The 57,671-nt window shown below is 35.8% G+C and carries 60 protein-coding genes, 8 tRNA genes and 2 rRNA genes (2 of these 70 running past the window's edge); 63 read left to right on the forward strand and 7 right to left on the reverse strand.

The annotated features are described in order from the left end of the window. The 7 genes from ACZ42G_RS02260 to ACZ42G_RS02290 all read left to right on the forward strand — a co-directional run. Positions 1-1,719, forward strand: a 23S ribosomal RNA gene (locus ACZ42G_RS02260) (it extends 1,206 nt beyond the left edge of the window). A 264-nt stretch (positions 1,720-1,983) separates the two neighbouring features. Further along, positions 1,984-2,092, forward strand: a 5S ribosomal RNA gene (rrf, locus tag ACZ42G_RS02265). Between the two features lie 7 nt (positions 2,093-2,099). Next, positions 2,100-2,174 (forward strand) — tRNA-Asn (locus ACZ42G_RS02270). 6 nt (positions 2,175-2,180) lie between these two features. Beyond that, a tRNA-Glu gene (locus ACZ42G_RS02275) sits at positions 2,181-2,255 on the forward strand. Between the two features lie 8 nt (positions 2,256-2,263). Then, positions 2,264-2,339, forward strand: a tRNA-Ile gene (locus tag ACZ42G_RS02280). Between the two features lie 18 nt (positions 2,340-2,357). Beyond that, a tRNA-Asp gene (locus ACZ42G_RS02285) sits at positions 2,358-2,434 on the forward strand. Between the two features lie 22 nt (positions 2,435-2,456). Next, positions 2,457-2,529: transfer RNA gene (locus ACZ42G_RS02290), tRNA-Phe, on the forward strand. Between the two features lie 270 nt (positions 2,530-2,799). On the opposite strand, the gene ACZ42G_RS02295 is transcribed toward ACZ42G_RS02290, so the two are convergent. Then, a tRNA-Thr gene (locus ACZ42G_RS02295) sits at positions 2,800-2,872 on the reverse strand. 240 nt (positions 2,873-3,112) lie between these two features. Between ACZ42G_RS02295 and ACZ42G_RS02300 the strand changes: the two genes are divergently transcribed. The 8 genes from ACZ42G_RS02300 to trxB all read left to right on the forward strand — a co-directional run bounded on the left by ACZ42G_RS02300 (position 3,113) and on the right by trxB (position 8,103). After that, complete coding sequence (locus ACZ42G_RS02300; RefSeq protein WP_464851180.1) at positions 3,113-4,294, forward strand: iron-containing alcohol dehydrogenase; 1,182 nt, start codon at positions 3,113-3,115, stop codon at positions 4,292-4,294. A gap of 140 nt (positions 4,295-4,434) precedes the next feature. Beyond that, a tRNA-Tyr gene (locus tag ACZ42G_RS02305) sits at positions 4,435-4,519 on the forward strand. 4 nt (positions 4,520-4,523) lie between these two features. Next, positions 4,524-4,599, forward strand: a tRNA-Lys gene (locus ACZ42G_RS02310). Positions 4,600-4,723: 124 nt separating this feature from the next. Next, the gene (locus ACZ42G_RS02315) at positions 4,724-6,241 is read left to right on the forward strand and encodes an FAD-dependent thymidylate synthase (protein ID WP_464851181.1); all 1,518 of its coding nucleotides are present in this window, start codon (positions 4,724-4,726) and stop codon (positions 6,239-6,241) included. A gap of 9 nt (positions 6,242-6,250) precedes the next feature. Beyond that, positions 6,251-6,565 (forward strand): MazG-like family protein, encoded by a 315-nt coding sequence (locus ACZ42G_RS02320; RefSeq protein ID WP_013787183.1) that lies wholly within the window; start codon positions 6,251-6,253, stop codon positions 6,563-6,565. Positions 6,566-6,622: 57 nt separating this feature from the next. After that, positions 6,623-6,826 (forward strand): hypothetical protein, encoded by a 204-nt coding sequence (locus tag ACZ42G_RS02325; RefSeq protein ID WP_038070178.1) that lies wholly within the window; start codon positions 6,623-6,625, stop codon positions 6,824-6,826. Positions 6,827-6,838: 12 nt separating this feature from the next. Next, positions 6,839-7,114 carry a spore coat protein gene (locus ACZ42G_RS02330; RefSeq protein ID WP_464851183.1) on the forward strand — a complete coding sequence of 92 codons (276 nt, stop codon included), beginning with the start codon at positions 6,839-6,841 and terminating at the stop codon, positions 7,112-7,114. A gap of 80 nt (positions 7,115-7,194) precedes the next feature. After that, complete coding sequence (trxB, locus tag ACZ42G_RS02335; protein ID WP_464851184.1) at positions 7,195-8,103, forward strand: thioredoxin-disulfide reductase; 909 nt, start codon at positions 7,195-7,197, stop codon at positions 8,101-8,103. Positions 8,104-8,134: 31 nt separating this feature from the next. On the opposite strand, the gene ACZ42G_RS02340 is transcribed toward trxB, so the two are convergent. Continuing rightward, positions 8,135-8,998 carry a LysM peptidoglycan-binding domain-containing protein gene (locus tag ACZ42G_RS02340; protein WP_464851186.1) on the reverse strand — a complete coding sequence of 288 codons (864 nt, stop codon included), beginning with the start codon at positions 8,996-8,998 and terminating at the stop codon, positions 8,135-8,137. 121 nt (positions 8,999-9,119) lie between these two features. Here ACZ42G_RS02340 and cwlD point away from each other — a divergent pair, with 121 nt between their 5' ends. From cwlD to ACZ42G_RS02420, 16 genes are all read left to right on the forward strand, one after another. Further along, positions 9,120-9,794, forward strand: coding sequence for an N-acetylmuramoyl-L-alanine amidase CwlD (gene cwlD / locus ACZ42G_RS02345; protein WP_464851188.1), 675 nt, complete (start codon positions 9,120-9,122; stop codon positions 9,792-9,794). 104 nt (positions 9,795-9,898) lie between these two features. Then, complete coding sequence (locus ACZ42G_RS02350) at positions 9,899-10,837, forward strand: AAA family ATPase (RefSeq protein ID WP_464851190.1); 939 nt, start codon at positions 9,899-9,901, stop codon at positions 10,835-10,837. After that, positions 10,830-11,984 carry a DUF58 domain-containing protein gene (locus tag ACZ42G_RS02355; RefSeq protein ID WP_464851192.1) on the forward strand — a complete coding sequence of 385 codons (1,155 nt, stop codon included), beginning with the start codon at positions 10,830-10,832 and terminating at the stop codon, positions 11,982-11,984. Before ACZ42G_RS02350 ends, ACZ42G_RS02355 begins: the two co-directional genes overlap by 8 nt. Further along, positions 11,950-14,100 (forward strand): transglutaminase TgpA family protein, encoded by a 2,151-nt coding sequence (locus ACZ42G_RS02360; protein ID WP_464851194.1) that lies wholly within the window; start codon positions 11,950-11,952, stop codon positions 14,098-14,100. Before ACZ42G_RS02355 ends, ACZ42G_RS02360 begins: the two co-directional genes overlap by 35 nt. Positions 14,101-14,169: 69 nt before the next feature. Continuing rightward, the gene (locus tag ACZ42G_RS02365; RefSeq protein ID WP_013787192.1) at positions 14,170-14,583 is read left to right on the forward strand and encodes a universal stress protein; all 414 of its coding nucleotides are present in this window, start codon (positions 14,170-14,172) and stop codon (positions 14,581-14,583) included. Between the two features lie 134 nt (positions 14,584-14,717). Then, positions 14,718-15,551, forward strand: a complete 834-nt coding sequence (cdaA, locus tag ACZ42G_RS02370) for a diadenylate cyclase CdaA (protein ID WP_464851196.1) — start codon at positions 14,718-14,720, stop codon at positions 15,549-15,551. After that, a complete protein-coding gene (locus tag ACZ42G_RS02375) occupies positions 15,541-16,731 on the forward strand; it encodes a CdaR family protein (RefSeq protein WP_464851198.1) in 1,191 nt (396 codons plus the stop codon). The genes cdaA and ACZ42G_RS02375 overlap by 11 nt, the downstream gene beginning before the upstream one ends. A 30-nt stretch (positions 16,732-16,761) precedes the next feature. Beyond that, positions 16,762-17,436 carry a hypothetical protein gene (locus tag ACZ42G_RS02380; protein WP_464851200.1) on the forward strand — a complete coding sequence of 225 codons (675 nt, stop codon included), beginning with the start codon at positions 16,762-16,764 and terminating at the stop codon, positions 17,434-17,436. A 14-nt stretch (positions 17,437-17,450) separates the two neighbouring features. Beyond that, positions 17,451-17,663, forward strand: coding sequence for a 4Fe-4S binding protein (locus ACZ42G_RS02385; RefSeq protein ID WP_038069505.1), 213 nt, complete (start codon positions 17,451-17,453; stop codon positions 17,661-17,663). Positions 17,664-17,676: 13 nt separating this feature from the next. Next, on the forward strand, positions 17,677-18,741 hold the full coding sequence (locus tag ACZ42G_RS02390; protein WP_464851201.1) for a 3-methyl-2-oxobutanoate dehydrogenase subunit VorB: 1,065 nt from the start codon (positions 17,677-17,679) through the stop codon (positions 18,739-18,741). Further along, positions 18,741-19,490 (forward strand): thiamine pyrophosphate-dependent enzyme, encoded by a 750-nt coding sequence (locus ACZ42G_RS02395; RefSeq protein WP_464851203.1) that lies wholly within the window; start codon positions 18,741-18,743, stop codon positions 19,488-19,490. Before ACZ42G_RS02390 ends, ACZ42G_RS02395 begins: the two co-directional genes overlap by 1 nt. A 1-nt stretch (position 19,491) precedes the next feature. After that, positions 19,492-20,043: a 2-oxoacid:acceptor oxidoreductase family protein gene (locus tag ACZ42G_RS02400; RefSeq protein WP_464851205.1), complete on the forward strand. Its 552-nt coding sequence runs from the start codon at positions 19,492-19,494 to the stop codon at positions 20,041-20,043. Positions 20,044-20,119: 76 nt separating this feature from the next. Continuing rightward, entirely contained in the window at positions 20,120-20,731 is a 612-nt protein-coding gene (locus tag ACZ42G_RS02405) for a lysophospholipid acyltransferase family protein (protein WP_464851207.1), read from the forward strand. 133 nt (positions 20,732-20,864) lie between these two features. Then, a complete protein-coding gene (gene glmM / locus ACZ42G_RS02410; RefSeq protein WP_464852084.1) occupies positions 20,865-22,208 on the forward strand; it encodes a phosphoglucosamine mutase in 1,344 nt (447 codons plus the stop codon). A gap of 268 nt (positions 22,209-22,476) precedes the next feature. Next, on the forward strand, positions 22,477-24,303 hold the full coding sequence (gene glmS / locus ACZ42G_RS02415; RefSeq protein ID WP_085113597.1) for a glutamine--fructose-6-phosphate transaminase (isomerizing): 1,827 nt from the start codon (positions 22,477-22,479) through the stop codon (positions 24,301-24,303). 188 nt (positions 24,304-24,491) lie between these two features. Further along, positions 24,492-24,893 (forward strand): helix-turn-helix domain-containing protein, encoded by a 402-nt coding sequence (locus ACZ42G_RS02420; RefSeq protein ID WP_464851209.1) that lies wholly within the window; start codon positions 24,492-24,494, stop codon positions 24,891-24,893. Between the two features lie 166 nt (positions 24,894-25,059). On the opposite strand, the gene ACZ42G_RS02425 is transcribed toward ACZ42G_RS02420, so the two are convergent. Next, the gene (locus ACZ42G_RS02425; protein ID WP_464851210.1) at positions 25,060-25,611 is read right to left on the reverse strand and encodes a GNAT family N-acetyltransferase; all 552 of its coding nucleotides are present in this window, start codon (positions 25,609-25,611) and stop codon (positions 25,060-25,062) included. A gap of 372 nt (positions 25,612-25,983) precedes the next feature. Between ACZ42G_RS02425 and ACZ42G_RS02430 the strand changes: the two genes are divergently transcribed. The 10 genes from ACZ42G_RS02430 (at position 25,984) to ACZ42G_RS02475 (ending at position 33,786) form a co-directional block, all read left to right on the forward strand. Next, complete coding sequence (locus ACZ42G_RS02430) at positions 25,984-26,400, forward strand: DUF5680 domain-containing protein (RefSeq protein ID WP_464851211.1); 417 nt, start codon at positions 25,984-25,986, stop codon at positions 26,398-26,400. A gap of 121 nt (positions 26,401-26,521) precedes the next feature. After that, a complete protein-coding gene (locus ACZ42G_RS02435) occupies positions 26,522-27,718 on the forward strand; it encodes an IS701 family transposase (RefSeq protein ID WP_464851212.1) in 1,197 nt (398 codons plus the stop codon). A gap of 123 nt (positions 27,719-27,841) precedes the next feature. Next, positions 27,842-28,333: a GNAT family N-acetyltransferase gene (locus ACZ42G_RS02440; protein ID WP_464851214.1), complete on the forward strand. Its 492-nt coding sequence runs from the start codon at positions 27,842-27,844 to the stop codon at positions 28,331-28,333. Positions 28,334-28,491: 158 nt separating this feature from the next. Next, complete coding sequence (locus ACZ42G_RS02445) at positions 28,492-29,004, forward strand: N-acetyltransferase family protein (RefSeq protein WP_464851216.1); 513 nt, start codon at positions 28,492-28,494, stop codon at positions 29,002-29,004. A gap of 230 nt (positions 29,005-29,234) precedes the next feature. Continuing rightward, the gene (locus ACZ42G_RS02450) at positions 29,235-29,435 is read left to right on the forward strand and encodes a helix-turn-helix transcriptional regulator (RefSeq protein WP_434643307.1); all 201 of its coding nucleotides are present in this window, start codon (positions 29,235-29,237) and stop codon (positions 29,433-29,435) included. Continuing rightward, complete coding sequence (locus ACZ42G_RS02455; protein ID WP_464851218.1) at positions 29,435-29,857, forward strand: hypothetical protein; 423 nt, start codon at positions 29,435-29,437, stop codon at positions 29,855-29,857. The genes ACZ42G_RS02450 and ACZ42G_RS02455 overlap by 1 nt, the downstream gene beginning before the upstream one ends. 122 nt (positions 29,858-29,979) lie before the next feature. Beyond that, positions 29,980-30,432 (forward strand): pyridoxamine 5'-phosphate oxidase family protein, encoded by a 453-nt coding sequence (locus ACZ42G_RS02460; RefSeq protein WP_464851220.1) that lies wholly within the window; start codon positions 29,980-29,982, stop codon positions 30,430-30,432. A 214-nt stretch (positions 30,433-30,646) separates the two neighbouring features. Next, positions 30,647-31,762 carry a GNAT family N-acetyltransferase gene (locus ACZ42G_RS02465; protein WP_464851222.1) on the forward strand — a complete coding sequence of 372 codons (1,116 nt, stop codon included), beginning with the start codon at positions 30,647-30,649 and terminating at the stop codon, positions 31,760-31,762. Positions 31,763-31,814: 52 nt separating this feature from the next. Beyond that, complete coding sequence (locus ACZ42G_RS02470) at positions 31,815-32,366, forward strand: GNAT family N-acetyltransferase (protein ID WP_464851224.1); 552 nt, start codon at positions 31,815-31,817, stop codon at positions 32,364-32,366. Between the two features lie 199 nt (positions 32,367-32,565). Continuing rightward, entirely contained in the window at positions 32,566-33,786 is a 1,221-nt protein-coding gene (locus tag ACZ42G_RS02475) for a serine hydrolase (protein ID WP_464852086.1), read from the forward strand. A gap of 23 nt (positions 33,787-33,809) precedes the next feature. Here ACZ42G_RS02475 and ACZ42G_RS02480 read toward each other — a convergent pair whose 3' ends face one another. Continuing rightward, positions 33,810-34,613: a Cof-type HAD-IIB family hydrolase gene (locus tag ACZ42G_RS02480; RefSeq protein ID WP_274893992.1), complete on the reverse strand. Its 804-nt coding sequence runs from the start codon at positions 34,611-34,613 to the stop codon at positions 33,810-33,812. Between the two features lie 141 nt (positions 34,614-34,754). On the opposite strand from ACZ42G_RS02480, the gene ACZ42G_RS02485 reads away from it, so the two are divergent. Then, positions 34,755-35,150, forward strand: coding sequence for a bacteriohemerythrin (locus ACZ42G_RS02485; protein WP_085113584.1), 396 nt, complete (start codon positions 34,755-34,757; stop codon positions 35,148-35,150). Between the two features lie 35 nt (positions 35,151-35,185). Here ACZ42G_RS02485 and ACZ42G_RS02490 read toward each other — a convergent pair whose 3' ends face one another. Next, positions 35,186-35,938 (reverse strand): DUF438 domain-containing protein, encoded by a 753-nt coding sequence (locus ACZ42G_RS02490; protein WP_274893993.1) that lies wholly within the window; start codon positions 35,936-35,938, stop codon positions 35,186-35,188. A gap of 163 nt (positions 35,939-36,101) precedes the next feature. Here ACZ42G_RS02490 and ACZ42G_RS02495 point away from each other — a divergent pair, with 163 nt between their 5' ends. The 15 genes from ACZ42G_RS02495 to ACZ42G_RS02565 all read left to right on the forward strand — a co-directional run bounded on the left by ACZ42G_RS02495 (position 36,102) and on the right by ACZ42G_RS02565 (position 51,032). Then, positions 36,102-36,380 (forward strand): DUF1294 domain-containing protein, encoded by a 279-nt coding sequence (locus ACZ42G_RS02495; protein WP_085113582.1) that lies wholly within the window; start codon positions 36,102-36,104, stop codon positions 36,378-36,380. Between the two features lie 161 nt (positions 36,381-36,541). Next, positions 36,542-38,740, forward strand: a complete 2,199-nt coding sequence (locus ACZ42G_RS02500; RefSeq protein ID WP_464851227.1) for a HelD family protein — start codon at positions 36,542-36,544, stop codon at positions 38,738-38,740. 63 nt (positions 38,741-38,803) lie between these two features. Next, positions 38,804-39,190: a secondary thiamine-phosphate synthase enzyme YjbQ gene (locus tag ACZ42G_RS02505; protein WP_464851228.1), complete on the forward strand. Its 387-nt coding sequence runs from the start codon at positions 38,804-38,806 to the stop codon at positions 39,188-39,190. Between the two features lie 20 nt (positions 39,191-39,210). Then, positions 39,211-40,461, forward strand: a complete 1,251-nt coding sequence (locus ACZ42G_RS02510) for an ATP-binding protein (protein WP_464851229.1) — start codon at positions 39,211-39,213, stop codon at positions 40,459-40,461. A 296-nt stretch (positions 40,462-40,757) separates the two neighbouring features. Further along, on the forward strand, positions 40,758-41,120 hold the full coding sequence (locus ACZ42G_RS02515) for a DUF6514 family protein (RefSeq protein WP_085113578.1): 363 nt from the start codon (positions 40,758-40,760) through the stop codon (positions 41,118-41,120). Between the two features lie 77 nt (positions 41,121-41,197). Continuing rightward, entirely contained in the window at positions 41,198-42,724 is a 1,527-nt protein-coding gene (locus ACZ42G_RS02520; protein WP_464851230.1) for an NAD(P)H-hydrate dehydratase, read from the forward strand. A 13-nt stretch (positions 42,725-42,737) separates the two neighbouring features. Next, complete coding sequence (locus ACZ42G_RS02525) at positions 42,738-43,721, forward strand: LolA family protein (RefSeq protein WP_464851231.1); 984 nt, start codon at positions 42,738-42,740, stop codon at positions 43,719-43,721. A 13-nt stretch (positions 43,722-43,734) separates the two neighbouring features. After that, positions 43,735-44,901 (forward strand): alanine racemase, encoded by a 1,167-nt coding sequence (gene alr / locus ACZ42G_RS02530; protein WP_085113575.1) that lies wholly within the window; start codon positions 43,735-43,737, stop codon positions 44,899-44,901. A gap of 87 nt (positions 44,902-44,988) precedes the next feature. Continuing rightward, the gene (locus ACZ42G_RS02535) at positions 44,989-45,264 is read left to right on the forward strand and encodes a CopG family ribbon-helix-helix protein (RefSeq protein ID WP_013297076.1); all 276 of its coding nucleotides are present in this window, start codon (positions 44,989-44,991) and stop codon (positions 45,262-45,264) included. A gap of 1 nt (position 45,265) precedes the next feature. Continuing rightward, positions 45,266-45,616 carry a type II toxin-antitoxin system PemK/MazF family toxin gene (locus tag ACZ42G_RS02540; protein ID WP_014758038.1) on the forward strand — a complete coding sequence of 117 codons (351 nt, stop codon included), beginning with the start codon at positions 45,266-45,268 and terminating at the stop codon, positions 45,614-45,616. A gap of 117 nt (positions 45,617-45,733) precedes the next feature. Continuing rightward, positions 45,734-46,180, forward strand: a complete 447-nt coding sequence (locus ACZ42G_RS02545; RefSeq protein ID WP_085113574.1) for a hypothetical protein — start codon at positions 45,734-45,736, stop codon at positions 46,178-46,180. 112 nt (positions 46,181-46,292) lie between these two features. Then, positions 46,293-48,314 carry a DUF5693 family protein gene (locus tag ACZ42G_RS02550; protein ID WP_464851233.1) on the forward strand — a complete coding sequence of 674 codons (2,022 nt, stop codon included), beginning with the start codon at positions 46,293-46,295 and terminating at the stop codon, positions 48,312-48,314. 37 nt (positions 48,315-48,351) lie between these two features. Next, positions 48,352-49,431, forward strand: coding sequence for a polysaccharide pyruvyl transferase CsaB (gene csaB, locus ACZ42G_RS02555; RefSeq protein ID WP_274894004.1), 1,080 nt, complete (start codon positions 48,352-48,354; stop codon positions 49,429-49,431). 2 nt (positions 49,432-49,433) lie between these two features. Next, positions 49,434-50,165 carry a WecB/TagA/CpsF family glycosyltransferase gene (locus ACZ42G_RS02560; protein WP_274894005.1) on the forward strand — a complete coding sequence of 244 codons (732 nt, stop codon included), beginning with the start codon at positions 49,434-49,436 and terminating at the stop codon, positions 50,163-50,165. A gap of 21 nt (positions 50,166-50,186) precedes the next feature. After that, positions 50,187-51,032: a YitT family protein gene (locus ACZ42G_RS02565; RefSeq protein WP_464851234.1), complete on the forward strand. Its 846-nt coding sequence runs from the start codon at positions 50,187-50,189 to the stop codon at positions 51,030-51,032. Between the two features lie 29 nt (positions 51,033-51,061). On the opposite strand, the gene ACZ42G_RS02570 is transcribed toward ACZ42G_RS02565, so the two are convergent. Then, the gene (locus ACZ42G_RS02570) at positions 51,062-51,577 is read right to left on the reverse strand and encodes a ferredoxin domain-containing protein (protein ID WP_085113569.1); all 516 of its coding nucleotides are present in this window, start codon (positions 51,575-51,577) and stop codon (positions 51,062-51,064) included. A gap of 241 nt (positions 51,578-51,818) precedes the next feature. Here ACZ42G_RS02570 and nadA point away from each other — a divergent pair, with 241 nt between their 5' ends. From nadA to ACZ42G_RS02590, 4 genes are read left to right on the forward strand one after another with little or no spacing between them, the layout of a single operon-like run. Then, positions 51,819-52,727 carry a quinolinate synthase NadA gene (gene nadA, locus ACZ42G_RS02575; protein ID WP_085113568.1) on the forward strand — a complete coding sequence of 303 codons (909 nt, stop codon included), beginning with the start codon at positions 51,819-51,821 and terminating at the stop codon, positions 52,725-52,727. Next, positions 52,724-54,328, forward strand: a complete 1,605-nt coding sequence (nadB, locus tag ACZ42G_RS02580) for an L-aspartate oxidase (RefSeq protein WP_464851236.1) — start codon at positions 52,724-52,726, stop codon at positions 54,326-54,328. The genes nadA and nadB overlap by 4 nt, the downstream gene beginning before the upstream one ends. After that, positions 54,294-55,121, forward strand: a complete 828-nt coding sequence (gene nadC, locus ACZ42G_RS02585) for a carboxylating nicotinate-nucleotide diphosphorylase (protein WP_464852087.1) — start codon at positions 54,294-54,296, stop codon at positions 55,119-55,121. Before nadB ends, nadC begins: the two co-directional genes overlap by 35 nt. 37 nt (positions 55,122-55,158) lie before the next feature. Further along, positions 55,159-55,863, forward strand: coding sequence for a DUF421 domain-containing protein (locus ACZ42G_RS02590; RefSeq protein WP_464851238.1), 705 nt, complete (start codon positions 55,159-55,161; stop codon positions 55,861-55,863). A gap of 19 nt (positions 55,864-55,882) precedes the next feature. Here ACZ42G_RS02590 and rd read toward each other — a convergent pair whose 3' ends face one another. Beyond that, positions 55,883-56,041 (reverse strand): rubredoxin, encoded by a 159-nt coding sequence (rd, locus tag ACZ42G_RS02595; protein WP_013787237.1) that lies wholly within the window; start codon positions 56,039-56,041, stop codon positions 55,883-55,885. Between the two features lie 172 nt (positions 56,042-56,213). Between rd and ACZ42G_RS02600 the strand changes: the two genes are divergently transcribed. Beyond that, positions 56,214-57,380, forward strand: a complete 1,167-nt coding sequence (locus ACZ42G_RS02600) for a hypothetical protein (RefSeq protein WP_464851239.1) — start codon at positions 56,214-56,216, stop codon at positions 57,378-57,380. Positions 57,381-57,502: 122 nt separating this feature from the next. Next, positions 57,503-57,671 carry the start of a Gfo/Idh/MocA family protein gene (locus ACZ42G_RS02605; protein WP_085113563.1) on the forward strand. Its footprint extends 956 nt past the window's final position, so only the first 169 of its 1,125 coding nucleotides appear in the window; its start codon is at positions 57,503-57,505; the stop codon falls past the right edge of the window.

The raw sequence follows: 57,671 nt of genomic DNA on the forward strand, positions 1-57,671 counted from the left end.
CGGGGCTAAAACATGCCACCGAAGCTACGGATTCTGAAAAGAATGGTAGGGGAGCGTACTGTACAGGACGAAGGATAAGCGAAAGCGAATCTGGACAGTACAGTAGAGAGAATGCCGGTATAAGTAACGAGAGTAAGGCGAGAAACCTTACCGTCGAAAGCCTAAGGATTCCTGGGGAAGGATAATCCGCCCAGGGTAAGTCGGGACCTAAGCCGAGGCGAAAGCGTAGGCGATGGAGAACCGGTAATAAATCCGGTACCACCGAAATCCGCTAAAAGAGAAGCAAGGACGCAGCGAGATAAGAAAAGCGTGCGGTTGGTAGAGCACGTCCAAGCAGCGACGAAAAGAGCTTTGAGTGAAGTACCAAAGCTCATAAGAGCTGTGATGGGGAGCCGAAAGGCGAAGTTTCGAAGGGGCTGCCAAGAAAAGTTGCTATCGAGGATGAGGTGCCCGTACCACAAACCGACACAGGTAGGCGAGGAGAGAATCCAAAGACGAGCGGGAGAACCCTCATTAAGGAACTCGGCAAAAAGACTCCGTAACTTCGGGAGAAGGAGTGCCGAAAGGCCGCAGAGAAGAGGCCCAAGCGACTGTTTACCAAAAACACAGGTTTCTGCTAAGTCGAAAGACGAAGTATAGGAGCTGACGCCTGCCCGGTGCTGGAAGGTTAAGGGGAAGGGTCAGGAGAAAATCCAAAGCTCTGAACTTAAGCCCCAGTAAACGGCGGCCGTAACTATAACGGTCCTAAGGTAGCGAAATTCCTTGTCGGGTAAGTTCCGACCTGCACGAAAGGCGTAACGACTTGGGCGCTGTCTTGAAGGGGGACCCGGTGAAATTGTAGTACTCGTGAAGATGCGAGTTACCCGCGACAGGACAGAAAGACCCCATGGAGCTTTACTGCAGCTTGTCACTGAATTTTAGTAATATCTGTACAGGATAGGTGGGAGGCTAAGAAATATGGGCGCCAGCCTATATGGAGCCGACGTTGGGATACCACCCTGATATTACCGAAATTCTAACATAGGAGCCGTAAACCGGCATATGGACACTGACAGGCGGGCAGTTTGACTGGGGCGGTCGCCTCCTAAAAAGTAACGGAGGCGTCCAAAGGTTACCTCAGCGCGGAAGGAAATCGCGCGAAAGAGTGCAAAGGCAGAAGGTAGCCTAACTGCGAGAAAGACAATTCGAGCAGGGACGAAAGTCGGGCTTAGTGATCCGGCGGTAGAGAATGGGATTGCCGTCGCTCAACGGATAAAAGCTACCCTGGGGATAACAGGCTGATCTCCCCCAAGAGTCCACATCGACGGGGAGGTTTGGCACCTCGATGTCGGCTCATCGCATCCTGGGGCTGAAGTAGGTCCCAAGGGTTGGGCTGTTCGCCCATTAAAGCGGTACGCGAGCTGGGTTCAGAACGTCGTGAGACAGTTCGGTCCCTATCCGTCGCGGGCGCAGGAAATTTGAGAGGATCTGCCCTTAGTACGAGAGGACCGGGGTGGACAAACCGATGGTGTACCAGTTGCAAAGCCTTTTGCACAGCTGGGTAGCCAAGTTTGGAAGGGATAAACGCTGAAAGCATCTAAGCGTGAAACCCACCTCAAGATAAGATTTCCCATCCGAAAGGAGTAAGACACCTTGAAGAAGACGAGGTAGATAGGCCGGAGGTGTAAGAGTAGAAATACTTTCAGCTGACCGGTACTAATAAGTCGAGGACTTGACCTTTAGCATTGTGCAGTATTCAAAGTTCATTTAAGAAAGCATAAATAGAGAAAAAATCTATCAAAAGCGAACGATTAATGAAGCTTTCGTGATATATCACGATGAATGTAGCGTAGTTTGGCGTATGAGCGAAAGCGAAAGCCGTCACAACGTATAGACGGCGTTAGCCAAAGTAGCGAAATGAATCGATGATATATAGAAAGCGAAATTTGTGAGCGTTGATAAGATTTTTTCAGAAGAATATGCAAAGAAAATGAACGAAAGATTTCCGGTGGCAATAGCGGAGGTTAAAAACCCGTTCCCATACCGAACACGGAAGTGAAGCCCTCCAGCGCCGATGGTACTGATTACTCGGGAGAGTAGGTCGCTGCCGGATAATATATTCCTCAGTAGCTCAATGGTGGAGCAACCGGCTGTTAACCGGTAGGTTGTAGGTTCGAGCCCTACCTGAGGAGCCAATACGTGGCCCCGTGGTCAAGTGGTTAAGACATCGCCCTTTCACGGCGGTAACATGGGTTCGAATCCCGTCGGGGTCACCATAAATTGAGGGCCTTTAGCTCAGTTGGTAGAGCGGTCGGCTCATAACCGATTGGTCCGGGGTTCGAGTCCCTGAAGGCCCACCATAAGTTAATAGATATTGCGGCCCAATAGCTCAGTTGGTTAGAGCGCCAGCCTGTCACGCTGGAGGTCGAGGGTTCGAGCCCCTTTTGGGTCGCCATTATTATACATAATTTTAATACGCCTCGATAGCTCAGTCGGTAGAGCAAGGGACTGAAAATCCCTGTGTCAGTGGTTCGATTCCACTTCGAGGCATTAATGAAAAAAAGAGTTTTAGCATTTGTGTTGAAACTCTTTTTTTTATTAATATCATTAACCTATAAAGAATTTCATCTTTTGTAAAGATTTTTTAGTTTTTTTATATCAAATACAGATTATTTTTATTCGCATTTTCTTATTTCTTTCTTTGAGTTACAAATTCATTTATGAAGCTTGTTGCTAATGATTTCTTAGTTTCGCATATATTTTGTATACAAAAAAGGGCATCGATAAAATCTCGATACCCTTAAATCCTCCAAAACCCAGAGCTGGCAAAGGGACTTGAACCCTTGACCTGTTGATTACGAATCAACTGCTCTACCGACTGAGCTATGCCAGCACCACACTAATATAATATATCATGAAAATTGATTTTTATCAAGTATCTATTTTGATAAATGGAAATATAGATTGGGTAACCATCAAAATTAAAGTCTAATGAATGGATATTGATATAAAATAGATAATTATTATTGGCTAATAAAAAATGTCTAATTTCTTGACTTTTAAAATTTAGAGTATCATAATAGAAGTTAGGATAATTATAAATGAATTAAAAGTCAGAGGGGGTCTATATAATATGAACACTAATTTTACTTATTTTATGCCGACAGAAATTATTTTTGGACCAGGCACACTGGAGAAGCTAGCTACTGTTAAATTGCCAGGTAAGAAAGCTTTGCTGGTTATAGGCAGCGGCAATTCTATGAGAAGGCATGGTTATTTGGATAGAGTTATTAATTACTTAAAACAAAATGGGGTTGATTACGTCGTCTATGATAAGATATTGCCTAATCCAATTGCGGAGCATGTTGTGGAAGGAGCAGAAGTGGCAAAAGACAATGGATGTGATTTTGTCATAGGATTAGGAGGCGGTAGTACAATAGATTCATCAAAAGCAATAGCTGTCATGGCCAAGAATCCAGGTGATTATTGGGATTACGTCTCTGGAGGCAGCGGAAAAGGCATGGAAGTTAAAAATGGTGCATTGCCTATCGTTGCTATCCCTACGACGGCGGGTACTGGCACAGAGTCTGATCCGTGGGCTGTTGTGACAAAGACAGAGACAAATGAGAAGATTGGGTTTGGATGTAAGTATACATATCCTACACTTTCAATCGTTGATCCTGAATTAATGGTGTCAATTCCACCGAAATTTACTGCTTATCAAGGCATGGATGCATTTTTCCACTCAGTAGAAGGATATTTGGCGACTGTTAATCAGCCAGGAAGTGATGTTTTAGCGCTTCAATCCATAAGCCTTATTACAGAGAACCTTCCAAAAGCTGTGGCAGATGGCAATAATATGGAAGCTCGTACTGCGTTGGCGTGGGCAAGTACCGCTGCAGGCATAGTAGAATCACTGTCATCGTGCATTTCTCACCATTCCTTAGAACACGCTTTAAGTGCATATCATCCAGAGATACCGCATGGTGCTGGACTTATAATGCTTTCGGTGTCTTATTTTAGCTTCATGGCTTCAAAAGTTCCTGAAAGATTTGTAGATATAGCAAAAGCAATGGGTGAGGAGATAGTTGGAAATACTGCAGAAGAAAAAGCCATGTGCTTTATAAATGGGCTTAAAAAATTGATTAAAAATATAGGAATGGAAGATCTAAGCTTGTCAAGCTTTGGAGTAACTGAAGATGAAGCGACAAAATTAGCGAAGAATGCTATGGATACAATGGGTGGATTGTTTAATGTCGATCCATACAAGCTATCATTAGATGAGGTAGTATCCATATACAAAAATTGTTTCTAACTGGTTTGAAAGCCGCTTATGCTTATGAATAAAGGCGGCTTTTTGCCATTGTTAAAGAGATAATTTCCTATCTATACTTGACAATATGTTATATTTATTATAAAATAAAAAAGTCGCTGCTGAAGTTAGCAGATATTGTTGGAGGGATACCCAAGTGGCTAAAGGGGGCAGACTGTAAATCTGTTGGCATTGCCTTCGATGGTTCGAATCCATCTCCCTCCACCATTGTGACCCATTAGCTCAGTCGGCAGAGCACCTGCCTTTTAAGCAGGGTGTCCCGCGTTCGAATCGCGGATGGGTCACCATTTTTATTTTAGAAAATATGAGATGAGAGGAGCTTTGAGGCTCCTTTATTTTATTTTTGGTGTTACAAATTTCACTATTTTACGATATAATTTATATATGATTAAGTTCGAGAGGAGTTTTAAAATGTTAATGAGAAAGTTGACTGAGGCTGAAGAAAACTTATTAAAGAAATTTGTGACGAATTTATACGGACCTGTTTATTTTATACATTCGCTTCCAGAATTTATAATACCTCCTATTAATTCAAAAGTAAGCAGAAAAGACACCAGTTGGAGGTTAAACATATTAGAATCGTTGACATCAGGAGATCTTGATATAAGCGATTTTTTAACGACACCAGATATTCCACTTGATGAGGCAATGCAGAAGGCAAAAGCTTTTCATGAAAAATGGGTGGAAAGGTTTGGACATTCGTCTATAGCAGAGCAGAATTTGATGCACTTGTGTATAGAGGATACCTCCAGATTTTTGTCTGGCGATATAGAATTGATGAATAAAAGACCGTCTTACATAGAGTGGAGCCAGAGATATCAAAGACCGAATAGGGACAGATTTGTAATGCCTCCGGAGCTTGAAAACTATCCAGAGTTAAAAGAGAAATTTATAAAAGTATGGAACGTGTCTTTTGATGCTTATGAGACGCTTGTAAGCAAACTTACCGATTATTTGAAGTCAACTATTGAAAAGAATAAACATGAAAGCGATAAAGCGTATATCGGAAGGATAAGTAAGATAGCTTTTGAGGATGCCAGATATGCTTTGCTGCTATCTGCAAAGACCAGCTTTGCTGTGGCGTTAAATGCCCTTGATTTGCAAGATATAGTCAGAAAATTGCAGTCCCATGGCACAAAAGAAGCAGAAATATTGGCAAGAAATATAATTGACGAGGCAGAAAAAATTGCACCAAGCATGATGAGACATTTGAGCCCGTCCAAATATCAATTGACTGTAAATAAAGAAATGGAAGATTTAGTTAAAAAATATGAATTAGAAGATGTACTTACGGATTCGGATGTTACTTTGATTGATTACACAGGTAAAAGCGGTGATATGACTTTCCTCGATATACTGACTATGCATATCATTTTTTCTTACACAGGGAAATCAGTTGAAAGCATTAAAAAAATGGTTATGAAGTTAGGAAGGGATGAAAAGGCGAACATTCTTAAATCAGCTTCTTCTAAGATGGATCAGTTTGATCATCTTATAGAGCCTTTTAGGTCTGTAAGGTACAAATTTCAGGTGAGATTAAGTGAAGCTGCATGGCATCAACTATTAAGGCATAGAATGATTAATTTTAATGCTCATAGGCCGACTATAGAGAACGGGTATACAATACCACCAAATATTGAAAAAGCTGGATGTACAGATGTATTAAAAAATGCCATTGATGAAGCTGAAAAACTATATGTGGAGCTACGTGAAAAATTGCCAGAGACAAGCTCGTATGTAGTTACAAATGCTCATAGGCGGATTGTTCTGATGGATACTGATTTGTGGGCTTTTGATCACTATGCTAATTTAAGATGTACGCCGGAGGCTCAATGGGATATAAGAAACATTTCATTTAAGATGCTTGATTTGATAAAAGAAGCGACACCTGAAGTGGTAGAATTTCTGGCGCGAAGAAAACAGTCGTGAGGTGATTAAATGGAGACTGAGTATAAAGCAATTAGTTTGCCCAAGTTGAATAATCTAAAACCTTCTTTGGAGTCGACGGCTTTGAAGCTTATGGAGGAAGCAGGAGAGCTGGCACAAGCTATAGGCAAATTCAGGGGTCTTAATGGTGAAAGCGTAAAAATGTCGAATAAGGATGTGGCTGAGAAAATATCTGAAGAGCTTTTGGATGTGGCACAAGTAGCTGTATCGATGATGTTTGTCTTAGAAGACCAATACAACATAAGCATAGATGAAAAGCTTAAAGAGCACATTGAAAAATTGAAGAAAAAAGGATATATAAAGTAAATATACGGCAATGCCGTATATTTTTTTTTCATGTGCACATATTAAATTTGAACGATTATGAAAGGAGGAATTAAGTTGCAACAAATTTCCAGCAAAGAATTGATGTACATTGATGATGTGCTTTCACTTCAAGAACACATGGTTAAATGTTTAAATGACAGTGCTTCAAGGCTTAAGGATCAACAGTTAAAAGCTCTGTGTCAAAATTTGGCCGACAGGTGCCAAAACAGTTTTAATTCCATAGCGAAAAATTTAGGATAAGGAGGGATACATATGATAGGTAGCACAGGCATGACAGATAAAGATATAATGATGGGCGTCTTAGGAGATTACAAGCTTGCCATAGAGATGCTTTCACATGCTGCAACAGAAGCAGCTAATGAAAACCTCAAAAGGGATTTTATTAACGCTTTGAATTCTACCTTTGAAGAACAAAAGCAAGTTTGGAACGCCATAAGTCAGAGAGGCTGGTATTCGGTAAAACCAGCGCAGATGCAAGATATACAAGAAGCGAAAAACAAATTTAGACAACCAGCAGGTGTTATGTAAAAAGAAAAAAATGTGGTACAATAATGGAAGTAGTATCTTACTACTTCCATTATTGTATTGTTTAAAGGAGTGATTATTGTATGTACGATCTCATTATACTGGGTGGCGGCCCAGCAGGACTTGCAGCAGGCCTCTATGCTTGCAGATCAAAATTAGATACTGTAATGATAGAGCAAATGTATGTGGGAGGACAGATAGTGACCACATACGAAATAGAGAATTATCCTGGATTTGACGGTATTAGCGGTCCTGATCTTATAAACAAAATGGAGTCACAAGCAAAAAGGTATGGACTGCAGATTTACAATGAAGAAGTCGTCGGCTTAGACATCACAGGCAGCGTAAAAAAAGTCACTACCAACAAGAAGACTTATGAGGCAAAAGCGATTATAATAGCTACAGGTGCTACACCTAAAGAGTTAGGGTTTGATAAAGAGAGAAAATTCAGAGGCTCGGGTGTTTCATATTGTGCTACGTGCGATGGGGCATTTTATAAGGATCAAGTAGTTGCTGTTGTAGGTGGTGGTGATACTGCAATGGAGGACTCAAACTACCTTACGAAGTTCGCTAAGAAAGTTTATGTGATTCATAGGAGAGATAAATTAAGGGCTTCTAAGACCCTTCAAGATAGAGCTTTTGCAAATCCTAAGATAGAGTTTATCTGGGACACTGTTGTAAAAGATATACAAGGAGAATACGGTGTTGAAGGATTAGTCTTAAAAAATGTGAAGACTAATGAGGAAACATCATTAAAAGTTGATGGTGTATTTATAGCTATAGGATTAAGCCCAAATTCAGAATTAGTAAAAGGTATAGTTGATACAGATGAGTATGGTTACATAATAACCGATGAAGACATGAGGACAAATATTCCTGGCGTTTTCGCTGCAGGAGATGTCAGGAAAAAGACATTAAGGCAGGTAGTGACAGCAACAGCAGATGGTGCCATTGCTGCATACGTAGCTGAAAAGTATATAGATAGCCTTTAAAATAAAGCCATCCATTAATGGATGGCTTTATCTATTCTTGATTGTCATCTTCTTTTTTATCGTCTTTCTTTTCACTTTCTTTGTTTTCAGCGTCATCGCTTTGCGCTTTAGTGTCGTTGCTGATTTCAGATTCTTTCAAGGAAGGTATTATTATTCTCTGTCCAGGGTATATGAGGGAAGGGTTTTGAATGTCAGGATTTGCCCTTAATATTGCATCGACTGTAGTATTGAATCTTGCGGCAATACTGTAAAGAGTGTCGCCAGGCTTTACCACGTATACCATTCTGCCTTCTTTATGATGTTCAAATGGTGGATTATATGGCATATTGGGAGCTGTTTTTGGCGGGCATGGTATGACGACAGTCTGACCTGGATAAATCATATTGGGATCCATAAAGTAGTTAGCTCTTAATATTTCATCAAGAGGAACACCAAATTTGTTTGCTATGCTCCACAATGTGTCGCCAGGCTGAACGATGTAATTTGTCGGACATGGCATATTGTACATTGGTGTTGTTGGTATGTTGTAGGTTTCGCCAAATGTGTTATATGCATAAGATGCTTCAGGTGCTGATTTCATTGGGGTATTTCCGCCTGGTATAAAAAGCATTTGTCCTGGATAAATTGTGTATGGGTAAAGTATGTTATTTACGTAAATAATAGATTCATAAGGGACGCCGAATTTTTGGCCTATTAGGTAAATTGTATCGCCAGGCATGACTGTGTAATAGACTCCAGTAACTGGTATTATCAATGTTTGGCCAGGATATATAAGCGATGGATTGACGATGTTGTTTCTTGAAATAATGGCTTCTACAGAAGTATTAAATTTTTTTGCAATTGAGAATAAAGTATCTCCGGACTTTACGACATACGTAAATTCCAATGTAACCATAATTATACTCCTCCTTTCCCTATTCATAATATGTATTTTGAATTTTATGGTGACATAGTTGCAAACATATTTGAATATTTTATATTGTGGTTTTGTTAATAAAAGTGGAGGAGAAATTCGGATGAAGCGGTATAGAGGTTTTTTGTTTGCAACCATAGTTTTAATGTTTATTGCTCTATTGAGCTTTTTAGGCAAAACTGTAGAGACAGTGAATCAAATTCCTTTGATGAATAGGATCGTCATAATCGATGCTGGCCATGGTGGAACTGATCCGGGTAAGCCCGGAAAATATGGTGAAGATGAAGATAAATTAAACCTTAAAATAGCGACAAAGCTTAAAGACTTAATAGAGGAAAGCGGTGGGATAACGCTTATGACGAGAGAAGATGACACATTGTCAGATAAAGACATAATGAAGGATTTAAAAAATAGAGTACATGCTGGCAATGATGCAAAAGGCGATATTCTGTTAAGCATTCACTTAAATAGTTTTCCCGATCCAAGATATAAAGGGGCACAGGTATTTTATCAAAAGAATTCAAAGGAAGGCAAACTTTTGGCAGAACTGATACAAGATGAACTTAGAAAGACGTTAGATCCCAATAATGACCGAATGGCTAAAGAAACAAGTACATTTTATATTTTAAGACACGCGAAAATGCCTGCCGTGATAATAGAGTGCGGTTTCATGTCCAATCCTGAGGAAGAGAGGCTTTTAAATGATGAAAACTATCAGTATAAGATTGCATGGGCTATATACAAAGGCGTAAATATGTATTTTAAAGAAAAATCTTGAGTCCTTGTTTAAAGGATCTTTTTTTTGTATACTTAAAGTAAAGAACACATACAAATTGGGTAAAATATTTGTATGTTACATTTATTTGAAACGATGGAGGAATTATGGAGATTGTAAATAAAATTATTGATAATGTAAATAAAGTCATTGTAGGCAAAAGTGAAGAAGTAAAGCTTGTCCTTATAGCGCTTTTATCTGGTGGACATGTCCTTATAGAGGACGTTCCTGGGGTTGGGAAGACATCATTAGTAAAGGCATTGGCTAAATCCATAAGTGCAGATTTTAAGAGGATTCAGTTTACGCCAGATTTATTGCCGTCAGATGTCATTGGAGTTTCTATATATAATCCTGAAAAAGCCATCTTTGAATTTAAACAAGGACCTATAATGAGCCAAATTCTTTTGGCAGACGAAATAAATAGAACGTCTCCTAAGACACAATCAAGTCTTTTAGAAGCTATGGAAGAAAGGCAGATTACTGTTGACGGAAATACTTATCATTTGCCTCGACCATTTATGGTAATCGCCACGCAAAATCCGATTGAATACGATGGAACATACAGATTACCCGAAGCACAGTTAGACAGATTTATGATTAGGATAAGCTTAGGGTATCCAGATGTGAAACATGAAGTAAACATGCTTAAAATGTTTGAAGCTTTAGATCCATTGGAAGATTTGAAACCAGTAGTATCAATTAAAGAGATTTTAAAGATGCAAGATGAAGCAAAATCTGTGTATATTGATGACAGCATATTGGCTTACATTATAGACATAGTGAACAAGACGAGAAATTCAGATATGGTGCTTTTAGGCGCAAGTCCAAGAGCAGCTTTAAATTTGATGAAAGCGGCCCAAGCGAAGGCGTTTATAGAAGGGCGCAATTACGTATTGCCTGATGATGTAAAATATCTATGCGTGCCAGTTTTGTCTCACAGGATAATATTAAAAAATGAGCTAAGATTTAATAGTGTGGACGAGAAAAGTGTCATAAAAGATATTCTGAATGCGACAAAAGTTCCGGTGGTAAGAAAGTATGCGTAACTTCATTTTATTATTGTCATTTACAGTTGTTTCTTTTCTATTTGCAGTCTTTACTGGCGGTGAAATACTGTATTATATTTTTTTTGCAGATGTAGTTTTATTGTTGTTGAACTTTTTATATGCAGCAATAGGCATTTTATCTGTATCAATAGAAATCGATATTGACAGCACCGAAATCCATGTTGACGATAAGATCAAGTACAGTATAAAGGTTAAAAACAAATTGTTCTTGCCACTGGCATTTGTGTCAATTGACGAAAATAATAAAAACTTTTTTCCCATTGCTACAAATTTAAATCCATTTCAGAAAAAAGTTATTAAGAGAAATGTTTTGTTCAAAAAAAGAGGAATATATACCGTTGGCCCAATTGTGGCAAAGATAAAGGATCCTTTTAGCATATTTCAAATGAAGAAGACGGTTAACAGACGATATAATATAGTGGTGTATCCTAAGGTATACGATATTGCTTTTGATTTGCCATTAGCTTCAGACGTAGGTGGATTTTCAAGCCGCGCTAAGCAGTTTGAAGATTACACAAATCTGGCAAATTTAAGAGAGTATGTGGATGGAGATAGCCTTAAAAAGGTTCATTGGCGGATATCAGCGAAATTGCAAAAATTATATGTAAAAGAATACCAGCATACAGCTTTGAGTGACGTTGCTGTTTTATGGGATTTGTATAAAAATCATTATAAAGCAGATGATGGGACTATAGATGAGATGACTGCAGAGTGTGTACTTTCACTGGCAAAATATTGTCTTATAAATGGACTTCCTGTACGACTTGTTGATTATGAAACGAATAAACCGTTAGCACAGTGTAGCAGAGTAAAGGATTTTAGTATAATTAAATTTTGGACTTTAAAATTGTTTCCTATTTATGAAATGGATTTTGGTAGAAAATTGTTTGAGTACGTAAGCTGCGCTCCCAAAGATTCTACCATAGCTATTGTTACTCCATTTATTGATGAAACATTATTGGCAGCTTTGTCACAAATCAATATTAATCAAAACATCGTAGTCTTTTATACCAACAAAGATAAATTGGATGAAAAAACGAAAAATGGACTGGAAAATTTGGGGATAAAACTAATATCTTGGAGAGATATGTATGAGGGTGTACACATGGAAGTTCAATATAATTGAATATATTATGACGTCATTACTGACGCTAATTCTTTCGCTTTCAGTATTTGTTGGATTGAATTTTAAAGTAGACATTGTAGAAGTAGTTTCTTTGATTTTGGCGTTTGTGGCGCTTTTGACTATTTTCTTAAAAAGACCGCAGCTTGTAGTTGCTTTTTTGTCTATTTTCATATTAGTTGATTTGTATTATTTTTACATGAGAAAAGATGTGCTTACGAAAGTCGTATTAGAAATTGATAAATACGTTAATTGGCTATATATATACATGGGTGAGTCAAGCTGGCCTGAAGGATTCAGTCAGTTGACAAACAGATACTTTTTTACTACAGTCTTGTTGAGCGTTTTTTTAATTTCGCTTATTATTACTTTTTTAAACAGGATTTTAAAGAGTTATTTTTTGACCATGTTATTTGGCATACTTGTATTAGTTTTTCAGTGGTACAATTACGTAGACAAAGCATACGTTTATTTAGTATTCTATGTAGCAGCAAGCTTTATAAACATGTCAGTAGTCAACTATCAAAAAGCGGGAAATGGAAAAGCTTCCATCGCAAGTCTTCTGGTTATCGTAATTTTGTTTTCATCTATAAGCACAGCTATAGCATACACAATGCCGAAAAATTTTCATCCTGTTGTGTGGCAGACACTAAATGATAAATTTTACGCTGCATTTCCATTTACAAAGACATGGAGAAATGGTATAGGGAGTACAAATGATGTAAATAACTTTACAACAGATTTCAGTTCATTTTCTCAAGATTTAGGCGGGCCAGAAACTGTAAGCGATCAGGTGGTAATGAGGGTAAAAGCTGATGAAAGTCTGTATTTAAGAGGCGAAGTGTTTGACACGTATGAAAACAATAAATGGACTAATTCAGCCGTTCAGCACAGTTTTGGACGCGATAATTACTTTCAACCGGAATTTGATAAGAACATTAAATACACGATCAAAAGTGTTGAGATTTATCCTATTGCAATGAATACAAATATCATTTTTTCGCCTTGGCAGCCTTACCATGTAAATATCAGCAATATATACGATAGAAATACATTAACCATGACGACAGCAGGTAGATATGTAAAAAGCTGGTATACAGTACAGTATTACAAGACGGAAACAAGTTCAAGTTCTCTGGAAAAGGACAAGGTATTAACTGGCAGTGACATGAGCATGTACCTACAGTATCCTTCCAGTCTTCCAGAGAGGGTGAAAGAACTTGCATTAAGCATCACAAAGGACAAGAAAACTGATTATGACAAAGTAAAAGCTATTGAGCAGTACTTGAGAAATACTTATAAATACAGCCTGGATGTGCCTGATACGCCAGAGGGAAGAGATTTTGTTGATTACTTCCTTTTTGACTTAAAACAGGGGTATTGCACATACTTTGCAACGTCAATGGTTATAATGCTTAGGACTATAGGCATACCTGCCAGATATGTTGTAGGATTTAAGATGCCTTCACAACCTGTATCAGGTAGTGAATACGACATTAAAGAGTCTTATGCACATGCATGGGTTGAGGTGCCTTTTCAAAACAGTGGTTGGGTGACATTTGAGCCGACGGCTGTTTATCAAGAGACTTACGCAAGTGCATCTTCAGTTAATAATAGCGATGTGTCAACAGTACAGAAAAATAATGATAGCAGCACTGTTCCTGTTACTAAGTCAAATGCCGACCAAAATGTGGCACAGAATAAGCCTTTAGGTAGTTTGCCTGAAAACAGCACTTCCAACAGAAAAACTTATAAAGTGGTGCTGTTTATTGTATTAAGCCTTTTATTAGCCACATATGCAGCTATCAAATATATTTTGTTAAAAAGACGTCTTACTTCAAGAAGAAGTGCCTTTTTGTACTATTACAACAAAATTTTAAAGAGGCTTGAAAGGAGAGGGCTTAAAAGATTTGACAGTGAAACTACTGTAGAGTTTCAAGAGAGAATATTGGATATTGGCCTTTCTGACTTCGACAAGATTACAAAAATTTATAATGATTTGGCGTACGGCAATATGGAACCATCAGAAGAAGATATCATATATATAAAGGAGTATCTTAAGAAAAATATGGGGCGTGAAAAGTTTAGTGGTAGTAAACCGGGTGATTTGTTTAATTGACATTAATATGTTATCGAATATATAATATATGTGGAGTTGTTATTATTTCTCCTGATAGGAGGCTTGCTGATGGTTTTAAGTTACGAGCCCGGAGTAAAAAGCAGAATCATGGTTTGCGTTACTCCGCAAAAGAGCTGCCAAAGGCTTGTTGAAAGAGGAGCAGAGAGGGCGAAAGAGACAAATGGGGAATTTTGTGTTGTGTATGTGAATAAAAACAATGATATATATAAAGATTTGAAAGAACACAAGATTTTAGTCGAACTCTTTGAGATGGCTCAGAAATTAGGTGGTAGAGTATCCATATTGGTTGGCAAAAAGATTTCAGATGCTTTGGCTGAATTTGCTGCTGAAAACGATATTACAGAGATAATAGTAGGCAAATCATTGAGATCTGCCTTTGACGTATTGATTCACGGAGACGTGATAAATCCTCTTATAAAACGGGTTGAGGAGAAAAATATAATCGTTGAAGTCATAGAATGACAGTCATTCTATGACTTTTTTCTTTAATTTAATCTACTAAGTTTATAGGATTTTCCGAATTATTAGTGTATAATTATTATGAGCAAGTACTAAAATTATATTAGTTTACAATTTTGCCTCAAGAGGTGAGCTTTTTGTTCAATGGCCTTATAGAAATAATAAAGACGATGAAAATAAATGACATCGTAGATATAGCGATAATAGCTTATGTGACGTACCGCCTTATATTAGTCATACGGAAAACCAGAGCCGAGCAACTATTTAAGGGAATCATAATTCTTTTAATACTTACAAAATTAAGTGAGTGGCTGCAGCTTAGGACAGTCAATTATATATTAAGCAATGCAATGACTGTCGGCGTTATAGCGCTTTTGATAGTATTTCAGCCGGAATTGAGGAGAGCATTAGAATCTCTCGGTAGAAGCGAGTTTATTAAGAGAAACTTTTTTATAATAAACGATGAAGTTCAGGATATAGCCGATGTCATAAGCGAGATATGCGATGCTGTTCAATTTTTATCCAGATCCAAAATAGGTGCTTTGATTGTTTTGGAAAGAAATACTGGTTTAAATGAACTCATAGAAACTGGCATATCTTTAGACTCCAAAATATCCAGTGAGCTTCTCATAAATACCTTTATACCAAATACTCCCCTTCATGACGGAGCGGTTATAATAAGAGGCGATAGGATAATGGCTGCTGGGTGTTTTTTGCCACTTACAGACAATCAGAATTTAAGCACTGAACTTGGCACAAGGCACAGAGCTGCCATAGGTGTAACTGAAGTGTCAGATGCCGTATCAGTCATAGTTTCAGAAGAAACTGGCACTATATCACTTGCTCAAAACGGAAGGATATCAAGACATCTGGATATAAAGACTTTGAAAGAAGTTCTTTTGAGTATGTTCAAAGCAAAAGACAGCAAAGGCTCTAACTGGTTTAAATGGGGGAATAAGCATGCTGAGTAAAAATCTTCCTATAAAGATACTTTCGGTTGTAATAGCGTTTATATTGTGGCTTTATGTGATGGGTGAGAAGAACCCAGAGATATCTTATGATGTAAGCAATATTCCTGTAAATATAGTAAATGTCAATACGCTCGACAAGAAAGGATTGACCCTTATAGGGGATAAAAATTTCTCGGTGACAGTCAGGATTAAAGGTCGAAGAAGTGACGTGATGAATGTAAGACCTTCAGACATACAGGTTGAAGCTGATGTCAGCAGGATAATAACAAAGGGAATAAATGTCGTACCTGTTGAAGTAAGTTCACTTCCTAAAAATGTGACATTTGTCTCTGCAAATCCTTCGGAGATAAAACTTGATGTAGATAAAGTATCACGAGTACAAATGCCAGTGCACGTAAAGGTCAATGGGGCCGTAATGGATGGCTTTGCCATGAAGCCTGCTGTGGCGACTCCTGGTGAAGTAGTGATTACTGGTCCTGAAAGCAAAGTGAATTTGATAAAGGATGTAGTAGCACAAGTTGATATGGCTAATAAATCAAAGGATGTAAGCATCTCTGTCCCTGTTGAACCGGTAGACAGAAATGGCAATGAAGTCAAGGGTGTAGACGTGAATCCCGGATATATTAAAGTGGATATAGATGTGAACAAGGCCATAAGAGTACCTGTAAATGCAAAAATATTTGGCAAACCTATGGATGGATATGATGTTGCCCAAGTAAGTGTCTTGCCTGAGTACGTTTATGTGACGGGAGATGATTCTGTATTAAACACCATCAAAAGCGTTGACACTAAGCAGATAGACATATCTGGCAAAAATGCGTCTGTCACCGAAAGCGTGCCTTTTGACCTTCCAAATGGCGTTAGCCTTGTGAAAAGCGATAGCACCGCAAAAGTTTTTATAGATATTGAAAAGGTGGTTACAAATAACATTACTATAAGCAGTATAGACGTTAAAGGTGGCGACAACAAAAATGTTACTATTTTAAATCCAAATATCGTAGTAACTGTCACTGGCCCAGAAAATGTAGTAGATTCGGCTACTTCCAATGATTTTAGCGCTTATGTAGATGCTACAAATGCGACTACAGGTACACAGACATTACCAGTAAATGTGACGACGAATTTGAATCTCAAGATAATCAAGGTAAATCCACAATCTGTGGACGTCAATATTCAGTGATCTTTATTTTATAGTAAAAGGATGATTAAAATGGATTTTAAACGACTTACCGTAGTTCTTGGGCATTATGGCACAGGAAAAACAGAAATAGCCATAAATTACGCAAGGTATATAAAGACATGTGGATATGATGTAGACATAGTAGATCTTGATATAGTAAATCCATATTTTCGGCCAAGAGAAGTGAGAAAAGAGCTTTTAGATGGATGGGGCATAAAAGTAATTGGTGTGGATGAAAAATACATGAATGCTGACATGCCGGCATTATCAAGAGATATATACAGTGTCATACAGGATGGGGAAAAGTATGCTGTATTTGATGTAGGCGGCGATGATGCAGGAGCAATCGCATTTGGGCAATATCACAATATATTAGCCGATAAAGATGTAGATGTGTTTTTTGTAATAAATGTAAACAGGCCGTTTACAAAAGATGCAGACTCTGCAATAAAGTACATGGCTCTTGTAGAAAATGCGGCAAGAATTAAAGTGACACATCTTGTAAATAACACACATCTGTCGTACGAGACGACGGCAGACGATGTAATAAAAGGGCTTGAAGTGACTGAAGATGTATCAAGAAAAACAGGAATACCCATTAAGATGACAGCCGCTAAAAGAGATGTGGCTGAAAAGCTTAAAAATATGGGATATGACGTTTTCCCTATAGATCTTTACATGAAAACACCTTGGAATAAAATATGATGGAGATGATGAAATTGAAGCAAGTCATATTTAACGAAAACTTGTGCAAAAGCTGTGAACTATGCGTTGAAGCATGTCCAAAACACATAATAGAAATGGACAAAGACAAATTAAACGCAAAAGGGTACCATCCAGCCATGATAAAAGAAGAAAACATGGAAAAATGCATAAGCTGCGGATTCTGCGCAATAATGTGCCCAGACACAGTCATAACAGTTATAAAATAAGAGGGGGATAGATATGGCAAAAGTACTCATGAAAGGAAATGAAGCGCTGGCTGAAGCTGCAATACAAGCCGGTTGCAGGCATTATTTCGGATATCCAATAACACCACAAAACGAAGTAACAGCGTACATGGCAAAAAGAATGCCAGAAGTAGGAGGAGTATTCTTACAAGCAGAAAGCGAAGTATCAGCAATAAACATGGTATACGGAGCAGGAGGAGCAGGAGCAAGAGTCCTTATCACATCATCAAGCCCAGGGATAAGCCTGATGCAAGAAGGAATATCATATATAGCAGGAGCAGAAGTACCATGCGTAATAGCCAACATAATGAGAGGAGGACCAGGCTTAGGAGGAATACAGCCATCCCAGTCAGACTACTTTCAAGCCACAAAAGGCGGAGGCCATGGAGACTACAAGCTAATAGTCTTGGCACCATCAACAATACAAGAAATGGCAGAACTAGTACAACAAGCATTCCACATAGCTGACAAATACAGAAACCCTGTAATGATATTAGGAGACGGAATGTTAGGCCAAATGATGGAACCAGTAGACTTTGACATCCTAAAAAAAGAAGAAAACAAAATAGAAGAAAAACCATGGGCCACAACAGGCATGGGAACAAGAAACAAAAGAAACATCATAAACTCATTAGAATTAGACCCGCAAATATTAGAAAAACACAACATAGAAATATTCAAAAAATACCAAAAAGCAGCAAAAGAAGAAGTACGATACGAAATGACAAACTGCGAAGAAGCAGAAATAATACTAGTAGCATACGGCACAATAGCAAGAGTCGCCAAAAACGTAATCGAAATAGCAAAAAGAGAAAACATCAAAGTAGGCTTAATAAGGCCCATATCGCTATGGCCATTTCCAGAAGAACCATTCAAAAAAACAAAAGACCGCGTAAAAGCCTACCTAACCATAGAAATGAGCATGGGGCAGATGGTAGAAGACGTAAAACTAGCAGTCAACGGACAAAAAGAAGTCCACTTTTACGGAAGAGTAGGAGGAATGGTACCAGAACCCATGTCCATATTAGAAGAAATCAAGAAAATAAGGGGGAAAAAATGATGGCAGTAGTATTTCAAAAAACAAAAGGACTAACAGACACACCATTTCACTACTGTCCAGGCTGCACACACGGCATAGTTCATAGACTTGTAGCAGAAACAATGGAAGAATTAGGAGTATTAGACAAAGCAATAGGCGTCGCACCAGTAGGATGCGCAGTATTCGCCTACGAATACTTCAACTGCGACATGCAAGAAGCAGCCCATGGAAGAGCACCAGCAGTAGCCACAGGCATAAAAAGAGTACACCCCGACAAAATAGTATTCACATACCAAGGAGATGGAGACTTAGCAGCAATAGGAACAGCAGAAACAGTACACGCAGCAGCAAGAGGAGAAAACATAACAGTAATATTCATAAACAATGCCATATACGGCATGACAGGAGGCCAAATGGCACCAACATCACTGATAGGGCAAGAAACCCTCACAACCCCGTATGGGAGAAACCCAGAAACAAACGGATACCCAATAAAAATGTGTGAAATGCTGTCAACATTAGAAGGAGCAGCGTACATCGAAAGAGTATCAGTGTACGACGTAAAACACGTATTAAACGCCAAAAAAGCGATCAAAAATGCATTCAAAGCCCAAATAAACAAAAAAGGCTTTTCAATGATAGAAGTCCTGTCAAGCTGTCCAACAAACTGGGGCATGTCACCAAATGAAGCACTAAAATGGATAAAAGACAAGATGGAGCAATACTATCCATTAGGTGTATACAAAAACACCTTAGAGGAGGAAAAATAACATGGAAGAGCGGATCATATTTGCAGGATTTGGCGGACAGGGCATCATGTCGATGGGGCTTATAATGTCATACGCAGGAATGATGGATGGGAAAAACGTATCATGGCTTCCGTCGTATGGGCCAGAGATGAGAGGAGGCACAGCCAACTGCCATGTTACCATATCTGACGAACCAGTAGGCTCGCCCATAATAAATGAGGCAACAGTAGTTGTTGCTATGAACAGGCCTTCTTTAGAAAAGTATGAGCAAGATATTGTAAAAGGCGGATTGCTGCTTATAAATAGCTCGTTGATTACTGTTGAGCACAAAAGAAGGGATATTGAAGTATACAGAATCCCTACAAATGATATTGCAAATCAACTGGGAAATCTCAAAGTGGCTAATTCAATCATGATTGGGGCTTTGATGGGTTTAAAAGACATGATCAGCGAGGTTTCTGTTAAAAGCGCGTTTGGCAAGGTTTTTGAAGGCAAAGAAAATCTCATACCTTTAAATATAAAAGCATACGAAAGAGGCAAAGAATTTATATCTTCTCAACTTGTGGCAAGATAAAACCTCCCATTGTGGAGGTTTTATTTTTAAAGAACTTTTTTTGCTGTTTTATCTATTATAGTTATAGGTGATATGAATGATTCTGTACTATTTTATTAAGGCCATTACTTTAGCGATTATATCCCTATTTTTTGGACTCAATGTAAATTTGTTAGGCGATTTGCCGGATGGACCATGTATATTTGTGGCTAATCACAAAAGCATATTAGACCCTGTAGTCCTTATGGATTCCATCGACAGGCGAGTTTTTTTCATAGCCAGCAAGGATTTGTATGAGATACCTATTTTAAATTTTATTTTAAGCGCTTTAGAAACAATACCTATCAAAAAAAATTCTGCAGATGTAAACGCAATAAAGAAAGCCATCAAGATGCTTGGTGATGGGCGATCTATCGCTTTGTTTCCAGAGGGGGGAATATCACTTGACAAAAGTATAATAAAAATTTACAAAGGTGCCATGTATATCTCATGCAAAACAGGATGCCCAATTGTACCTGTAGGTATAAACGGAACTGATGTTGTATTGCCTATGGGAGAGCACTTTCCACATGCAGGAAAGATTTCGGTTACGATAGGTAGAAGCATATACCCAGATGTGTCGATAGATAAAAATGATTGCTTGGATAAGATGGCTTATGAAGTGCTAAATTCATTAAATAGCCTTATAAATAACCGGGATTTAAAATAGCTGTGAGGGATTGAGGCAAATTATTCATAGGATTTGCTCATATATTAAGCATACTTGCGTTAAATTGCAATGGGCTTATTAGTGTGATAAAATATTATCGTATGATTTTTTGATACTGAAAGGAATGGATTATATGGCTAGATTATTTGGCACAGATGGTGTAAGAGGAATTGCCAACAAAGATCTTACGCCACAACTTGCATTTGAGCTTGGAAGAGCTGGTGCGTACGTTCTGACGGAATGTTCAAGAAGGCCAAAAATTTTGATAGGGCGTGACAGCAGAGTGTCTGGAGATATGCTTAAAAGTGCATTGACGGCAGGGCTTACGTCTGTTGGAGCAGAAGTCATAGACGCTGGCATCATACCTACGCCTGCTGTTGCATATTTGACAAGGCATTACAATTTAGATGCTGGTGTTGTCATTTCAGCGTCACATAATCCCGTTGAGTACAATGGCATCAAATTTTTTAATAAAGATGGATATAAGCTTCCAGATGAAGTAGAAGACAAAATAGAAAAGATAATAAATGAAAAAAGCCAGTTGCCAACACCTACAGGATTGGATGTTGGAAATGTAGTGGAAAGTGAGAGCGCACAGAGGGATTACATTGAATTTTTGAAATCTACTATAGATTGTGATTTAAAGGGACTTAGAGTGGTTTTAGATTGTGCGTATGGAGCAAGCAGCACAGTTGCACCTATACTTTTTCACGAATTAGGGGCAGACGTGATATTATACGGTTCACATCCAAACGGAGAAAAAATAAATGTCAAATGTGGATCTACAAATCCGAAAGTGCTTCAGGAGATTGTAGCTGGAACGGGTGCTGATGTAGGGTTTGCTTTCGATGGCGATGCAGACAGGCTTATTGCAGTTGATGAAAATGGCGATGTTGTAGACGGAGACCACATAATGGCTATGTGTGGTATACATCTTAAAAATACAGGGAAACTAAATAAAAACACAGTTGTCGTCACGGTTATGAGCAATATAGGATTAGACATAGCATTAAAGCAAAATGGCATAGATGTGGTAAAGACAAAAGTTGGAGATAGATATGTCTTAGAGGAAATGGTGAAAAATGGATACTCAATAGGCGGTGAACAGTCGGGACACATAATTTTCCTCGATCACAACACAACAGGCGATGGCGAGATAACCGCTTTAAAAGTGGCTGAATTGCTCGTTAAAAGCGGCAAAAAGATGTCACAATTGGCCAATGTCATGGTTTCATATCCGCAAGTTTTGATAAATGCAAAAGTAAAAAATGAGCTGAAGTATAAGTACATGGACGATGAGGATATAGCAAGAGAGATAGAAAAACTTGAGGAAGAGATGAAAGGGGAAGGTCGAGTCCTTATAAGACCTTCAGGGACAGAGCCATTAGTGAGAGTGATGGTAGAAGGCAAAGATCAAGAAAAGATAGAATCAATGGCCAGAGAATTGGCAAATTTGATTGAAAAGAAGTTAGGTTAACCATGTCAATAAAGGAGGTATTATTACTTCCTTATTAATATTATTAAATACTTTGAAAGGGGGAATGCCTATGAAACACACAACTGAATAAAAGCGCCTGGGCTTAGAGGAAACTCTAAGTTGACGAGGACAGGGTTAATCGAGTTATCGGCGGATGCCCTGCGGCTTCCTGCGGTCGATAAAAAACCGGGAAAACCATGGGTGACCATTGGCATAGAGCGGTTTGAGCAGGATAACTTAATAAAAATACTGAGAGGAGACATTTACTATGTGTGGAATTGTTGGATATATTGGTGATGAACAGGCGACACCAATATTAGTAGAAGGACTTAAAAAGTTGGAGTACAGAGGATATGACTCAGCAGGAATAGCTGTGATAAATGATGGCAACATAAATATAAAAAAGGCAAAAGGCAGAATAAGCCAGCTTGAAGAATCATTGAAAAAAGAGAATCTCTTTGGTTCCATTGGAATTGGCCATACCAGATGGGCAACACATGGAGAGCCATCTGATATAAATTCACATCCACACCTGTCACAATCAGGTATAATAGCTGTCGTTCACAATGGCATAATCGAGAATTATCTGCCGCTTAAAAAGAGACTTATAGAAGAAGGTTACACATTTAAGTCAGAAACTGATACAGAAGTGGTGGCAAATCTTCTCGAGTACTATTACAATGGAGATATCGTGGAAGCTGTCATGAAAGTCCTTGACAGAATCGATGGTTCATACGCACTTGGAGTATTGTCAAAAGATCACCCAGACATGATCGTGGCAGCCAAAAAGGATGCTCCACTTATCGTAGGACTTGGCGATGGAGAAAACTATATTGCATCAGATATACCAGCAATACTGAAATACACCAGAAAAGTTTACTTCCTTGATGATAAAGAAATTGCGATAATAAAAAAGGACAGCATCAAAGTCATAGATGCATTTGGAAAAGATGTTGAAAAATCTGTATTTGAGGTAAAATGGGATGTAGAATCAGCCGAAAAGGGCGGCTATGAGCATTTCATGTTGAAAGAAATACATGAACAGCCAAATGCTATAAAAGATACATTGAGAGGACGCATAGTTAACGACAACGAAATAGTTTTGGATAAAGTAAATATAACAAAAGATGAAATAGATAAAATCGATAAGATATTCATAGTCGCTTGTGGAACAGCATATCACGCTGGTGTGGTGGGCAAATATGTTATTGAAAAATTTGCCAGAATACCAGTAGAAGTCGACATAGCATCAGAATTCAGATATAGAGAACCTATTATAAACGAAAAGACATTGACGATAGTAGTCAGCCAATCAGGTGAAACTGCTGATACGATCGCAGCTTTAAAGGAAGCGAAAAGAAATGGTTCAAGAGTTATAGCAATTACAAACGTGGTAGGTAGCTCCATATCAAGAGAAGCTGATGATGTCATATACACTTGGGCAGGACCTGAAATTGCCGTTGCATCTACAAAAGCTTATACGACACAGCTTGTGGCGCTGTACCTAATTGCTTTGGATTTAGCACTCAAAAAAGGAACAATAGATAAAGAATATGCTAAAGCCATCTGCGATGAATTAAAGCAGCTTCCAGATAAAGCAAAGCACATACTGGATTACAAAGATGAGCTTCAAGAATTTGCGTCAAATCATTTTAATTCAAAAGATGTCTTCTACTTAGGAAGAGGTCTTGACTATGCTGTCGCAATGGAAGGCTCACTAAAGCTAAAGGAAATATCATATATACACTCAGAGGCTTATGCAGCAGGTGAGTTGAAGCATGGCACATTGGCTCTTATTGAGGATGGCACATTAGTCATAGCATTAGCGACGCAAGAACACCTTTTTGAAAAGATGCTAAGCAATATAAGAGAAGTTACAACGAGAGGCGGATACGTTCTTGCTTTTGCGATGGAAGGTAACAACCAATTAGAAGGCATAGTCGAAAAAGTCCTTTATATACCAAAGACTATGGAAGAAGTCGCACCAATAATAACGGTAATACCGCTACAGCTTTTAGCATACTACATGGCTGTTGAAAAGGGCTGCGATGTCGACAAGCCAAGAAATCTCGCAAAGAGCGTGACAGTTGAATAAAAATAAATTTTCTCCATGATAATAAAGTTTATTCCAAAACCTCGCAGTGGACATAGGGTAACATTTGTCTTACTGCGGGGTTTACTTTTTATCAGGAATAAAGTATAAGGTGTTGAGGGCTGTGTAGATGAAGTTTATTTTAATATAATTTGTGTTAATAAATTTATTTAATGTATAATAATGTTATATTGAACTATAAAAGGGAGAGTGATTATACCATGTTAAAAGATAAGGCATTGCCATTTTCTATTATTTGCTTGTCAATATCTATTATTATAAGTGCTGTTATCATTGCAAATGGAATGAGAAGCAATGGAGATTATGTTGGTACTGGTTTGTCTGATATGTCTCAAGGATTAAGTAATATCGTAAATAATATGTGCAATAACAATGCTAATGTTGTTTACACAAGAAATACTTATGACTTATCTACAGCATCTTCATATTTAGGAATTGAGGAAAGTAAATTATTAGACATTGTTAACGAAAAAGATTCAGGTATACCATATATCAAAATAGGTAATGATTATATATTTAGCAAAAGTGCATTAGATAAGTGGTTAGAAACAGCGAGAGTTGAAATAAAATAGTATGGTAGTTTTAACAATAAGACTTTTATAAGATTTAAAAAATGATTGATGAAGATATATAATAAGCATACGATGACGGGTATATGTGATAAAAATGGAGTTAGTAAAAAATCATGGCGGAAATGTGGTAAAAACTCTTGCTGATGCTATGATTTTTTTGTTGAACTTAATCGATTTTATCATTGTTCGCACAATTAAAATTGTTGTTTATAGTATCATTAGATGCACCTTTTGATAAAAACAATTGTATAGGGCCTACCCAATTATCATCATTTTGATAAATTTCACGATAATTGCCTTTTGTGTATTCAGAGACGACTTTTCTCCAGAAGTTTTGTGCAGGAATGTTTTGTTCAATTTGGGCTACACTCCAATAGCCTGGAAACATATCAAAAACTTTTTGAGCAACTGTTTTGCCGATTCCTTGTCTTCTGTATTTTCTCATAATAAAAAACTCCGAAATGCAGTGAGTAATAGTATTATCGGTGTTTATAAGATCCCTTACAAGGACAAAGCCAGCCAATTTGCCATTAACTCTTATTATGAAAGGATAACGGTTATTTTCAGTCCAGTAGTGATCCAGATATTTATACCCGAATAATCCGTGCTCATTAATATCACTACCGTCAAATTCGCTAAAGTCATATTGGTATAATTCCAATAAATTTCGGAGTATAGATTTTTCTTCAATTGTAGCTTTTTTAATCTCAATATTCATTTATTATATTCCCACCTTGTCTTTCGATACTTTTTTTAAAAATATTTTAACATAAGATAGATGAATGTTCTAGGTTATGATTAAACATGGTTAAATCGTTGACATATGGTATAATATGATTAACATGTATTTTTGAGGTAAAAACAAGAAGTTTGGATTTAACAAAAGCGTATCATAATTAAGTTATAAAAAAATTAATGCAATGCCATTAAATATTATTTATGGTTTTTCTGTGTAATTAACAATTAATCTGGAGCTTACTTATAATATTTATAGTTTTAGCAGCATTGAGTATTATTACAGTGATTATAAAAAGAGTAAAGAAATAGAGCGAGAATAAATAGGAAGGGTGGTATATTGAACTGTACAGAATTGGCTTTGAAAGGATTTCTGGTCAGAGCAAAAAAGAATACATATGCTGGAGATGGGGCTATTTCTGTATCTTCGAGACCGAACTCAAAGGATTTACATTATGGTGAAGGTAATTTACTGTACATAGACTCTTACTTTGGAAGTGATGATTTTATTGATGAAGAAGTGGTATTTGAAAACCAGAAGCCCATATGGGGGATGAATTACTACGGGAAGATGCTTGTTGACGAAATCCCGTCAGGATTCAGCAAATGCTTGAAAAGTGCGTTAAAGGCAGTGCTTGTTGAAAACCCATTTAGAGGACCTTCTTTATTTGAACAGGATAAGTATGTTTATAAATGTTCATGGCATGGAGATATAGCTGAGTTTGATGGAAATGAAGCAATATACTTTACTATAGATGAGAAAATTCACTGACATAAACTACCATAATAAATTTACATGAAAAAATTTAATAAAAAAATAGAGACAAATGCTCACTTCTATGGTATTAATATGTTGTTGCACTATAACAATATTAACCGTAGGAGTGGAGCAAATGTCTCATAATAAAAGAATAACAGAAAATTCATCAATAATCCAGTACTTAATGAAATTAAATTTTGCATTATATTTTACTAAACCTGTTATTCGCCATATTGTAGAATTTATAATTGCTGCCACTCAAAAGGGTTATAGTGGTACTGTTACTGATATAGTTAATTTAAGCTTTGCTAACTGCCATAGAACTACCTTTGGTAAATTCTTAAGCCAAGGTGTTTGGAATATAGAGTATGCATGGAGAGCTATAAGGCGAGAAGTTATTCGCATTATACTTGAATTATCCCAAACTTGCAAAAAGCCGATATTTGTGATTTTTGATGATACTATTGCTGAAAAGACAAAGCCTTCGTCACAGGCTAAACATACTATCCAGGCAACAGGATTCCATCAATCACATTTAAAAGGGAAGCAAGTTTGGGGACATCAGCTTCTTACCATGATGCTATCATGCGGCAAAGTAGTATTGCCTTACTACATCGAACGCTATGAAAAAGGTGGCAAAAGCAAAATCGAAAGAATATGTGAAATGGTATCTATGCTTCCAATACCTAAAGGACCAGCATATGGACTATGTGATTCATGGTACATAAACAAGAAAGTAATAGAAGCACATTTTGAAAGAGGATACCATCTCATAGGAGCATTAAAAACTAATAGAATTATCTATCCACAAGGCATTAGAATTCAGATAAAAGACTTTGCCCAATATATCGAAAAGAACGAAGTTCACCTCGTTACAGTGAATGGTTCTAGGTACTGGGTATATCGCTATGAAGGAGCCTTAAATGGGATAGATAATGCTGTAGTTCTAATGTGCTGGGCTGAGAAAGCTTTTAAAAATCAGAAGGCTCTACATGCATTTATATGTACTGATACTGAATTAGATACTGAGACTATTCTAAAATACTATAGTCAGAGATGGCCTATAGAAATATTTTTTAGACAGACAAAGAATAATCTTGGACTAAATACGTATCAAGTACGCTCAACAAAATCAATAGATAGATTATTATGGCTTATATCATTGACATACCTGTATTGTACGACTTCGGGCGACGAATATTACAAATTTGGGCAGGGAATAAAAATGGTTCGTAAAGAAGTACAAAAGCAGCGTATTCAATGGCTATATGAACAAGCTAAAAACTATGTACCTATTGATGAAATTTTAGAACAACTAAAATTAGCATAGGCAGAGTGTATCTATTTGATGGTAATATTTGTTATTAATTTTTCTCATCTATAGTACTTTAATTAAAAGATTAATTGCGCGATTTTCTCAAATAATTATTACAAATAAAATAGGGGTGAGTTTATGAATAAAGGAATATATTTAGAAAAATTTACATCTATGGATTTTGATAAATATTTTAAGTTGGTTAGTAATGAAAGAGTAATGGCTATGATTACGGGAAGGGCTATTTCTTTAGATGAAGCAGTAAAAAGGTATAATTCAGTTTTGAGTAATAATAAATTGCATAATTTATTTGGCAATTTTAAAGTAATGGAAATTTCAACTAATAAATTTATTGGGTCTGCTTTGCTAAAAGTAGAAGAACGGAGTTCTACAGAAGCAGAACTTGGTTATATGTTATTGCCTGATTATTGGGGTAAAGGGATTGGTAGTGAAATTGCTAAGTTATTAATTGATAAAGCAAAGGAAAGTAAGCAAATAAATAAAATTATAGCGATTATAGACCCCAATAACATTGCTTCCAGGAAAATATTAATTAAGAATGGATTTACCACACATATGATATGCGAAATGGATGGATTGCCTGGAGAAATATTAAGCATGAAAATCTAGATGATATCGTCAAAAATTCTTGCAATGAAAAAGCAAGTCCTTCAACGGAGCAGGAAAGTCGAAGCAAAAAACGACATCTGTTAATTAAAAATCAATGGTATGAGTCGAATTTAGTGACAAAACTTTTGACAATACTATGCTGTAGGAGGGTCTAAAGAATGAGTGAATTAATTGATACAAGGCTTGAAAATTTTAAATTAAGATTTGTGGAGAAAAAAGATGTGGCGTTAGTTTTAAGCTTTATCAAAGAGCTGGCTGAATATGAAAATATGTTGCATGAGGTTGTGGCGACGGAGAAATTATTGGAAGAATCATTGTTTGACCGTAAAGTCGCAGAAGTTATTATCGGTGAGTATGAGGATAAACCTATAGGATTTGCATTATTCTTTTATAATTTTTCCACTTTTTTAGGTAGGCCGGGGATATACTTAGAAGATCTGTATATAAAGCCTGAGATGAGAGGCAAAGGATTTGGTAAAATAATGCTATCATTTTTGGCGAAGCTTGCTGTAGAAAGAAATTGTGGCAGACTTGAATGGAGCTGTCTTGATTGGAATGAACCATCTATTAAATTTTATAAACGGTTAGGGGCAGTTCCAATGGATGAGTGGACTGTGTATAGAGTAAATGACAAAACCTTGGCTGATTTGGCAAAAAGCTTTGATGATTAAATTAAAATTCGTGATGTGCTTTAGTTATAGAATATTGTCTTTATCAATAAGTTTTAAAGAGCAGGGAAATCGTGAGAAGTACGATGGAACTGCTTTTTTATTTGTACATGGGAATAAAACATCACGAAGTTATTTTTTATTTAAGGATGTAAAGCTAACTTGACATTCGGTAAATGGAGTAATAAAATAAAAATGTAAAGTAAACTTTCCGTAAAAGGAAGTGATAATCTGTGAAAAACAGGCTGGAAGAAATACGAAGACAGCGTGGTATTAAACAAGAAGAACTTGCAGAAGCGTTAAAAGTGTCAAGACAGACGATAAGTTCTCTTGAGAATGGGCGATATAATCCTTCAATCATATTGGCATTTAAAATAGCTCGATATTTTGATATGCGGATTGAAGATATTTTTATTTATGAGGAGGAAGAATAATGGATAGAAAATTGTCGTATTTATCTACCGCGGTAGTAGGATTGGTACTATTATTTTTAGGAGGTTTTGTATTCACATCAAAAGAATTAAAAATGGTTTCCAGCTTATGTATTGGCTTAGGTTCTGCAATATTGGTGTTTGGGATTGGCAATTTGTTGGGCTCTTTTATGGTATCAGCAGTGGAAGATAAAAGAATAAAACAATTAATAGAGATAGAGGTAAATGATGAACGCAATGTAAGGATCAGGGAAAAGGCTGGTTATATGACAAGCAAAATTATGAATTATGTGATTTTAGTTTTGGTTATGGCATTAGGATTTATGAATGTTAATAAAATGGTTTTAATCATGGTTGCTTCACTACTTTTAATAGAACTTGCATTGGTTATCTTCTTTTCAAATTATTTTTCAAAGAGAATGTAAAAAATAAGCTATAATTTCATTCTCTTTAATTTTTTTATTTAGATTTTTTATAATAAAGTTTAGTGTATAATGATAAAAGAATACTATTTAATTATGGGGGAAAGCAGAAAATGTTTAAGGAAATGAGAAGAAAAGATAGATCTATTGATGACGAACAGGCTATTGAACTGTTAAGAAAAGGACAATATGGAGTGTTATCTACAGTATGTGAAAATGGATATGCCTATGGAGTTCCTCTAAACTACATATACCATGAAGGAAACATTTATTTTCATTGTGCTGCTGAAGGAAGCAAGTTGGACAATATTGTTTATAACAATAAAGTTTCTTTTTGTGTGGTTGGCAATACTGAACCAATACCTGATAAGTTTAGTTATAGGTATGAGAGTGTAATAGTGTTTGGACGTGCGGTGGAAGTATATGATAAGGAAAAGGAGGATGCATTGGTTGCGCTAATTCAAAAATACTCTGGCGAGTTTATGGAGAAAGGGATGGAATACATACGAAAGAGTGGTATTAAGGCAAAAGTCATTAAAATTAATATTGAGCATTTGACAGGAAAGGCAAGGCAGTAAATAAAGGTAAATTTTTGTTCAGTGATAATCATTTTAAGTATAATGATATAGATGAAAAAATCAATTCAAACTAATTCCATAATTAAATTTACGCGAAAAAATTTTGTGAAAATTGACTCAAGAAATTGTGTTAAAAGTGAAAATATAGGTATCAATTTTATTTAAGGGTCTATATAAAAATTTTAAGAAAAGTAAATGAGATTGGGGTATAACTATGGAGATAAAGTTTTACAGGATAGGTGAATTAAGCAATAGTCAGTTTAATTTTGCTGTTATATTTGCTACTTATAAAGGAAAATGGATATTTGTAAGGCATGAGGACAAAAATACATGGGAAGTGCCTGGCGGTCACAGAGAAAAGAATGAAGATATTAATGTAACTGCTTCAAGGGAGCTGTTTGAGGAAACAGGGGCGTTAAAATACAAAATTGAGCCCATATGTGATTACTCTGTTACCATAGATGAGATAACTACATCTGGGAGATTGCTTTATGCAAAAGTAAATGAAATGGGGCCTTTGCCAGATAGCGAGATATGCGAAGTAAGCTTTTTTAAAATGATGCCTGATAATCTTACTTATGCGGATGTACAGCCGATACTTCTAAGAAAGGTATTAGATTTTTTAAGTGGCAAGGTATTAAAACTGCTTGAAAAAGACAAAACAAGGAACATTAATATCATCAACTTTATTAGAAATTATCCTATTTATATCATTGAATCAGTTGGAGATTCAGTACTTGTTAGAGGAATAAGCGATGAAGATTGGGTTTATATTAGCAGCAAATCCTATGATGAGTTTTTTCAACTGATTGAGGGGTTAGACGGAGATGATAAATGTTTTGCAGTCATTGAGGATTGGATGCTCTCATATATTGTGAAAAACAGGAAAATAAAGTCACGACTTACAAGTGTTAAATTAGTCTATGATTCTAATGTACCACTGCCGACCGTAAAATCACATGTTGTTGACTTATCAATTGCAGATGCTCCATATATATTCGAGAATTCCAAGTATAAAGAGTATATATCAATTGAATATATTGAAGATAGGATAAAAAATGGCATTGGTCTTGGCATTTATGAAAATGAAAAGCTGGTGGCATGGGCGATTACACATGATGATGGAGCCATAGGTTTTTTGAATGTATTGGAAGATTACAGAAGGAAAGGATATGGCATGGATGTAACTGTTGCAATGATAAAGAAGCTTCTGGAACTTGGCCAATTTCCATTTGTACATATTGAAGAAGATAATGTAAAGTCTATGAACCTGGCATTAAAAGCAGGATTTAGAAAGGATAGGAGGGTACATTGGATAAAATTAAATTAGGATTGGATGCTTCATGTGCATAAAATCATAAAGAAGAATGGAGAAGTTGTATATGGAAAAAGTCTATGAAACAGAAAGATTGATGTTAAGAATACTGGATAAAACTTATGCGGAAGTAGTATTAGATTACTATTTGAGAAATAGGACTTTTTTACAGAAGTGGGAACCTTTAAGAGATGAGAAGTTTTACACAAAGGAGTATCAGCAGGAAAATCTGGAAAAGGAATTGACAGGCATCGAAAATAATGATTTGCTTAGAATGTGGATATTTAAAAAGAATGATGACAGAAAAATAATCGGTACAGTATGTTTTAACAACATCGTAAAAGGCGCATTCTTATCATGTCATTTGGGGTACAAATTAGACAAAGATGAAATCAATAATGGTTATATGACTGAAGCGGTTAAAAGAGGAATTGATATAATTTTTGACGATTTTAAGCTGCACAGAATTGAGGCAAACATCATGCCGAGGAATAAGCCATCATTAAAAGTAGTCGAAAAATTGGGATTTTACAATGAAGGAATAGCATATAAGTATCTGAAAATTAATGGTAAATGGGAAGACCATGTACACATGGTTTTATTAAACGACAATGTATGATATTAAAAAGCCTCAGATATATGTTTGGAATATGTATCTGAGGCTTTTGATTTTCAAGCGATAAAGCTTTTATTAATGATATATTATGGAAATCAAGGTTCGTATATACTAATGACATATAAATATATATATTATATAATATACCGGAAAGGGGGAATGCAGTTTGCGCAAGATTAAAATGTTATTCTTATATCTATTAATGTTGAGCATAGTCTTCGTGCCTGTCATATCATACGGTGATAGCGGACTTCCACAATTTCAGTTTGGTTCAAGGCTTTTATACACTGGGACTTACGGTACTGATGTATCGGAGCTACAAAGCATATTAAATAGCATTGGATTTAGCACGGGTGCTATTGATGGTGTTTTTGGCAACAACACATTAAATGGGGTGTTGGCTTTTCAAAAAGCAGAAAACTTGGTTGCAGACGGGATTGTAGGGCCTAATACTTACAATGCTATTCAAAATGCTTCGTGGGAAAATCCAGTCGTCTATTATGTACAACCGAATGACAATATCTATTTTATAGCGAAGAAATACGGGACATCTGTTCAAGATATTCTGGATGAAAACGGATTGAGTGACAACGCATCTTTATATGTTGGCGAGAAGCTGCTTATACCACATCCGCCAGTGACAGTACCGCAACAGCTTGACAATGCTTCTAATTATCAGGAACTTAAAGAAAATATTGAGACACTGCTTAGCCAGCATACGGGAAATTACGGAGTATACTTCATAGACTTAAACTCTGGCGAGACTTTTGATATAAATGGTTATGGATCCTTTATTGCCGCCAGCACATATAAAGTTCCTCTAAATTTTTATGTGTATACACTTATAACCGAAGGGAAATTAGATCCAAATATGGAAGTACAGTATACATCACAAGATTATGAAGGCGGGTCTGGCTCTATACAATATGATCCTGTTGGAACTTATTATACAATTAGGGAACTTTCAAAAAAATCTATAGAAGAAAGCGACAATATAGCATCAAATATGTTGATGAGAGTTGTAGGATATGACAATTATTTGAATTTCATAGAAAGTTTAGGTGCTTATGTTGTGCCATATTCAGATAATGTCACATCTCCAAGGGATTTAAGCATCTACATGGAGGATATATTAAATTATGCAAATGCGCACAGCAGCACGGCAGGAGAGCTTCTAAGTTATCTTGAAAATACTATTTATAACGATAGGATCTCATATCCTTTGCCAAGCAATATAACTGTTGCTCATAAAATTGGAAATCTATCAAATGTAGTAAATGATACAGCTATTGTTTTTTATATGCAAAAACCGTATATTTTGACCATCATGGGCAACAATGTAGATGGATCTGATAATTCGGATGCCTATACTGTAATAAGGGAAATATCGAAGATGGTATATGACTTCCAGGTCAGTCATTAAAAAAGCCGGGATTACCGGCTTTTTTAAAACTCATCGCGTATGATTTTTTCTATTACATCGCTGACACCATCTTCTAAATTGGATTTTGCTACATAGTTGGCGTTTCTTTTTATGGCGTCATCAGCGTTTCCCATGGCAACGCCAAATCCTGCTTTGATTATCATTTCTTTGTCATTGTCTTGATCGCCTATTGCTACAACCTGATTAATGTCTACATTGAGAATATCACATAATTTTATGAGTGCGGATCCTTTTGTAGTGCCATAAGGGAGAATTTCTATAAAATATTCGTCTGACTGTACGCACGTAAAAGGCTCGTTTGATGATTGCCTTATTTCGTCTACAAGCTCTAAAGATGTGTCCCTATTTCCTCTGAAAAGCACCTTTATAATTTTATCAAGTTTGCGGAGATCTTCGATTAAATCGCATTTTACGTGCTCTGTTTCCATGTATGATTTGATGAAATCGGATATCTTATTTATGTATATGCCGTCTATACTGTATACAAGAATGTCTACATCGTATTTTCCTTCTTGCCATTTTTTCGCTATAAGCTTGTATAAATCGTCAGAGAGATAATTTTCATGCAGTATTTTTTTATTTATGTGATCGTATATTACACATCCGTTAAAAAGTATGACAGGCACATCAATATCAAGTTCTTTTATGTATGGAGTCGCTGATATGATGCCTCTACCTGTTGCCAATGTGAAAATACCTCCCATATTGCGAAACTTTTTTACACTATTTTTCGTGACTTCAGAGATCTTTTTTTTGTCGTCTAACAAAGTCCCATCTGCGTCTGCTACAACCATTTTGTATTTCATATGATCACCCCAAATAATATTTACACCGTATCTATTATACAATTTTTTTGATTTTAAGACTACTGAAAAATTTTTTATGAGATATTGTTCGCAAATCGTATATATGTTAAAATTATAAAAAAATTATGGGGAGGAGATTGAATGATAACTTGGAAAGAAGATTTTAGGCTTGGCATTGACGAGATAGACAAGCAGCATAAGCGACTTTTTGATATTGCAAATGAAGCGTACGATTTATTGAAGAATGAATTTGCCATTGATAAATACGATCACATTGTAGACATAATAAAAGAGTTGAAGGACTATACGATTTACCATTTTGACTATGAAGAAGGCTACATGAAAAGCATAGGCTTTAAAAAGTTGCTTTCACATAAAGTGCTGCACGATGACTTTAAAGAGAAGATTAACAACATAGATTTAGATAAGATAGATCAAAATCAAGACGAGTACATAAAAGATATTTTAAACTTTTTGGTGGATTGGATTGAAAAGCACATATTGAAAGACGATAGGTTATATGCAGAAAAGCAATAAAAAAACAAGGTGGCGTGGTAATGCCACCTTGTAAATTACTTTAATGGTGTAAATGGGCAGTATCCTATTTCATCGCATCTATTTTTCATGTCAGCCCATAGTTTATCATCTTCAATTGCCTCATAGGCCGTGGGATATAGGATGTAATTTTCTTTAAAGATATGATCTCTCATGTTGAATACGATGTAGCTTGATAGTTCTTTCACTCTGTCTTTAAAATCTGCAAAATCGATGTAGTCGATGTTGCTTGCAAGCTCTACCAAACTTCTTTTTCTCAATCGTATCTCGTCATGCTCAAGACGCATTATCCTTGTTGGACCTGTTATACCCAGTTTTTCCAGTTCAGGGAACAATACGTCTTCTTCTCTTTTGTGGTGCTTTTCGGCGCTTAAAATGCCTTCTGCAGTTTCTTTTAAATCTGATAACAAGGCTCTGTCTTCCTGTGGTGACGACATTTTCTGTATCTTTATGTTTAAAAGCTCTAATTTGTCAAGTAGCTTTAGTATTTCATCGTGTTCTAATATAAGTGTTTGCAGCACGTGATCGTCAGGCAAAGACTCTTTCAATCCGTTTAACTGTCCTTCCAGCATCTCCATGTGAACCGAACAAAGCCCTCTTAACTCTTCTGCTTGCATTCCTTCATCAACTAATTTTTGCTCTGCTAAAGATAATTCTTCGGCAGTAAGGTCTTCTATCAATTCTCTTGCTTCGCTTTTTACCGTCTCAGGATCTTCGCTATTGTTAAGCCTTTTAAGTACGTCAGCTAGTTTATCAACTCTATTTTCCATGATATACATCCTCCTTTTTCTATTTCCAGTATACAAGAGACTACATCAAAATACTGTGATTTAAATCACAGTATTTTGATAGGAATAAAATTTTTATTCATTTTATTTTTTTGTAGTTTTGTTTTAAAATAAAATTAAACTTAAAAAAAGGCGGATGAATATTGTGAAAGTATTTTGGTTAATTATCTTTGTGTGGAATATCATTACGTTTGCCACTATGGGTGTAGACAAGTACAAAGCCACTCATGGAAAGTGGAGGATTAAAGAAAGAACTCTTTTTCTTTTGTCATTTTTGTTGGGAGGTATAGGCGTTTTTTGTGGTATGTACATATTTCACCATAAGACAAAGCACATAAGCTTCAAGGTTTTAGTACCCTTGGCGGTATTTACAAATGCAATGTCTATATACTTTTTGTACAAGATTTTAAACATCAATCATTAAGGAAAGATATTTTATATGCTAACATGTAATTCACATTGACAACAATTGAATTTCAGTTATTAACAAACTTATCCACAATATCCACAGAAAATATATCAACATTAACATTAATAATCGAAGTCTTAAAAGGGAGTGGTAAAATGCGAACCAATGATTATCAATTGGAGTTTGAATACCTTAATAGGACTATCGGTTTTATCGAGAATGAAATATACAGATTGAAACAAATGCTCATGATAGAGGGCACAAATATAAAGCAGTTGAGAGAAGATGTTTTGCAATATGCGCCTAATACACCTGACAATTTTGATAGATTAGTAGAGGTGAATCCATATATAAATGAGCTTAAAAGACATATTGTGTACTACAATGAGATTTTAAGAAATCTTAAATCATTGAATAAAATGGCTAGTTCTCCTTATTTCGGTAGATTTGATTTTATAGAAAGCGGTTCAGATTTATTGGAAAAAATATATATAGGGCTTAAAACTTTGAGAGATCCGAATACATTCGATATTATCGTATACGATTGGAGAGCGCCTATATCAAGTGTGTTTTACAGGTTTGAAAAGGGCAGAGCCTTTTACGAAGCTCCAGACGGAATTATAGAAGGAGATGTAGTGCTAAAGCGGCAGTACAAGATTGAAGATAAGAAGTTAAAATATTACTTTGACTGCAATATAGTAATAGATGACGAAATTTTGAGAGAAGCCTTAGGGCGTAATTCTACAGCAAAGATGAGGACAATTGTTGAAACTATTCAAAAAGAACAAGATAAGATAATAAGAGATGTAGATGGAGATGTTTTAGTAGTTCAAGGTGTTGCAGGAAGTGGGAAGACATCCATAGCACTGCATAGGATAGCCTATTTGCTTTATTTTGAAAGAGATAAAAATTTAAAGAAAGATGACATACTCATAATTTCGCCCAATAAAATTTTTAGTCAATACATAAAAAATGTGCTGCCAGAATTAGGTGAAGAAAATGTAAATGAAATTATCTTTGAGGACTTTGTAAAAAATGCCATAGGAGATGTAGTACATGTTGAGGAAAGGTCCGATTATGTAGAAAGGCTTTCGTCGTGTGAAGACAAAGTCATGTTGGATTCTGCAAGGCTTAAAAATTCTTCGGAATTTATTGCGGTTTTAGACAGACTTTTATCATATTATGAGAGGAATGTGATAGAGTTTAAAGATGTGTATTACGATGGCAAAGTAGTGTACAGCAGGCATGATTTAAAGAATGAATTTTTAAATGACAAGATGAACCGACCAATGAAAAAAAGACTTGAAAGAATAGAGATGAAGATATTTGATAAAATCCATTATCTTAGAAAAGGAAGGCTTTCCAAAATTGAGAGGTTTGTTGAAGATCGTAAGGGCCATGAATTTGAGATAAAGGCATACAGCCGTCTTTTGTCCATAAAAGAAATGAGGAGGATTAAAAAACAAGTAAATAGTTTCACAGATGTAAATTTCTTATATGTTTACAGATTGCTGTTTTCTGATAAAGATTTGTTTAAAAGGCTTTCATACGGACTAAACATAGATTTATCTGAAAATTTTTTTAAGATAGCTGAATTGACTTGTAAAAACATAGATGATGGAAAAGTATATTACGAAGATATCGGGCCGTTATTATATTTGAAGTACAAGGTGGAGGGATTTAAGCCTCACAAAAAAATAAAACACGTTGTGATAGATGAAGCACAAGACTATTCACAGATTTTTTATAAAATATTTAATTTGATGTTTTATGACGCTAAATTCACTGTATTGGGAGATGTGAACCAAACACTTGACAGAGGAATAAATGAGGCTTTTTACGATCTTATTGATGAAGTTTTTGCCAAAAGGAAAATAAAAAAGTTTTTCATAGAAAATAGTTACAGATCTACTTATGAGATAAATGAATTTTCTATTGGATTGCTTAAACATCCTCCGAAAATAATGCCATTTGAAAGGCATGGCGATAAACCGCAATTGGTCCGCAAATATAGTTTTGAAGAAATATGCATAAATATAGCAAATAATGCTTCGGAACTTTTTGCAGATGGGTATAAGACGATTGGCGTCATTGCAAAGACAAAAGATGAAGCGAATAAAGTCTACGGCACAATGAAGAATTTTATCAATGTGAAACTTTTGAACTCAAAAGACGACGAAGTGATAGAAGGTGTAAACATAATTACGCCTTATGAGGCTAAAGGTATAGAATTCGACGTTGCGTTTGTCTTTAATGCATCGAATGAAAATTACAAAACCGAATACGACAGAAATCTTTTGTACATTGCATGTACGCGAGCGCTGCATAGGCTTATAATATATTCTTTGGGAGATTTCTGTAAGTTTATAGGATGAATTTTATTTTCATAAATAAATTTGTTATAATTTTATAAAATAATTCGGAAGGCAGGTGGTTCTATGGAAGTTATTAAAATTGATACGCCCGCAAGAGAGGCTATTATCGATATAACTGATGAAGTGAGAAAAATCGTAAAAGCGAGCAACATAAAAGATGGCATTTGCTTCATCCATGTGCCACACACTACTGCAGGTGTGACGATAAACGAAAATGCTGATCCCGATGTGAAAGAGGACATATTGAGAGGTCTTAATGAAATCATTCCTCAAATAAGATTTAAGCACTTAGAAGGCAATTCAGATGCTCACATAAAATCTGTCTTGGTAGGGACAAGCATTAATTTGATGATAGAAAATGGGGATATACAGTTAGGTACATGGCAAGGCGTATACTTCTGTGAATTTGATGGTCCAAGGCATAGAAAAGTGTACGTTAAAATAGTGTAAGGATAAGGGGGATAATTGTTGTGACCAAAGAGCATATATCTAAGTTGACAGAAGATTTAAAGAATATCATTATATACAAAAATATAATGAAAGATACTACAGTAGACAAAGCCATAAAAATTTTAAATTTACTTGTCAGTGAAAAAGTGGATGAAGGCAAAGTCTATGAGCTGTACAGCGATTTATTTTCGGATTTATCGAATTATGCTGTGGAAAATAATGTGTATTCTGAGGTTTGGAAATCGAAAATAGATGAATTAGCAAGAGTTGATGAAAATATATTTAGCATGTTAACTGAGAAATTTGGACAAGATTCCATTGATGAAACATTGAAGATGGCTGCAAAAAGAGAGCTTGAATACTTAAAAAAACTTTCGGAAGTAGATTTTGCGGATTGCCTTAGAAAGTGTTTGAAATTTAATGTGATTTCGTGGGAACATCTTTTAGAATCATCTGAAAGACATAGACAATATTTGATAGACTGCAATAATGCTGATGATGTAGCAATATACTATAGAGAAAATGGCTGTGGCATATATGGAGTGTATAGAGCATTTAGATGGCTTGATGGGAAGATTGTCGGTGTAGAAAATCCCGATCCTATTGAGTTTGAAGATTTGGTAGGATATGAAGATGAGCACAGAATCGTCATAGATAACACAGAAAGGTTTTTGAGAGGTTTGCCAGCCTCAAACATTTTGCTTTATGGAGATAGAGGAACTGGCAAATCCTCAACTGTAAAGGCTGTATTGAATATGTACTATAAAAGAGGTCTTAGACTTATTGAGGTAAGTCGCCAAGATCTTTTGGATTTAAACAAAATTATAAGTGTCATAAGCAAAAGAGGCCTTATGTTTATTCTGTTTTTGGATGATTTATCGTTTGAAGAAAATGAAACTGAATATAAAATTCTAAAATCAACACTTGAAGGCGGTATAGAGAAGCTTCCTGCCAATGTTTTAATATATGCTACTTCAAATAGAAGGCACATGATAAAAGAGTATTTAACTGATAATGTGCAAAGTGAAATTCATTCATTAGATACAAAGCAAGAAAAACTTTCATTGGCAGATAGGTTCGGAATAACTGTTACTTTTCAATCGCCTGGCAAAGAAGAATATTTAAAGATAGTCGAATCTTTAGCTCAAAAATATCATATTGATTTAGACAGAGATACATTGATAAGAGAATCGATGAGATGGAGCTCTTGGCATAATGGCATGTTACCAAGAACCGCCAGACAATTTATCGATCATTTGAGAACTTGCTGATGGGATTTCAAAATCCCTTTATTTTTTTATGTTTTTGCAAAAAAATTTTCGACATAATTCGCCTTTATTCAATAAAAAATAAACCAGTTTTATGATCATAAAACCGTACAATCGGCTATTTGCGTGGCGTTAAATGTTTACAAGTGGAACATTATATCATTTTCTGTCGATAAAAAATATTCTAAAAAAAAGAAGGATTTTTGAGGGATAAATAGAATATTATAATAGAATTTTTACTTTAATAGTAAATTTTTGATAAAAATTCAAAGCTTAGAACGAATTAAGGGGGTAAAATTATGTATTACAAAAGAGTAAGCGAGTACGTATCGACAATAAACTATGGTGACAAGACGATAGTGAGGAAATACGCTGTAGTAAAATCAGAGGTAAAAGTATTTAATGGCGGCGAAAATGTTGATGTGCCGTCGTACGGAATCGAAATTGCGGAGCAGATAACTGAGAAGGGTATAGTGAAGGAAGAGCTTGGTGATGTAGTAGTTCATGTAAGTCCATACAAAGACAAAGTGGAAGATATGGCAAAGAGATTTTGCATCGATGACTTGTCACCGCTGCATTTGTCAGACATAATGGATGATTTATATTATCAATACATAGATGATTACGATGAATACGCAAAAGAATGCAAAATTGCAATATGAGGGCTTAAAGCCTTCTTTTTTTATTGCAGTTTTAAGTTTATAATAACATTAATAGAACGATAACGGAGATGATGCTTATGAAGATCGTATCAAATGGAGAAATGAGAGAAATAGAATCTATAGCCATAAATTCTCTTGGGATACCATCTGTGTGCCTTATGGAAAATGCTGGCCGCGTTGTGGCAGAACATGCAGCAGAATACCTGTTTAGTTGCAAGAGAAATAATGTGGTGATTTTGTGCGGTAAAGGAAATAATGGCGGAGATGGTTTTGTTGCTGCAAGATACCTTTTCAACAGAGGTTTTGATGTGAAGGTCTTTGTAGTATCAAGTATAGGATTGATTTCTGGTGATGCAAAGAAAAACCTCGACATAATAATCAATATGGGGATTTACGTGGCAGAAATCCTTCAAAAAGAGCAACTAAAATTTCTTGAAAAGAGCATCAAAGAATCTGATTTAGTCATAGATGCGCTATATGGAACAGGTCTCGACAGAGAAGTGTCAGGCATAAGCAAAGACATCATAGACATTGTGAATGGATCTGGCAAATACGTCATATCTGTCGATATACCATCAGGAATAAATGGTGACAATGGTAAGGTAGAAGGCTGTGCGGTAAAAGCAAATGCTACGGTAACTATGCAGTTTATGAAAAAGGGGATTGCTGTATATCCGGGTGTAGATTATGCTGGGAAAGTGGTTGTGGCCGACATAGGCATACCGAATAATTTAGTCGACAATATTAAGTGCAGATACAATATGATTTCACAGGACGATGTTGTATTGCCTAAAAGATATAAGAATACCCATAAAGGAGATTATGGCAAGCTTTTGATTGTAGCTGGTTCAAAAGACATGACTGGTGCAGCAGCTTTGTGCGCTATGAGCGCAATAAAGACAGGATGTGGCATAGTTAAATTAGCTGTGCCAAAGGCTATACAAGGAATTATGCAAAGCAGTTTGAAAGAAATCATAACGTATGGATTGGATGACAAAGATGGAGCATTTTATTTAGGTTCAGTTGGCGAAGTATTAAAGTTGGCGAATACTGTCGATGCTGTGGCGATAGGGCCTGGGCTTACAAATAGCTCCAATGTAAAAGAGTTTGTAAAAGAAGTCATATTAAAGCTTGAAAAACCATTAGTTCTTGATGCTGATGCATTGAATGCTATATCTGATTCAGTGGATATGATAATCGGCAAAGATGTAATTTTGACACCACATATGGGCGAGATGTCGAGATTATTAGGAGTTTCTGTTGATGATATAAATAATAATATATACGCAACTGTTGAAAAGTTCATTTCAAAGTATAAAGCGACACTTGTTCTTAAAAGTTCAAGAACAGTAATAGGAAACGATACTGAAGGCATATATATTAATTGTACAGGGAATCCGGGTATGGCTACGGCAGGCTCTGGAGATGTCTTGACCGGCATGATATCGTCATTTTTGGTTCAGGGATTAAAAGGGGTAAAAGCGGCCATTTACGGAGTTTACTACCATGGAAAAGCAGGTGATATGGCTTCAGAAAAGTATGGAGAATACGGACTTACTGCGACAAACATACTTGAATATATTCCATATGCAATGAAAATGTAAAGAGGTGATGTGATTGAGGAGACTTTTGTTTGTGCTATTGCTTATATTGACTATTTTTTTGTCAGGATGCATAAAAAAGTCTCACTTAGATGTGCCTTCAAATGTAAAAAAAGCAATTCAAAGTTTAAAAAGTTATACTTCAGATGTTGAAGTTCAGCTTAATAATAATAAAAATATAAAGAGATATACCATGAAGCAGTTTTATAAAAATGGAAAGTACCGCATGGAAATATACGATGAGTCTAATAAACCTGATAAAGTCATCGTGTACGACGGCAATAGGAGTTACGTGTATTTTTCAAAAATAAATCAGACATTTATAGAGGATGATAGCGAAAACATACCTGCATATTCCATGTTTTCATCATTTATAGATAATTTTAAAAAAGCCGGCGAGATAAAAGAAAGTGAAGACGGCGAATTTTACCAAATCGATGTTCCTATTTTAAACGGGAATACTTTTATGTACAGTGAATCGGTTGAATTTTCGAAAAAAGATTATAAACCGGTATCTATGAAGATTTATGACATAAATGGGAAGGTTTTTGCTGAGATGAAGTACGCAAATTTCGTGTATAATCCAGAGTTAGATGATGGCCTTTTTGCCGAAAAAGATATTTCTACATTCAGCAGGTACTTCCGCACTGATATTAACATGTCTGTAGATATAAAAGATGTATATAAATACTCAGGCATAAACCCAGTATTTCCTGGATACATTCCTAAAGGGTATACTCTTGAAAATATAAGTGTAGATTTGTCAAATAATAATTCAATTAATTTAACATATTTAAACGGTAATGATATAATAAAAATTGTTGAAAGTGTTAGCGCTTTTGATGGGAAAGGCTTTGATAAAGGGCGCATTGGAAATACTATTTATTACAAAAGAGGGAATAGATATATTTTAGATAGAAATGGTCTCATTGTTGATTTGATGATTAATGAAAAAATAAGTTCTGACGAAGCACTGATGATTTTAAATTCTTTAATTTGATTTGGAGGTAATTATGCTTAATTTGTATAGACCAACATGGGCAGAAGTTAATTTGGATAATATAATTCACAACTACAAAGAGATAAGAAAAATCACTGATAAAAATGCTGGCATAATGGCAGTAGTCAAGGCGAATGCCTATGGGCATGGTTCGTATGAAGTGTCGAAGGAATTGATAAATTGTGGTGTAGATTATCTGGCTGTTGCAACAATAGACGAGGCTCTGGAACTAAGAGAGCAGGGTATATCAAAGCCAATACTCATTTTAGGATATACTCCAGCAAAGTTTGCTGATGTGATTGTAAAGCACGATATTACTCAGACAGCATTTGAGCTAAGTTACGTAAAAGAGGTAGCAAAGGTGGCTCAAAAGCTTGGCAAAGATGCTAAGATTCATGTTAAGATAGATACAGGGATGGGTCGCATCGGCTACAATGACATGAATAAAGCTTATGAGGAGATTTTATCCATGTCAAATCTTGCTGGAATCAACATTGAAGGCATATTTAGCCATTTTTCGTCATCAGACGAAAAAGACAAGGAGTACACGTTAAGGCAGCTTGAAATTTTTTTAAGTCTTATAGAAAGGCTTAAAATGTCTGGTATATACATTCCTATTAGGCACATAGCAAACAGTGCTGCAATATTAGACATGCCTGAAACACACCTTGACATGGTAAGACCGGGGATTATACTTTATGGAAGTTTTCCTTCAACTGAAGTCAATAAAAAAATTGATTTACGTCCCACTATATCATTAAGATCGAAAGTCGTCTATGTTAAAGATGTGGGTGAAGGAGAATATATAAGCTACAACAGAACGTATAGGACAAACAGAAAAAGCCGCATAGCTACTTTGCCTATAGGGTATGCAGATGGCTTAAATAGGCTTTTATCAAATAATCACAATGTCATAATAAATGGCAAATATGCTCCTATAGTTGGTAAAATATGCATGGATCAATGTATGGTTGATGTGACAGAGATTGAAGATGTTAAGGAAGGAGATATTGCTACTATTATGGGAGAAGCAGATGGCAAATTCATAAGCGCTGATGAAATTGCAAATAAATTAAAAACTATTTCTTATGAAGTATATTGTGGAATATCCAGACGGGTACCAAGAATATATATATTTAATGGAGAGATAACAAAAGTAGAAAATTATTTAAAATGTTAAATATTATGTATAAAAATAATAAAGATTGACATTAATATATATAGCAGTATATAATAAATTATATAAGTGTGTTAGGAGGTCATAATTGTGGGCGAGACAAAAAGAATACTCGTCAGTTTGCCGGAAAGCTTACTGGAGGAAGTTGATGTACTTGCAGCTATGGAAAATAGAAACCGCAGTGAATTTATAAGAGAAGCCATGAAATTATACATTAAAGAGAGAAAGAAGATGAAGATAAGGGAGAGCATGAAGAAAGGGTACCTTGAGATGGCGGCTATAAATGCAGAACTTGCGGAATTGGGCCTAACCGCTGACAACGAATGCTTTAACGGATACGAAAAGAAATTGAAAAAGTGTGATTGATATGATTGTAAAGCGTGGAGATATTTTATATGCTGATTTAAGCCCTGTCATAGGCTCAGAACAGGGTGGTGTTAGGCCCGTACTTGTAATACAGAACGATATCGGCAATAAGTACAGCCCTACAGTTATCGTGTCAGCAATAACATCTCAGATAAACAAAGCTAAATTGCCGACACATGTTGAGATAAATGGAACGGAATACGGTCTTAATAAGGATTCAGTTATTCTATTAGAACAAATAAGGACTATAGACAAAAAGCGGCTAAGAGAAAAAATAGGCCATTTTGACCAAGAGATGATGGAAAAAGTAAATGAGGCATTGCAGATAAGCCTTGGATTGATAGATTTTTAAGGACAGCTTAGAAAAATGTCCTTTTATTTTTACGGCATTTTTCACGATTTAAAGAGATTTTTGTTGAAATAGGCAAATTTTTTGTATAAAATAGAACTAAAGAAGGGGGCTTAGCTTGTGAAGAAGATTTATGGATTGATATTGGTATTTGTTGTGATGTTAGCTGTAATTGGAATTGTGTACGCTGATTCGACTCAAGATCCCGGTAGTCAACAGGATCCGATAGTCACAAAAAGCTATGTAGATAGCAAGTATGATGATTTAAAAAGCTACATAGATAGTAAAGCAAGCACATCAAGCAGCAATTACGACATAGTCGAACTAAAACCTGGCGAAAGCATCACACTTTATCAAGGATCTGAGGCTATAGTCAGAACTGACAATACATCAACGATTGTCACCAGCACTGATGGCGTATCGGATTTGACAGGTGGAAAAGATTTAAAAAACAATGCATTGATACCAGCAAATCATCTGTTGCTTTTCCCACGGTCAGATGGCAGAGGAATAAAGGCGAAAGCTGATACTATAATCGTGGTAATGGGAAAATACACAAAAAATTAAAATGCGCTTTAAAGCGCTTTATTTTTTTCTAAAATATGGTATTGCTCAAGGTTATATTAAAGTGATATAATTCAAGTGATACAATACTAAAATAATGAAGGAGAGATATTCTTTGAGTCTGAAGAAAATACTCGTATTTTTTGTAGCACTATCATTAGCAGTATCTGCAATTGTAGATGTATCCAGAATTAGCGTTGAAAATAAGTACAACACGGTGGAAACCGTGGCTGACCTTTATAACTTTGAAAATTTGGCTGAGAATACGGGAATGAGTGTACAGGAAGTTCTGACAACATTAAAAGATAACGGCTTAAAAGGAGTGGCAGTACCTGAAGTAACGTTAAACAGACTTCAGGAAATCGGCAAAATAGCACTTTACAAGATGTCGGATGTGGAAAATATTTATAACCTTAAGAATACCGCTGGCAATTCTGCACTGACGTCATACATTAAAAGCTTAAGCGACAGCCAAAAAAGGATCGAGAAGGATTATATCGTTGTAACTACAGACGATGTTTCGACTTATGATTTCTTGAAGTCATCTTTGACTAAAAGGGTACCGTCTGGCAAGTTGACTATTTTAAAAAATGGGAATAACTATGCATTTATTTTAAACGAAGACATGGACACTTTTGCTGACCAAGGCTTAGGTTTTGACAAAAATGATTTGGACATGGTAAAATCATTGGGTCTTGATATAATACCAAGGGTTGAAAATTACAATGGCATAAAAGACAAAGACATACAAAACTACGTAGAGCTTTTAAAACATTACGGCGTGAAGACAGTAGTGTTTGGCGGAAATGATGTATTGGGAAACCCTGATAAAATATCGTATGCGGCATCTTTATTTAAAAAGAACGGAATCGCTATCGGAATTATTGATACACCTATGGGCAAAAGCTTACAAGCTGGAACAGAAAAGTTTACGAAATTTGACGGTTACGATGGAGTTAAAGTTTACGGTCTTTCTGAAGCTGAGACAGCTAAGTACGATACAAGTGGAATAGTTGATAGATGGTACAGATCTATCATAGAGAGAGATGTGCGAATTATATACATTAGAGCAAAAGTCGATACGACTAAGTCTCAAAATTACAATTTGAAGCAGAACATATCCATGTTGAAAGAGATAAATGACCTTGTGAATTATGCAGGACTTAATTTAGGCGTAGTGAAGCCTTTAAGCCCGATTCATCAATCAAAGATAATAGAAGTGTTGATTGCATTAGGCGTTGTTGCAGGTGGAATTATCCTCTTAATGCTTTTTGGACTTAGGGAAAGGTACTCCTTAATACTTACGATTTTAGGCATCGTCATATCGGCGCTTTTGATTTTAACAAAGTACAATGACCTTGGCGTCAAATCAGTAGCTTTATTGTCATCTATAATATATCCATCGCTGGCTATAGGGTATTTCATCGATGGCAGCAAAAAGATTATCGATGGCGGAGAAGATGGCCATTATGTGAGAGATTCGCTTTACATTTTCTTTAAGACTGTTTTAATATCTTTAGCCGGTGGGTTAATAATTGCGGCGATTATGGCAGACAGCAAATACATGTTGAAGTTAGACTACTTTAGAGGCGTTAAGTTGTCATTTACTGTTCCGGTAGTAGTGTATATAGCGTATTACGGCTATAAAGTGTGGAATATAAATACATTTAGGAAATTGACTGATGCCTCCATTAAGATACTAAATACAGATATTAAGATATGGCATGTATTGGCTGTTTTGATAGCTGGTTTTGTAGGAATTGTATATATTTCGCGAACAGGCAATACACCAGTTATAAAGCCCACATCAATAGAGCTTAAGTTTAGAAGCTTGCTTGAACATTACCTTGTGGCAAGGCCAAGGACGAAGGAATTTTTAGTTGGATATCCTGCTTTAATATTAAGCATATACGCTGCTAAAAAGAAATCAAAATCAATGAATTTTATACTTGGAATACTGGCATCTATCGGAATACTGTCGATGCCTAATACTATGAGTCATGTGGAAAGCGTGCTTAAAATTGCGTTAGAGCGTACTGTAATAAGCTGGGTGTTTGGGCTTATAATAGGATTAGTTGCATTAAAAGTTGTTGATGTTTTTATGAGATATATAAAGATGAAGAATGTTCACAATTGATTTTACTTACTTTTATTAAGCCGTGGAGGTAAAGATAATGAAAATTTTGATATCGGGGTATTATGGCTTTGAAAACACTGGCGATGATGCTGTCTTAGAATGCATCGTCGCCGGACTTAAAGAAAGAGGTGTAGATGACATCACGGTGCTTTCAAATGCGCCTTATGTTACTTCATCTAAGTACGGTGTAAAGTCTATAAATCGAAATTCACTTAAAGATATTTTTAACGGGATAAGGGATTCTGATGTCATTATAAGCGGCGGTGGAAGTTTAATACAAGATGTCACAAGCAGCAAAAGCTTATGGTACTATCTATCAATAATCTTTTTAGGTATTTTGTTGAGAAAAAAAGTGTACATCGTAGGACAAGGAATAGGGCCTATACAGCACAAATACAATAAAATTTTGGCTAATTTTTTATTAAAAAGGGTAGACATGATTACGGTAAGAGACAAGGATTCGCTCTCCATTTTAAAAGAACTTAATATCGAAAAAAATGCTATTCTCGCTGCTGATCCTGTCGTTAACTTAAATGTCTGCAGCGATGAAAGAATAGAGAAAATATTGGAAGACGAGGAAATCGATAAGAATAGGTACATAGTTGTATGTACCAGAGAGTGGGGAAACAATGAATTATCGCGAGTAGAGCTTGCTAAAGCTATTGATGCCATATCAACAAAGTACAACTTAGAAGTTGTTTTTTTGCCATTTTACTATAAAAAAGATGAATTAGAGAGTAAGAAGGTAGCTAACTACTTAAAATCTCCTTATAAGGTCATAAGAGGTAAGTACGAGCCTAATGAAATATTGGGAATAATAAAAAAATGCAGTTTACTTATTGGGGTAAGACTTCATTCACTGATATTTGCTTTGGTGGCATTAGTGCCATTTATAGGCATATCTTACGATCCGAAAATTGATGGTTTTTTGAATTCAGTCGATTCAAAGATTTTTAAGATAGACAAGTTTTCTTCAGATGAAATAGTCAACTATGCTGAATCTATTTTAAACAATAGAGATGAGTTTATAGAGAATTTAAAAATTCATCTTAAAGCGTTAAGAGAATTGTCTAAAAACAACTTCGTATATTTAAAAAATAATGATGACGAGGTGTAAAGATGGTTGGAAGGTTTGTGATTTTCGATGTGCCAATTGATAAAGTTAATATGAAACAAGCTGTTGATACTGTAGAAAAATTTTTATCTGAAGATAGACTTCATATGATTGCCACTCCAAATGCTGAGATTGTAATGATGGCGCAGAAAGATCCTGAGTATAAGGAGATTTTAAACAAGACAGACTTAAATGTTCCTGATGGCAGTGGTGTTATTTTTGCATCAAAGATTTACAAGGAAGAGCTTCCGGAGAGAGTTGCAGGATTTGATTTGATGATGGAGCTTATAAAAGTTGCCGCTGAAAAAAAGTATAAGATATATCTTTTAGGTGCTAAATCTGATGTGGTGAAAGGCGCATATCTTAATTTGAAAAGGCAGTACAGTGAAATCGACATAGTTGGATTTCACGATGGATATTTTAGTAAAGACGATGAAGCGGAAATCATAAAAGACATAAATGAGAAGAATACAGATTTATTATTTGTCGCATTAGGCGCACCAAAACAAGAAAAATGGATATACGAGAATAAAAATAGATTAAAAGCAAAAGTGGCAATTGGCGTTGGCGGAAGCTTTGACGTTATAGCAGGGAAAGTCACTCGCGCGCCAGAAATATACAGGAAGTTGGGGTTAGAGTGGTTTTATCGCCTTTTGAAAGAGCCATGGAGATATAAGCGAATGATGGCATTGCCTAAGTTTGCGGTTAAAGTGCTTTTTTCAAAAAAACCAAAGTGATGTAAGAAAGGACACATTTTTATGAGCGAAAAGGTAAAAAAGATCGTAATGGATTTTATGTGGATCACAATAGGTACACTGCTGCTTACTTTATCACTTGATCTATTTTTGATACCAAACCAGATTGCTCCTGGTGGTGTAAGCGGTCTTGCCATCGTTTTAAATTATATTTTTAAGTGGCCTGTTGGAGCCGTCACACTCCTCATAAATATTCCTCTTTTTTTAATATCCATCAAAGTTTTGGGTTCGGTTTTTGGAGCTAAGACGCTGTACTCTACTTTGCTTCTTGGTGTTTCAATTGATGCCCTATCGTTTTTAAAGCCTATGACCCATAACCCGATGCTGGCGGCTGTTTATGGAGGCCTTATAATGGGCTTAGGCCTTGGGATAGTTATAAAGTACGGTGCTACTACAGGTGGCACTGACCTTGCAGCAATGACGCTTCACAAGTACATACCTTTTCTGACCGTTGGCAGGATTTTGCTTATCATAGATTTTATAATAATCGCATTAGCTGGAATCGAGTTTAGTCCGGAGCTTGCTTTATATGCATTAGCAACAGAATTTATTGCGATAAAGGTCATAGATGTCATTCAAGAAGGAACCGATTACGAAAGAATTGCTATAATTATCTCAGATAAATACGAGGAAATAAGCCATTCCATCCTGTACGACATGGATAGAGGTGTTACGGGGCTAAAAGGTGTTGGAGGATATTCTAAGCAGGAAAAAAACGTTTTGCTTGTGGTTGTAAATAGAAGCGAAGTAACCACATTAAGAAATGTGGTCAAAAAAATAGACCCAAAAGCTTTCGTGATTTTGTCTACAGCCCATGAGGTTTTAGGTGAGGGATTTAGAAACATGTAAGAAAGGACATGGTTATTGCCATGCCCTTTTTATCTATCAAAGTATATGTTTTTTCCCGTAGCTGACAACGGTATGCCTACTACGATTTCACCATCTATAAGATTTAATCTCTTTGCGCTTATGCCGATCCTGTACATTATTCGGTTGTCTACGTTTAGCATGCTGGCAGTTTTCACTGCAGATCCTATTGCAATGCCCAGATCGATAAGCCTCCAAGCGCACATAGGGCCGTCAAATTCTGTTCCTTTTTTGAAATCTGGCAGCTCATCGCACTTGTTGTATCCGCAAGCTCCGCAGTTTAAACCAGCTTTTTTTGGCTTGTTAAGAGAAACAAGCAGCACGGCTCCAGATCTTTCGACGTTTTTGCCATCCCTATCGAAATTTTTCTTTCCAGATTCTATTCCGTATTTAACCATATCTTCGTTAAGTCTTTTTAAATCGTCTCCGGTTATGACTTTTGTCTCTATAAAGTCTTGACCGGATGCTTTTGGTGCTGTTCTTGCAGACAAAGCCATGAGTTCTGCTGCTAATTCGATAACATTCATTGAAATCCCTCCATTTATTTTTATCACAACAATATTATATTACTATTTTCTCACCATACAAAATCATACAGCGCAATGTTTTAGTATATATAAAATTTTTAGTTGGCATATAAAAAGCTTTTTTATAAGACAATATTAGTAGCAAATAAAAGAAATCACACTTATATGTATATACAGCATTATAGACAATAAACTATACAAGTGCTAAAATATTATTAAATTTATAAAAGGGGAAATACAAATGGATAAAGACATTTTAAATAAAATAGATAAGCTTAAGAAAGAGCGAAATGCAGTTATATTAAGTCATTTTTATCAAAGACCGGAAATCCAAGATATCGCTGATTTCATTGGAGATTCACTGGAATTATCAAGGAAGGCGGCAGAGACAGATGCAGATGTAGTCGTATTTTGCGGTGTCCACTTTATGGCTGAAACCGCCAGCATACTGTCACCTGATAAGATGGTGCTTCTTCCAAATATAGGTGCAGGTTGCCCTATGGCTGAAATGGCTGACTATGATGGACTTTTAAGGTTAAAAGAACAACATCCAGATGCTTATGTTGTAAGCTATGTCAACACTACTGCAGAAGTAAAAGCGTTAAGCGATATATGCTGTACATCTGCCAATGCTGTAAAAGTAGTAAATACAATACCAAAGGAGAAAGAGATTATCTTTGTCCCAGACAAAAATTTGGGACGTTATGTAGAAAAGGTGACAGGGAGAAATATGATAATTTGGCAAGGATACTGTAATACTCACAATAAGTTGTCAAGACTTGAAGTCCAATTGACAAAGGAAAAATATCCTGAAGCGGTAGTATTGGCTCATCCAGAGTGCAGAGAAGATGTTTTAGATATTGCAGATGGAGTTTTCTCTACATCTGGCATGATAAAATTTGTAAAAGACAGCAATGCCAGTGAATTTATAATATGCACAGAAGATGGCATATTACATCAATTGCAGAAAAAATATCCTGATAAAAAATTCATACTTCCTTCTAATAAGCTGGTATGTCCCAACATGAAGAAGACGAAAATTGAAGATGTTTTGTATAGTCTTGAGAATTTGCGGCCAGAGGTAAAAGTCCCTGACGATATTAGACAAAAAGCTATTATTCCAATTAGAAGGATGTTAGATGTAAAATGAGCTACAGCGTAAATTTTGATTCTAATGAAGTGGAAAGCTACATGAGTGATTATGCAATAGTTGGCAGTGGTATAGCTGGCCTTAATGCAGCCTATTTGGCAAAGGACTATGGAGAAGTTTTTTTGTTGACCAAAGATAGACTTTCCCACTCAAGTTCATCATTGGCACAGGGCGGTATAGCCTGTGTAATATCTCAAGTAGATAGCTTTCAGTCTCACATAGAAGATACTGTTTATGCTGGTGCGGGGCTATGTGACAGAGAAGCTGTAGAAGTCTTAGTTAAAGAGGCGCCATTAAATATTAAGAGCCTTATTGATTTGGGCGTTAACTTTGACAAGAAGGATGGTCAGCTTGAGCTAGGAAGGGAAGGGGCACATTCTGCAAATAGGATAATACATGCGGGAGATTACACTGGTAGAGAAATAATAAATGGACTTATATCTGTTTTAGATGGTGTCAAAATTTTCGAGGATACTTTAGTTCTTGATTTGCTTGTAAAAGATAATATGGTGAAAGGTGTTTTAGCGAAGAACTTGGTTTCAAATCAATTTTTCATCGTGTGGGCAAAAGTGGTTGTATTAGCAACGGGCGGTGCCGGAAATCTTTTTTTAAATACGACAAATCCTGACACATCAACGGGTGATGGCATTTCACTTGCAGCAAGACAAGGTGCAGTGTTGAAAGATATGGAATTCATGCAGTTTCATCCGACCGCACTGCATGGCAAGGATGGGGAAAGGTTTCTCATTACTGAAGCTATAAGAGGTGAAGGTGGCATACTTAGAAACGAAAAAGGTGTAAGGTTTATGCCATTTTATCATGAGTTAAAAGAGCTTGCGCCACGGGACGTGGTTTCCAGAGCAATTTTAAGCGAAATACGCAAAAGCAAAATAGATTATGTATACTTGGATGTTTCAAATATAGACAAAAGTTTGTTTAAGAGGCGCTTTCCATCTATATTCGAAAAAATTGAAAAAATGGGTATTGACATTGAAAAAGATTATATACCTGTATCACCTGCTGCACATTATTATATGGGTGGAATCGCTACAGATCTAAACGGGGAAACTACTATAAAAGGGCTTTACGCTTGTGGAGAATGTGCTTGTACTGGCGTACAAGGAGCTAATAGGCTTGCCAGCAATTCATTGTTGGAAGGTTTGGTTTTTTCTACGAGGGCTGTTAGCGATTCAAAAAAATATTTAAACAATAAGATTGTACCTTCACATTTTTACAATTATGATAAGATTGATATGGAAATAGATGTAAATGAACTGAGGCATAAGCTGCAGCATCTTATGGAGGCGAATGTTGGCATTATAAGAAGTGAAAGCAGCTTAAAAACAATGCTCAATTGGCTAAAACTTCATGAAGATATACTTTACATGAATGCAGATGATAGGGCGAAAAGCGAACTTTTAAGTTTATACATTTTAAGCAAGTACATGACAATATCTGCTCTTTTAAGAAAGGAAAGCAGAGGAAGTCATTTTAGAACTGATTACCCGGAAGAAAATGAAATGTACAGAAGACATATATTGATAAAAGGAGATGAAATTTATTTTGATGGACAGGATTATAGCACAAAAATTGATAGATAACTATATTTTGGAAGATTTAACGTGGGGCGACATTACTACAGATTTGCTTATAACTAAAGGTGCAAAAGCTAAAGGATATTTATATGCAAAGGCTGACGGTATAATAGCTGGTATTGATGCTTTTTTGATGGTTTTTAATGCTTTTGATAAAGATATAGAGCATGTAAAGTATTTTAAAGATGGTGATGCTGTTAAAAAAGGTGATTTGATATTAGAGACTTATGGTGAACTGAATTCTTGCCTTAAGGCGGAACGAGTCGCACTAAACCTTATGCAGAGGATGTCAGGAATAGCCACATACGTCAGGATGCTTAAGGACATAATAAGTGAAACTAAGGCTCAATTGACAGATACGCGAAAGACGATGCCTGGCTTAAGGTATTTTGACAAATATGCAGTTTTGGTAGGCGGTGGTATTAATCATAGGTACAATTTATCTGACGGGATTTTAATAAAAGATAATCACATAAAAGCAGTTGGAGGAATTAAAAACGCATTGACTATGATCAAAAACAGTGTTTCCCATACTAAGAAAATAGAAATAGAGGTTGAGACGATCCACGAGCTGAAAGAAGCGCTGAAATACGGAGCAGATATTATAATGCTTGATAACATGACTATTGGCATGATGAAGGAAGCTGTTGAAATAACTGATGGCAAAGCAATATTAGAGGCATCTGGAAATATCAATGAAGACAATATATTGCAAGTGGCTAAAACAGGCGTTGATATTATATCAGTTGGTGCAATTACTCATTCGGTAAAGGCGCTTGATATAAGTTATGATTTATAAGATGTGTTAAGTGGAACAATAACCATGAGGTGATACAATGCAAAAGTTTTGGGAAGGATACGGCGACCTTACATTGGCCTCATGGGTTTTAAGAGCATTAACTGCTTATGTTTTACTTTTGTTTCTTTTAAGAATAATGGGGCAGAGAACTCTTTCTAATATGAAGATGAGCGATTTTGTCATATCTATAGCCTTTGGAAACATCATTGCTCATCAACTTTCTGACAGCAGTTTAGGTTTGAGGGGCCCTGTGATTACAAGTGTAACATTTGCTGTTTTGTACATTCTGTTTAATTTTTTTACGCTGAAATACACTAAATTAAGGAAAATGGTTGATTTGGATGTCATACCGCTTATATATGAAGGTGAAATCATAAAAAGCGGATTAAAAAAAGGCAAAATAGACTTAGATTTGCTGATGACAGAGCTTAGACTCCACAATGTTTTGAGTGTTAGAGATGTTCATGCTGCATATTTAGAAAGCAACGGGAAGATAAGTATAATAAAGAATGTAGACAGTCAAAGTGTGACATTGAAGGATCTGGACATAAGAAAGGCCCCTATACATGCTCCTATAGCTATCATTGAAGATGGAATAGTGTTGCACAGAAATTTAGAGATGATTGGAAAAGATGAAAAGTGGCTTATGGAAAATTTGCACGCTTACAGCATATCGAATTTTAAAGACGTTTTTCTTGCAGTATATGAAACAAATGACATACTATACGTTACAAAAAAATAAGGAGCAATGCTCCTTATTTTTATAGTTTTTCAAACTGATCCTTTCCTACACCACAATCAGGGCATACCCAATCATCTGGCAAATCTTCAAACTTAGTTCCTGGTGGTATATTTTGCGTTGGGTCGCCAACTTCTGGATCATATATGTACCCGCAAACTGTGCATTCCCATTTTTCCATATTACTCAACCCTTTCTTTTTTTATCTATAATTATATTATATCAGCTAAGAATAGCCAAAATCAATATTGAAAATGATTTTATTCCATATTTTGCACAAGCGTGTTATGATTGGTATAAAATGGATTTGATTTGGCATATAATTTAATAAAAAAACGAAAGGTTGTTCAATAATGAGAAAAATAGCTGTGTTAGTTATTTTGGTATGTGCAATTCTTGTGTCGTGTGGGAAAGCAAAACCTGTTGAAAATAGCGTTAAAACGGCAAACACAGTAAAGAACAAAGAAGTTAATAAAATGGAAGTAGATTATAAAAAATTGTACGACAGACTTCCTGAAGTCAATCTTCCTCAGTACAATTTTGTTTACTCAAATGCGGATGACAATGCTTATAAGAAAATTGTATTTGCAAATTACGACAAGCTTCTTATATACGATGGAAAAGCTTTGGTGCTATTTAGAAACAAAAAGTTTTACAAGGTAATAGATGCAGAAAAAATCAATTTAAAGTATTTCCAAGGCAATAAATCGACAAAATTTATATTCAGTCCTTATGGAAATTTTGCGGTAGGAGGCAATAGTTTGTCGGATGATGAAATATATTTAATAAATGTTAATACAGGTGAACTTCGTAATATATATTCAGGTGATATTGATAAAGTAAATGTCAATTGGTCGCCCTTGGAAAAATACTTAGTTTTGTTAGATGATGATAAACCATCAAAAGCGTATATTGTAAATTTAGACAATTTTAAAATATATGCTAAAAACCTTCCATTTGATGCTAATAATGTATGTATTGATGACATGGGAAAGGTGTTTTATGATGGCAATGGAATATTTAAAGATGACAGCAAAATATCGTCTGGCAACTTGATATGCATAGATTATGACAATTTGTATGCTTACGAAGATAAGACATTTACCTTAAGAGATGTGCTAACGGGTAAAAGCTTAAATAATTATGATGTCGGATTTAAAATAGGAAGTGCAATGTATAAAGATGACAACATACTTTTAAAAGATGCAGATGAGAATGATAGCATCATATACAATATCGATGAAAAAAAGTTTTACAAGGTTGATGGAAATGTAATAAACATATCAAAAGACATCTTTGGGAAAAAGTCCTATTATTTTATAAAAAAGAATGGTACAGGCGATATTTTTATCGTCGATGAAGCAAGTGGAAAATCAAAGAAGACACTGTATGCTTTTTCGCCGATAGTAGATATAAATACATACTTAGGTTTTTCTATTGGGAATGAAATAGATTCATCAACAGTTAAAATTGGTGTTAATGACAATAATCTAAGCTATACTGTTGATTTAATAAACTAAAAATTTTGATGCGGAGCGATTGCCTCCGCTTTTTGATTTCTGATGAATTTTATAATCATACAGGTATGTAGTATAATTTATAAATAGATAATATGGTAATTTTTAACGAAAGGGTGTTTGCTATGGCAAAGGAAATAAAATTAGGATTTGTGGGTTTGGGATACATTGGGACTATTCATGCTACCGCATGTTTTGCAATGCCTTTGATTTTTAAAAACTTACCATTTAAAATCAAATTCGGCTCAGTATGTAAAAATGACATAAATGGTATACCTTACTTTTTTGAAGGCG

Source organism: Thermoanaerobacterium calidifontis (genome assembly GCF_055381745.1).

Excerpts from the sequence above, each read along its gene's own strand:
- cwlD (WP_464851188.1), top strand. The coding sequence starts at position 9,120 with ATGAAGCGGTATAGAGGTTTTTTGTTTGCAACCATAGTTTTAATGTTT.
- ACZ42G_RS02350 (WP_464851190.1), top strand. The coding sequence starts at position 9,899 with ATGGAGATTGTAAATAAAATTATTGATAATGTAAATAAAGTCATTGTA.
- ACZ42G_RS02560 (WP_274894005.1), top strand. The coding sequence starts at position 49,434 with ATGGTTGGAAGGTTTGTGATTTTCGATGTGCCAATTGATAAAGTTAAT.
- ACZ42G_RS02540 (WP_014758038.1), top strand. The coding sequence starts at position 45,266 with ATGATTGTAAAGCGTGGAGATATTTTATATGCTGATTTAAGCCCTGTC.
- ACZ42G_RS02360 (WP_464851194.1), top strand. The coding sequence starts at position 11,950 with ATGAGGGTGTACACATGGAAGTTCAATATAATTGAATATATTATGACG.
- ACZ42G_RS02390 (WP_464851201.1), top strand. The coding sequence starts at position 17,677 with ATGGCAAAAGTACTCATGAAAGGAAATGAAGCGCTGGCTGAAGCTGCA.
- ACZ42G_RS02300 (WP_464851180.1), top strand. The coding sequence starts at position 3,113 with ATGAACACTAATTTTACTTATTTTATGCCGACAGAAATTATTTTTGGA.
- ACZ42G_RS02470 (WP_464851224.1), top strand. The coding sequence starts at position 31,815 with ATGGAAAAAGTCTATGAAACAGAAAGATTGATGTTAAGAATACTGGAT.
- ACZ42G_RS02520 (WP_464851230.1), top strand. The coding sequence starts at position 41,198 with ATGAAGATCGTATCAAATGGAGAAATGAGAGAAATAGAATCTATAGCC.
- ACZ42G_RS02460 (WP_464851220.1), top strand. The coding sequence starts at position 29,980 with ATGAGAAGAAAAGATAGATCTATTGATGACGAACAGGCTATTGAACTG.
- csaB (WP_274894004.1), top strand. The coding sequence starts at position 48,352 with ATGAAAATTTTGATATCGGGGTATTATGGCTTTGAAAACACTGGCGAT.
- ACZ42G_RS02515 (WP_085113578.1), top strand. The coding sequence starts at position 40,758 with ATGTATTACAAAAGAGTAAGCGAGTACGTATCGACAATAAACTATGGT.
- ACZ42G_RS02320 (WP_013787183.1), top strand. The coding sequence starts at position 6,251 with ATGGAGACTGAGTATAAAGCAATTAGTTTGCCCAAGTTGAATAATCTA.
- ACZ42G_RS02425 (WP_464851210.1), bottom strand. The coding sequence starts at position 25,611 with ATGAATATTGAGATTAAAAAAGCTACAATTGAAGAAAAATCTATACTC.
- rd (WP_013787237.1), bottom strand. The coding sequence starts at position 56,041 with ATGGAAAAATGGGAATGCACAGTTTGCGGGTACATATATGATCCAGAA.
- ACZ42G_RS02440 (WP_464851214.1), top strand. The coding sequence starts at position 27,842 with ATGAATAAAGGAATATATTTAGAAAAATTTACATCTATGGATTTTGAT.
- ACZ42G_RS02505 (WP_464851228.1), top strand. The coding sequence starts at position 38,804 with ATGGAAGTTATTAAAATTGATACGCCCGCAAGAGAGGCTATTATCGAT.
- ACZ42G_RS02490 (WP_274893993.1), bottom strand. The coding sequence starts at position 35,938 with ATGGAAAATAGAGTTGATAAACTAGCTGACGTACTTAAAAGGCTTAAC.
- ACZ42G_RS02315 (WP_464851181.1), top strand. The coding sequence starts at position 4,724 with ATGTTAATGAGAAAGTTGACTGAGGCTGAAGAAAACTTATTAAAGAAA.
- nadA (WP_085113568.1), top strand. The coding sequence starts at position 51,819 with ATGGATAAAGACATTTTAAATAAAATAGATAAGCTTAAGAAAGAGCGA.
- nadB (WP_464851236.1), top strand. The coding sequence starts at position 52,724 with ATGAGCTACAGCGTAAATTTTGATTCTAATGAAGTGGAAAGCTACATG.
- ACZ42G_RS02465 (WP_464851222.1), top strand. The coding sequence starts at position 30,647 with ATGGAGATAAAGTTTTACAGGATAGGTGAATTAAGCAATAGTCAGTTT.
- trxB (WP_464851184.1), top strand. The coding sequence starts at position 7,195 with ATGTACGATCTCATTATACTGGGTGGCGGCCCAGCAGGACTTGCAGCA.
- ACZ42G_RS02485 (WP_085113584.1), top strand. The coding sequence starts at position 34,755 with ATGATAACTTGGAAAGAAGATTTTAGGCTTGGCATTGACGAGATAGAC.
- glmM (WP_464852084.1), top strand. The coding sequence starts at position 20,865 with ATGGCTAGATTATTTGGCACAGATGGTGTAAGAGGAATTGCCAACAAA.
- ACZ42G_RS02590 (WP_464851238.1), top strand. The coding sequence starts at position 55,159 with ATGCAAAAGTTTTGGGAAGGATACGGCGACCTTACATTGGCCTCATGG.
- ACZ42G_RS02455 (WP_464851218.1), top strand. The coding sequence starts at position 29,435 with ATGGATAGAAAATTGTCGTATTTATCTACCGCGGTAGTAGGATTGGTA.
- ACZ42G_RS02355 (WP_464851192.1), top strand. The coding sequence starts at position 10,830 with ATGCGTAACTTCATTTTATTATTGTCATTTACAGTTGTTTCTTTTCTA.
- ACZ42G_RS02600 (WP_464851239.1), top strand. The coding sequence starts at position 56,214 with ATGAGAAAAATAGCTGTGTTAGTTATTTTGGTATGTGCAATTCTTGTG.
- ACZ42G_RS02405 (WP_464851207.1), top strand. The coding sequence starts at position 20,120 with ATGATTCTGTACTATTTTATTAAGGCCATTACTTTAGCGATTATATCC.
- ACZ42G_RS02570 (WP_085113569.1), bottom strand. The coding sequence starts at position 51,577 with ATGAATGTTATCGAATTAGCAGCAGAACTCATGGCTTTGTCTGCAAGA.
- ACZ42G_RS02375 (WP_464851198.1), top strand. The coding sequence starts at position 15,541 with ATGCTGAGTAAAAATCTTCCTATAAAGATACTTTCGGTTGTAATAGCG.
- glmS (WP_085113597.1), top strand. The coding sequence starts at position 22,477 with ATGTGTGGAATTGTTGGATATATTGGTGATGAACAGGCGACACCAATA.
- ACZ42G_RS02475 (WP_464852086.1), top strand. The coding sequence starts at position 32,566 with ATGTTGAGCATAGTCTTCGTGCCTGTCATATCATACGGTGATAGCGGA.
- ACZ42G_RS02365 (WP_013787192.1), top strand. The coding sequence starts at position 14,170 with ATGGTTTTAAGTTACGAGCCCGGAGTAAAAAGCAGAATCATGGTTTGC.
- ACZ42G_RS02340 (WP_464851186.1), bottom strand. The coding sequence starts at position 8,998 with ATGGTTACATTGGAATTTACGTATGTCGTAAAGTCCGGAGATACTTTA.
- ACZ42G_RS02400 (WP_464851205.1), top strand. The coding sequence starts at position 19,492 with ATGGAAGAGCGGATCATATTTGCAGGATTTGGCGGACAGGGCATCATG.
- alr (WP_085113575.1), top strand. The coding sequence starts at position 43,735 with ATGCTTAATTTGTATAGACCAACATGGGCAGAAGTTAATTTGGATAAT.
- ACZ42G_RS02395 (WP_464851203.1), top strand. The coding sequence starts at position 18,741 with ATGGCAGTAGTATTTCAAAAAACAAAAGGACTAACAGACACACCATTT.
- ACZ42G_RS02480 (WP_274893992.1), bottom strand. The coding sequence starts at position 34,613 with ATGAAATACAAAATGGTTGTAGCAGACGCAGATGGGACTTTGTTAGAC.
- ACZ42G_RS02565 (WP_464851234.1), top strand. The coding sequence starts at position 50,187 with ATGAGCGAAAAGGTAAAAAAGATCGTAATGGATTTTATGTGGATCACA.
- ACZ42G_RS02445 (WP_464851216.1), top strand. The coding sequence starts at position 28,492 with ATGAGTGAATTAATTGATACAAGGCTTGAAAATTTTAAATTAAGATTT.
- ACZ42G_RS02325 (WP_038070178.1), top strand. The coding sequence starts at position 6,623 with ATGAAAGGAGGAATTAAGTTGCAACAAATTTCCAGCAAAGAATTGATG.
- ACZ42G_RS02380 (WP_464851200.1), top strand. The coding sequence starts at position 16,762 with ATGGATTTTAAACGACTTACCGTAGTTCTTGGGCATTATGGCACAGGA.
- ACZ42G_RS02435 (WP_464851212.1), top strand. The coding sequence starts at position 26,522 with ATGTCTCATAATAAAAGAATAACAGAAAATTCATCAATAATCCAGTAC.
- nadC (WP_464852087.1), top strand. The coding sequence starts at position 54,294 with ATGGACAGGATTATAGCACAAAAATTGATAGATAACTATATTTTGGAA.
- ACZ42G_RS02330 (WP_464851183.1), top strand. The coding sequence starts at position 6,839 with ATGATAGGTAGCACAGGCATGACAGATAAAGATATAATGATGGGCGTC.